At 73.6% G+C, this 56285-nt stretch carries 52 protein-coding genes and 1 pseudogene (1 of these 53 running past the window's edge); 18 read left to right on the top strand and 35 right to left on the bottom strand.

The features are described from left to right. Positions 1 to 116, top strand: the 3' portion of a protein-coding gene (locus ACPCK6_RS11880) for a carboxymuconolactone decarboxylase family protein (RefSeq protein ID WP_423481128.1). The gene continues 610 nt to the left of window position 1, outside the view; 116 of the gene's 726 nt are visible here — the last part of the coding sequence; its start codon lies beyond the left edge, outside the window; its stop codon occupies positions 114 to 116. A gap of 77 nt (positions 117 to 193) precedes the next feature. Here the strand turns inward: ACPCK6_RS11880 and ACPCK6_RS11875 are convergent, their stop codons facing one another. Then, a complete protein-coding gene (locus ACPCK6_RS11875; protein WP_013284489.1) occupies positions 194 to 367 on the bottom strand; it encodes a hypothetical protein in 174 nt (57 codons plus the stop codon). 44 nt (positions 368 to 411) lie between these two features. Continuing rightward, positions 412 to 1152 (bottom strand): TetR/AcrR family transcriptional regulator C-terminal domain-containing protein, encoded by a 741-nt coding sequence (locus ACPCK6_RS11870; RefSeq protein WP_423481127.1) that lies wholly within the window; start codon positions 1150 to 1152, stop codon positions 412 to 414. Between the two features lie 82 nt (positions 1153 to 1234). Between ACPCK6_RS11870 and ACPCK6_RS11865 the strand changes: the two genes are divergently transcribed. Next, the gene (locus ACPCK6_RS11865) at positions 1235 to 1918 is read left to right on the top strand and encodes a DUF4386 domain-containing protein (protein WP_396880231.1); all 684 of its coding nucleotides are present in this window, start codon (positions 1235 to 1237) and stop codon (positions 1916 to 1918) included. On the opposite strand, the gene ACPCK6_RS11860 is transcribed toward ACPCK6_RS11865, so the two are convergent. The 6 genes from ACPCK6_RS11860 to ACPCK6_RS11835 all read right to left on the bottom strand — a co-directional run bounded on the left by ACPCK6_RS11860 (position 1915) and on the right by ACPCK6_RS11835 (position 9691). Further along, positions 1915 to 3606, bottom strand: coding sequence for a SulP family inorganic anion transporter (locus ACPCK6_RS11860; RefSeq protein ID WP_423481126.1), 1692 nt, complete (start codon positions 3604 to 3606; stop codon positions 1915 to 1917). The two genes, ACPCK6_RS11865 and ACPCK6_RS11860, sit on opposite strands and share 4 nt — an antisense overlap. After that, entirely contained in the window at positions 3603 to 3941 is a 339-nt protein-coding gene (locus ACPCK6_RS11855; RefSeq protein ID WP_013284484.1) for an ArsR/SmtB family transcription factor, read from the bottom strand. Before ACPCK6_RS11855 ends, ACPCK6_RS11860 begins: the two co-directional genes overlap by 4 nt. 81 nt (positions 3942 to 4022) lie before the next feature. After that, positions 4023 to 6470, bottom strand: coding sequence for a glycoside hydrolase family 2 protein (locus tag ACPCK6_RS11850; protein ID WP_423481125.1), 2448 nt, complete (start codon positions 6468 to 6470; stop codon positions 4023 to 4025). Further along, the gene (locus ACPCK6_RS11845; RefSeq protein WP_423481124.1) at positions 6467 to 7327 is read right to left on the bottom strand and encodes a carbohydrate ABC transporter permease; all 861 of its coding nucleotides are present in this window, start codon (positions 7325 to 7327) and stop codon (positions 6467 to 6469) included. Before ACPCK6_RS11845 ends, ACPCK6_RS11850 begins: the two co-directional genes overlap by 4 nt. After that, positions 7324 to 8337: a carbohydrate ABC transporter permease gene (locus ACPCK6_RS11840; RefSeq protein WP_135243683.1), complete on the bottom strand. Its 1014-nt coding sequence runs from the start codon at positions 8335 to 8337 to the stop codon at positions 7324 to 7326. Before ACPCK6_RS11840 ends, ACPCK6_RS11845 begins: the two co-directional genes overlap by 4 nt. 70 nt (positions 8338 to 8407) lie before the next feature. Continuing rightward, positions 8408 to 9691, bottom strand: coding sequence for an ABC transporter substrate-binding protein (locus tag ACPCK6_RS11835; protein WP_423481123.1), 1284 nt, complete (start codon positions 9689 to 9691; stop codon positions 8408 to 8410). 338 nt (positions 9692 to 10029) lie between these two features. Between ACPCK6_RS11835 and ACPCK6_RS11830 the strand changes: the two genes are divergently transcribed. Then, entirely contained in the window at positions 10030 to 11055 is a 1026-nt protein-coding gene (locus ACPCK6_RS11830; protein ID WP_396880227.1) for a LacI family DNA-binding transcriptional regulator, read from the top strand. 11 nt (positions 11056 to 11066) lie between these two features. On the opposite strand, the gene ACPCK6_RS11825 is transcribed toward ACPCK6_RS11830, so the two are convergent. After that, the gene (locus tag ACPCK6_RS11825; RefSeq protein WP_423481122.1) at positions 11067 to 13262 is read right to left on the bottom strand and encodes an EAL domain-containing protein; all 2196 of its coding nucleotides are present in this window, start codon (positions 13260 to 13262) and stop codon (positions 11067 to 11069) included. Positions 13263 to 13687: 425 nt separating this feature from the next. On the opposite strand from ACPCK6_RS11825, the gene ACPCK6_RS11820 reads away from it, so the two are divergent. Next, entirely contained in the window at positions 13688 to 14080 is a 393-nt protein-coding gene (locus tag ACPCK6_RS11820; protein ID WP_151015716.1) for a PH domain-containing protein, read from the top strand. Here the strand turns inward: ACPCK6_RS11820 and ACPCK6_RS11815 are convergent. Further along, entirely contained in the window at positions 14074 to 15000 is a 927-nt protein-coding gene (locus ACPCK6_RS11815) for a 2-hydroxyacid dehydrogenase (protein ID WP_423481121.1), read from the bottom strand. The genes ACPCK6_RS11820 and ACPCK6_RS11815 overlap by 7 nt on opposite strands. A 142-nt stretch (positions 15001 to 15142) precedes the next feature. On the opposite strand from ACPCK6_RS11815, the gene ACPCK6_RS11810 reads away from it, so the two are divergent. From ACPCK6_RS11810 to ACPCK6_RS11800, 3 genes are all read left to right on the top strand, one after another. Beyond that, positions 15143 to 16948: a SpoIIE family protein phosphatase gene (locus ACPCK6_RS11810; RefSeq protein WP_423481120.1), complete on the top strand. Its 1806-nt coding sequence runs from the start codon at positions 15143 to 15145 to the stop codon at positions 16946 to 16948. Positions 16949 to 17034: 86 nt separating this feature from the next. Next, entirely contained in the window at positions 17035 to 18210 is a 1176-nt protein-coding gene (locus ACPCK6_RS11805; protein WP_396880222.1) for a PQQ-dependent sugar dehydrogenase, read from the top strand. 53 nt (positions 18211 to 18263) lie between these two features. Then, positions 18264 to 19877, top strand: coding sequence for a metallophosphoesterase family protein (locus ACPCK6_RS11800; RefSeq protein ID WP_396880221.1), 1614 nt, complete (start codon positions 18264 to 18266; stop codon positions 19875 to 19877). Between the two features lie 326 nt (positions 19878 to 20203). On the opposite strand, the gene ACPCK6_RS11795 is transcribed toward ACPCK6_RS11800, so the two are convergent. The 7 genes from ACPCK6_RS11795 to ligA all read right to left on the bottom strand — a co-directional run bounded on the left by ACPCK6_RS11795 (position 20204) and on the right by ligA (position 32439). Beyond that, positions 20204 to 22561 (bottom strand): thiamine pyrophosphate-binding protein, encoded by a 2358-nt coding sequence (locus tag ACPCK6_RS11795; protein ID WP_318332819.1) that lies wholly within the window; start codon positions 22559 to 22561, stop codon positions 20204 to 20206. Between the two features lie 115 nt (positions 22562 to 22676). Further along, positions 22677 to 24170 (bottom strand): Asp-tRNA(Asn)/Glu-tRNA(Gln) amidotransferase subunit GatB, encoded by a 1494-nt coding sequence (gene gatB, locus ACPCK6_RS11790; protein ID WP_018786240.1) that lies wholly within the window; start codon positions 24168 to 24170, stop codon positions 22677 to 22679. A gap of 123 nt (positions 24171 to 24293) precedes the next feature. After that, positions 24294 to 25466, bottom strand: coding sequence for a putative Ig domain-containing protein (locus tag ACPCK6_RS11785; protein WP_423481119.1), 1173 nt, complete (start codon positions 25464 to 25466; stop codon positions 24294 to 24296). Positions 25467 to 25639: 173 nt separating this feature from the next. Continuing rightward, entirely contained in the window at positions 25640 to 27115 is a 1476-nt protein-coding gene (gatA, locus tag ACPCK6_RS11780; protein ID WP_423481118.1) for an Asp-tRNA(Asn)/Glu-tRNA(Gln) amidotransferase subunit GatA, read from the bottom strand. Positions 27116 to 27191: 76 nt separating this feature from the next. Continuing rightward, positions 27192 to 27497 (bottom strand): Asp-tRNA(Asn)/Glu-tRNA(Gln) amidotransferase subunit GatC, encoded by a 306-nt coding sequence (gene gatC / locus ACPCK6_RS11775; protein WP_013284468.1) that lies wholly within the window; start codon positions 27495 to 27497, stop codon positions 27192 to 27194. A gap of 105 nt (positions 27498 to 27602) precedes the next feature. Beyond that, positions 27603 to 30134, bottom strand: coding sequence for a putative bifunctional diguanylate cyclase/phosphodiesterase (locus ACPCK6_RS11770; protein ID WP_423481117.1), 2532 nt, complete (start codon positions 30132 to 30134; stop codon positions 27603 to 27605). Positions 30135 to 30285: 151 nt separating this feature from the next. Continuing rightward, positions 30286 to 32439, bottom strand: coding sequence for an NAD-dependent DNA ligase LigA (gene ligA / locus ACPCK6_RS11765; protein WP_423481116.1), 2154 nt, complete (start codon positions 32437 to 32439; stop codon positions 30286 to 30288). Between the two features lie 183 nt (positions 32440 to 32622). On the opposite strand from ligA, the gene ACPCK6_RS11760 reads away from it, so the two are divergent. Further along, positions 32623 to 33147, top strand: coding sequence for a type II toxin-antitoxin system PemK/MazF family toxin (locus ACPCK6_RS11760; protein ID WP_423481115.1), 525 nt, complete (start codon positions 32623 to 32625; stop codon positions 33145 to 33147). A gap of 9 nt (positions 33148 to 33156) precedes the next feature. Here the strand turns inward: ACPCK6_RS11760 and ACPCK6_RS11755 are convergent, their stop codons facing one another. The 7 genes from ACPCK6_RS11755 to ACPCK6_RS11725 form a co-directional block, all read right to left on the bottom strand. Then, entirely contained in the window at positions 33157 to 34209 is a 1053-nt protein-coding gene (locus ACPCK6_RS11755) for an ADP-ribosylglycohydrolase family protein (protein WP_396880214.1), read from the bottom strand. A 26-nt stretch (positions 34210 to 34235) separates the two neighbouring features. Further along, positions 34236 to 34604: a VOC family protein gene (locus tag ACPCK6_RS11750; protein ID WP_396880213.1), complete on the bottom strand. Its 369-nt coding sequence runs from the start codon at positions 34602 to 34604 to the stop codon at positions 34236 to 34238. A 36-nt stretch (positions 34605 to 34640) separates the two neighbouring features. Continuing rightward, positions 34641 to 35645, bottom strand: a complete 1005-nt coding sequence (locus tag ACPCK6_RS11745; RefSeq protein WP_396880212.1) for a methionine synthase — start codon at positions 35643 to 35645, stop codon at positions 34641 to 34643. Positions 35646 to 35682: 37 nt separating this feature from the next. Next, positions 35683 to 36756, bottom strand: a complete 1074-nt coding sequence (gene mnmA, locus ACPCK6_RS11740) for a tRNA 2-thiouridine(34) synthase MnmA (protein ID WP_396880211.1) — start codon at positions 36754 to 36756, stop codon at positions 35683 to 35685. Positions 36757 to 36793: 37 nt separating this feature from the next. Beyond that, on the bottom strand, positions 36794 to 37969 hold the full coding sequence (locus ACPCK6_RS11735) for a cysteine desulfurase family protein (RefSeq protein ID WP_396880210.1): 1176 nt from the start codon (positions 37967 to 37969) through the stop codon (positions 36794 to 36796). Between the two features lie 96 nt (positions 37970 to 38065). Then, positions 38066 to 38731 (bottom strand): class F sortase, encoded by a 666-nt coding sequence (locus ACPCK6_RS11730; RefSeq protein ID WP_318332805.1) that lies wholly within the window; start codon positions 38729 to 38731, stop codon positions 38066 to 38068. Next, the gene (locus ACPCK6_RS11725) at positions 38728 to 39561 is read right to left on the bottom strand and encodes a DUF4397 domain-containing protein (protein WP_396880209.1); all 834 of its coding nucleotides are present in this window, start codon (positions 39559 to 39561) and stop codon (positions 38728 to 38730) included. The genes ACPCK6_RS11730 and ACPCK6_RS11725 overlap by 4 nt, the downstream gene beginning before the upstream one ends. 240 nt (positions 39562 to 39801) lie before the next feature. Between ACPCK6_RS11725 and ACPCK6_RS11720 the strand changes: the two genes are divergently transcribed. Both ACPCK6_RS11720 and ACPCK6_RS11715 read left to right on the top strand, forming a co-directional pair. Further along, positions 39802 to 40407 carry an RNA polymerase sigma factor gene (locus ACPCK6_RS11720; protein ID WP_013284457.1) on the top strand — a complete coding sequence of 202 codons (606 nt, stop codon included), beginning with the start codon at positions 39802 to 39804 and terminating at the stop codon, positions 40405 to 40407. After that, the gene (locus ACPCK6_RS11715; RefSeq protein WP_423481114.1) at positions 40361 to 41134 is read left to right on the top strand and encodes an anti-sigma factor; all 774 of its coding nucleotides are present in this window, start codon (positions 40361 to 40363) and stop codon (positions 41132 to 41134) included. The genes ACPCK6_RS11720 and ACPCK6_RS11715 overlap by 47 nt, the downstream gene beginning before the upstream one ends. A 97-nt stretch (positions 41135 to 41231) precedes the next feature. On the opposite strand, the gene ACPCK6_RS11710 is transcribed toward ACPCK6_RS11715, so the two are convergent. From ACPCK6_RS11710 to ACPCK6_RS11695, 4 genes are all read right to left on the bottom strand, one after another. Beyond that, positions 41232 to 42191 carry an electron transfer flavoprotein subunit alpha/FixB family protein gene (locus ACPCK6_RS11710; protein ID WP_013474293.1) on the bottom strand — a complete coding sequence of 320 codons (960 nt, stop codon included), beginning with the start codon at positions 42189 to 42191 and terminating at the stop codon, positions 41232 to 41234. Between the two features lie 12 nt (positions 42192 to 42203). Then, on the bottom strand, positions 42204 to 42983 hold the full coding sequence (locus tag ACPCK6_RS11705; RefSeq protein WP_318332803.1) for an electron transfer flavoprotein subunit beta/FixA family protein: 780 nt from the start codon (positions 42981 to 42983) through the stop codon (positions 42204 to 42206). A 176-nt stretch (positions 42984 to 43159) separates the two neighbouring features. Next, complete coding sequence (locus ACPCK6_RS11700) at positions 43160 to 43564, bottom strand: hypothetical protein (protein WP_396880207.1); 405 nt, start codon at positions 43562 to 43564, stop codon at positions 43160 to 43162. A 2-nt stretch (positions 43565 to 43566) separates the two neighbouring features. Further along, entirely contained in the window at positions 43567 to 44364 is a 798-nt protein-coding gene (locus tag ACPCK6_RS11695) for a GNAT family N-acetyltransferase (protein ID WP_396880206.1), read from the bottom strand. A 41-nt stretch (positions 44365 to 44405) separates the two neighbouring features. On the opposite strand from ACPCK6_RS11695, the gene ACPCK6_RS11690 reads away from it, so the two are divergent. Genes ACPCK6_RS11690 through ACPCK6_RS11680 form a run of 3 tightly spaced genes read left to right on the top strand, consistent with a single transcriptional unit; the run spans position 44406 to position 45510 of the window. Continuing rightward, on the top strand, positions 44406 to 44792 hold the full coding sequence (locus tag ACPCK6_RS11690; protein ID WP_318332800.1) for a YidH family protein: 387 nt from the start codon (positions 44406 to 44408) through the stop codon (positions 44790 to 44792). Continuing rightward, positions 44789 to 45088: a DUF202 domain-containing protein gene (locus ACPCK6_RS11685; RefSeq protein WP_396880205.1), complete on the top strand. Its 300-nt coding sequence runs from the start codon at positions 44789 to 44791 to the stop codon at positions 45086 to 45088. The genes ACPCK6_RS11690 and ACPCK6_RS11685 overlap by 4 nt, the downstream gene beginning before the upstream one ends. A 26-nt stretch (positions 45089 to 45114) precedes the next feature. Beyond that, positions 45115 to 45510 carry a PLD nuclease N-terminal domain-containing protein gene (locus tag ACPCK6_RS11680; protein ID WP_396880204.1) on the top strand — a complete coding sequence of 132 codons (396 nt, stop codon included), beginning with the start codon at positions 45115 to 45117 and terminating at the stop codon, positions 45508 to 45510. A gap of 55 nt (positions 45511 to 45565) precedes the next feature. On the opposite strand, the gene ACPCK6_RS11675 is transcribed toward ACPCK6_RS11680, so the two are convergent. Both ACPCK6_RS11675 and ACPCK6_RS11670 read right to left on the bottom strand, forming a co-directional pair. Next, entirely contained in the window at positions 45566 to 47188 is a 1623-nt protein-coding gene (locus tag ACPCK6_RS11675; RefSeq protein ID WP_423481113.1) for an acetolactate synthase, read from the bottom strand. 70 nt (positions 47189 to 47258) lie between these two features. Continuing rightward, positions 47259 to 48032 carry an enoyl-CoA hydratase/isomerase family protein gene (locus ACPCK6_RS11670; protein WP_120571337.1) on the bottom strand — a complete coding sequence of 258 codons (774 nt, stop codon included), beginning with the start codon at positions 48030 to 48032 and terminating at the stop codon, positions 47259 to 47261. A 131-nt stretch (positions 48033 to 48163) separates the two neighbouring features. Between ACPCK6_RS11670 and ACPCK6_RS11665 the strand changes: the two genes are divergently transcribed. After that, positions 48164 to 48736, top strand: a complete 573-nt coding sequence (locus tag ACPCK6_RS11665; RefSeq protein WP_318332795.1) for a DUF6232 family protein — start codon at positions 48164 to 48166, stop codon at positions 48734 to 48736. Here the strand turns inward: ACPCK6_RS11665 and ACPCK6_RS11660 are convergent. Then, positions 48682 to 49113 carry a nuclear transport factor 2 family protein gene (locus ACPCK6_RS11660; protein ID WP_396880202.1) on the bottom strand — a complete coding sequence of 144 codons (432 nt, stop codon included), beginning with the start codon at positions 49111 to 49113 and terminating at the stop codon, positions 48682 to 48684. The genes ACPCK6_RS11665 and ACPCK6_RS11660 overlap by 55 nt on opposite strands. Before the next feature lie 58 nt (positions 49114 to 49171). Between ACPCK6_RS11660 and ACPCK6_RS11655 the strand changes: the two genes are divergently transcribed. After that, entirely contained in the window at positions 49172 to 49654 is a 483-nt protein-coding gene (locus ACPCK6_RS11655) for a DUF6232 family protein (RefSeq protein ID WP_262016118.1), read from the top strand. A gap of 15 nt (positions 49655 to 49669) precedes the next feature. Here ACPCK6_RS11655 and ACPCK6_RS11650 read toward each other — a convergent pair whose 3' ends face one another. Further along, complete coding sequence (locus tag ACPCK6_RS11650; protein WP_423481112.1) at positions 49670 to 51145, bottom strand: alpha/beta fold hydrolase; 1476 nt, start codon at positions 51143 to 51145, stop codon at positions 49670 to 49672. Between the two features lie 94 nt (positions 51146 to 51239). On the opposite strand from ACPCK6_RS11650, the gene ACPCK6_RS11645 reads away from it, so the two are divergent. Then, a complete protein-coding gene (locus tag ACPCK6_RS11645; RefSeq protein WP_396880199.1) occupies positions 51240 to 52004 on the top strand; it encodes a hypothetical protein in 765 nt (254 codons plus the stop codon). Positions 52005 to 52049: 45 nt separating this feature from the next. Here the strand turns inward: ACPCK6_RS11645 and ACPCK6_RS11640 are convergent, their stop codons facing one another. Together ACPCK6_RS11640 and ACPCK6_RS11635 are read right to left on the bottom strand one after the other, a co-directional pair. Continuing rightward, entirely contained in the window at positions 52050 to 52943 is an 894-nt protein-coding gene (locus tag ACPCK6_RS11640) for a ribokinase (RefSeq protein ID WP_423481111.1), read from the bottom strand. 16 nt (positions 52944 to 52959) lie between these two features. Beyond that, positions 52960 to 53799 carry an ABC transporter ATP-binding protein gene (locus tag ACPCK6_RS11635; RefSeq protein WP_412098856.1) on the bottom strand — a complete coding sequence of 280 codons (840 nt, stop codon included), beginning with the start codon at positions 53797 to 53799 and terminating at the stop codon, positions 52960 to 52962. A gap of 132 nt (positions 53800 to 53931) precedes the next feature. On the opposite strand from ACPCK6_RS11635, the gene ACPCK6_RS11630 reads away from it, so the two are divergent. Together ACPCK6_RS11630 and ACPCK6_RS11625 are read left to right on the top strand one after the other, a co-directional pair. Next, the gene (locus tag ACPCK6_RS11630) at positions 53932 to 54936 is read left to right on the top strand and encodes an ATP-binding cassette domain-containing protein (RefSeq protein ID WP_423481110.1); all 1005 of its coding nucleotides are present in this window, start codon (positions 53932 to 53934) and stop codon (positions 54934 to 54936) included. Further along, positions 54933 to 55943 carry an ABC transporter permease subunit gene (locus ACPCK6_RS11625; protein ID WP_423481109.1) on the top strand — a complete coding sequence of 337 codons (1011 nt, stop codon included), beginning with the start codon at positions 54933 to 54935 and terminating at the stop codon, positions 55941 to 55943. Before ACPCK6_RS11630 ends, ACPCK6_RS11625 begins: the two co-directional genes overlap by 4 nt. An 85-nt stretch (positions 55944 to 56028) precedes the next feature. Here the strand turns inward: ACPCK6_RS11625 and ACPCK6_RS11620 are convergent. After that, positions 56029 to 56285, bottom strand: a pseudogene (locus ACPCK6_RS11620) (ROK family transcriptional regulator); the annotation flags it as partial.

Here is a 56285-nt window from a genome sequence, read left to right as displayed (position 1 = left end):
CGGAACGCGCGGCGGTCGAGGCGGACACCGACCGCCGCGACGAGCCGGCGTACGCGGTCCTCACCGAGGCCGAGCGGTGGGAACTGCTGGCCGGTCTCGCCGCCCTGCCCAACTAGCGCCCCGCGGCCCCCGCCGCAATCGGGTGGAGCGCCATGGGTGTCTCCGGACCCGTTTGACACCCATGGCGTTCCCCTCACCGCTGGGTGGGGTCCTCCTCGGCCGGAGCGGTGCCGTCTATCGGCAGGCCGAACTCCGCCGGTGAGTTCTCGTCGGTTCCGTCCAGGTCCGCGTGCGGATCCTCCGGGGTGACGTCGTCGGGGTCGGCGCCTCCGGCGTGCAGTTCGGACAGCTCAACCGGATCAGTCATGCCGTCCAGGTACCCGCCGGACGCCGCCCGAACCCGCCCGTCGGTCAGGGCTGGATGTCCCGCTCCCCCACCACCGGCGGAACGGAACCCGGCAGGTGTCGTTCCAGGCCGTCGAAGAGCAGGTCGAGGGTGAACTCGAACTCGGTCTGGCTGTCGCACCATCCGAGCGTCGGATCCGCCGCGTCGTGCGTCTCGGCGGCCACCATGGCGGCCAGGTGCGGCAGCCGCTCGGCCAGCGCCACCATCTCGGCCTCCGCTGCCGCCGCGGCGACCTCCCCGCCCGCGTCCGGCCGGAACACCTCCTGCGCGAAGCCGAGCGCCAAACTCCCGAAGGCGTGCAACGCCCGGTGGGCGATCCGGTACGAGAAGCCGCCCTCGACGAGCGTGGCGAGGATGCCGTCGTAGTAGGCGTACACCCCGGCGGGGACGGTCGGCCGGGAGCTGAGCAGCGCCGGGGCCCACGGGTGCCGCAGCATGACCGCGCGCGCGGCGAGGAAGCGCAGCCGCAGCCGGGTCCGCCAGTCACCGCCGGGCGCATCGGCCTCGGCCCGCTCGGCGGCTGCGGTGATCTCGGCGGCGACGGCGTCCACGAGGCCGTCGAGCAGTCCGGCCTTGCCGGGTAGGTGGTGGTAGAGCGACATCGCCTCGACGCCGAGTTCGGCGGCGAGCCGGCGCATCGTGAGCGCCGCCATCCCCTCCGCGTCGACCAGGGCGATCGCGCTGGCCAGGGCCCGCTCACGGCTGAGCGGCTCCCGAGGTCTCCTCGCTCCCATGCGGCTCCCCATCTCCCCTTGACCTTACAACGTATGGTTGGCCTTACGACGTAAGGCAAGCCCCACGGCGTCGACCACCCCCGAAGGAGTCGCCATGCACCAGTTGATCCGTACCGCCCGGGTGACCGGGCTGTTCTACCTCGGGCTCGCCGTCACCGGCGCCCTGGGGTTCCTCACCGTCCGCCCCATGCTCTTCGACGCCGACGACGCGGGCACGACGCTCGCCAACCTGGTGGCCCACGAGTCGCTGGCCCGCCTCGGCATCGCCCTCGAACTCCTGGTCGTCCTCACCCAGGCGCTCACCGCCGTCTGGTTCTACCGCCTGTTCCGCACTGTCGACGGCACCGCCGCGGGCAGCATCGCCGCCTTCGGGCTGGTGAACGGCGTGGCGATCCTCGGCAGCGCCGCCGTCCTCGCTACAGCTCTGCGGGTCGCGACCGGCGGACCGGGCGACGCCGACACCGTCCAGTTGCTCTACCTGGTCAGCGGGAACCTGTGGGAGGTGGGCGGCCTCTTCTTCGGCCTCTGGCTGGTGCCGATGGGCTGGTGCGTGCTCCGGTCGGGCTGGCTGCCCCGGCCGCTGGGCCGGCTCCTCGTCGCCGGTGGTGTCGGCTACGTGCTCATGACGTTCGTCGCGTACCTCGCGCCCGGCGCCGGCATCGCCGGCGACCTGCTGGTGGTGCCCGCCACCGTGGGCGAGGTCTGGATCCTCGGCTACCTGATCGTCTTCGGCGTGCGGAAGCAGGAGGAGGTGGACGCCGAGGTGACGAGAGCCTAGGCCGGGCTCGCGGCGAGGGCGACACCCCGGGCGTACGCGATGGCGGCCGGGGTGTCGGCGAACACCAGGCCCTCGCGGCGCAGCTCGTCGGCGACGCCGAGCGTGCTGAGCACCTGGTCGTGGCCCGGGGTGATGCCGGAGAGCAGCACCGTGATCCCCCGGCCGCGCAGCCGGGCGATGGCGTCGCCGAGCACCTGGGCGCCCGTCGCGTCGATGGTGGAGACGCGGGACATCCGCAGGATCACCACCCGCACGTCGGCCACCTCGGCCAGCTCCAGCAGGAAGGTGTGCGCGGCGGCGAAGAAGAGCGGCCCGTCCAGCCGGTACGCGACGATGTGCTCGGCGAGCAGCGCGTGCTCCTCGTCGCTGTGCTCGCCGGTGTCCAGCGGCACCTGTTCCAGCTTGGCGCTGCGGGCCACCGCGCGCAGCGCCAGGACCACAGCGACGGCGAGCCCGACGACCACCGCTGTCACCAGGTCCCAGATGACAGTGACGGCGAACGTCAGCACCAGCACCACCGCGTCGGCCCGGGTGGCCCGCATCAGCGCGAGCAGGGAGGCCGCCTCCACCATCCGTACCGTGGTGGCGAGCAGCACCCCGGCCAGGGCGGCCAGCGGGATGCGGCCGACGAGCGGGGCGGCGGCGAGCACGATCGCGGCGAGGGCCACCGCGTGGGTGAGCGCGGCGAGCTTCGAGGACGCCCCGGCGCGGACGTTGACAGCGGTACGGGCGATGGCGGCGGTCGCCGGGATGCCGCCGAAGACCGGGGAGGCGAGGTTTGCCAGGCCCTGGCCGAACAGTTCCCGGTCCGGGTCGTGCCGCTCGCCGACCGTCATGCCGTCGGCCACCGTGGCGGAGAGCAGGCTCTCCAGGGCGGCGAGCGCGGCCACGGCGAGGGCGCTGGGCAGCAGGACGCCCAGCGCGCCGAGGTCCACGAAGTCCAGCGACGGCGCGGGCAGACCCTGCGGCAGCTCGCCGATCCGGGCCAGGTCGATCGGGGCCAGCTCGGCGAGCAGCGTCGCGGCGGCCACGCCGACCAGGGAGAACGGCACGGCGGGCCGCCACCGGCCGCCGAGCAGCATCAGCGCCGCCACGCCGAGCGCCACAGCGATCGCGGCGGGACGGGGCTGCGCGGCGAACCGGGCTACCGCGTCGGCTGCCACCGCCCACACCTTCTCGCCGTGCGCGCCGGTGACGCCGAGCGCGGCCGGCACCTGTTGCAGCGCGATGACCACGGCGATGCCGGCGGTGAACCCCTCGATCACCGGGGACGGCAGGTAGCGGACGTACCGGCCGAGGCGGGCCACTGCGAGCGCGATCAGGATCAGCCCGGCCAGCGCGCCGACCATCAGCACGCCACCGGCGCCGAACTGCTGCACCACGGGCACCAGCACGACAGTCATGGCCCCGGTGGGGCCGGAGACCTGGAGGTTGGAGCCGCCGAAGATCGCCGCGACGGCTCCGGCGACGATGGCGGTGACCAGGCCGGCCTGCGCGCCGAGCCCGGAGGTGACGCCGAAGGCGAGCGCCAGGGGCAGCGCCACTACGGCGACGGTGAGCCCGGCGAGCAGGTCGCGCCGGGGTGAGCGGCGCGCTGCCGCCCAGTCGGCCCGGCCGGGCAGCAGCCCGCGGAACAGCCGGCCCGCCTGCCGGACGGCGTCACCGGCGCGAAGGGCCGCCGCGCTCACCGGTCCGTCCCGGAGGCCCGCAGCTCGTCGAGCAGGGCGTCCCGGTCGGTGAGGACGGCGCCGAGGATGCGTCGTCCGGCGGCGAGCAGGTCGGCCACGTCGGGGGTGCTGAGCGCGTACATGACCAGCGGGCCGTCCCGGTACGAGGTGACCATGCCGGCGCGGCGCAGCACGGCGAGCTGCTGGGAGAGGTTCGACGCCTCCACGTCGATGGCGGCGAGCAGGTCGCGGACCGGCTTGGGCCCGTCCTGGAGCAGTTCGAGCACCCGGATGCGGACGGGGTGCCCGAGGGTGCGGAACAGCTCCGCCTTGGCCTGGTACAGCGGCACCGACACGACGCACCCCTCCGACGACGACCCTGAAGACTTTAGCACTTGCAGAAATCTTCACATCGATGGAGATGGAGGGCGGCCCGCTCAGGCCAGGTCGTTGACGCAGCGCAGCACCGGCCGGGAGGTGAGCGCCTCGGCATCCAGCGGGCACGTGGTGCTCACCGTGAAGACAACGCTCTCGCCCGGCAGCAGCGTCACCAGGGCCCGGTCCACCTGCGCGGCCGGATCGAGGCGGTCCGGGAACAGCGTCAGGTCGCGCAGCACCGTCCGGGCGGTCACCCGGACCCGACGGCCGCCGTCGACCGGCTCGACGGCCGCGTCCCACTGCGCCGCCAGCCACCGCACGTCGCGGTCCTCGGCGAAGAACCACAGCGCGCGCTCCGCCGCGTCCCCGGCCTCCGCGACGAGCAGTTCCGCGCGGCCGTCGTCCGGCCGCGCCAGCTCCGCCGGGAGTTCCACCACGACCGAGGAGTACGCCGGGACGTCGAGGTCGACCGAGGTCTTCGCCCTCGGCTCCCCGGTGAGGGCCAGCCGGGTGACGGTGGCCGGCCCGCTCCACGCCCGGGCGGTCTCGTTCACCGCCACCAGCGCCAGCCCACCGTCGCGCGGCTGCACCGTCAGCAGCCGGTCGGCGTAGGCGCGGCGCAGCGCGTACCAGAGGGGTTTGCGGCGGCCGTCACCGTCGATCGCCGACCAGGACGTGACCGGCCAGCAGTCGTTCAGCTGCCACACGACGGTGCCGGCGCAGACCGGCCGGTGCGACCGGAAGTGCTCGACGCCGAGCTGGATGGCGCGGGCCTGGTTGAGCTGGGTGAGGTAGTGCCAGTCGTCGAAGTCGGCCGGCGGCGGCAGGTGGGCGTCGAGCCCGCGCCGGAGCTTGCCGTCCCCGTCGGCCGCCTTCTGGTGGTGCGCCATGCCCGGTGAGTCGTGCGCGAGCGGGTCGTCGGCGAGGGCCCGGCGCAGCGTCGCGTACGCGGGCGGCGCCTGGTAGCCGAACTCGGCCACGAAGCGCGGCACGTACTCCCGGTAACGGATGTAGTCGTCGGTGTTCCACACGTCCCAGATGTGCGTGGTGCCGTGCGCCGGGTCGTTGGGGTGGACGTCCTCGCTGCCGGACCAGGGGCTCCCCGGCCAGTACGGGACGGTCGGGTCCAGCTCGCCGACGACGGTGGGCAGCAGGTCCAGGTAGTAGCCGCGTCCCCAGGTACGCCCGGCCAGGGGCTCCTGCCAGTCCCAGTCGTGCCAGCCCCAGATGTTCTCGTTGTTGCCGGTCCAGAGCACCAGCGACGGGTGCCCGGCCAGGCGGGTCACCTGCTCGCGCGCCTCCGCCTCGACCTCGGTGCGGAACGGCTCCTCCTCCGGGTACGCGGCGCAGGCGAACAGGAAGTCCTGCTGCACCAGCAGGCCCATCTCGTCGGCGAGGTCGTAGAAGTCGTCCGACTCGTACCGGCCGCCACCCCAGACGCGCAGCAGGTTGACGTTCGCGCCGGCCGCCTGGCCGAACCGCTCGGCGAGGCGCTCCCGGGTGACCCGGTTCGGGAACGCGTCGTCGGGGATCCAGTTGACGCCCTTGACGAACACCGGCACGTCGTTGACGTGCAGCGTGAACGGGGTGCCGTGCGCGTCGGGTGTGGTGTCCAGCCGGACCGAGCGGAAGCCGATCCGCCGGGCCGCGGCGTCCAGCTCCCGGCCGTCGGCGCCGTGCAGGCTCACGTCGAGGTCGTAGCGCGGCTGGTCGCCGTACCCGATGGGCCACCACAGCTCGGGGTCCGCGACGGTGAGCGTCACGACGGCGGTCCGCTCCCCCGCCGGTACGGCGACCTCGGCGGTGACCCCGGCGACGGCGGCACGGACGGTCAGCGGCTCGTCGCCGGCCCGCTCGACCTCGGCGTGCAGCTCGACCCGGCCGACGCCGTCGGCCACGGTGACCAGGGGCCGGACCGACGCGAGCCGGGCGGTGGACCAGGCGTGCAGGCCGATGTCGCGCCAGATGCCGGCGGTGACGAGCGTGGGCCCCCAGTCCCAGCCGAAGTTGCAGGCGGTCTTGCGGATGAAGTGGAACGGCTCCGGGTACGCGTTGGGCCGGTCACCGAGCCGGTCCCGGTGCGTCTCGGCGTACCGGTACGGGGAGTCGAAGCGTACGGCGAGGGTGTTGCCGTCCGGGCGCAGCAGCGCGCGGACGTCGAAGCGGTACGAGCGGTGCTGGTTCTCGGTGCGGCCGACCTCGACGCCGTTGAGCGTCACGGTGGCGACCGTGTCGAGGCCGGCGCAGACCAGGTCGGCCCGGTCCTCGTCACCGGGGCGCCAGGTGAACGTGGTCTCGTAGACCCAGTCGGTGCGGCCGATCCAGGGGAGGCGGTTCTCGTTGTCGTCTCGGTACGGGTCGGGGATGCGGCCGGCCGCGAGCAGGTCGGTGTGCACGCAACCGGGGACCGTCGCCGGCACCACCGTTCCGGCGATCTCCGGCGGCACCGCCGGACCGGGCTCGGCCCGCAGCGTCCATCCCTCGTGCAGCAGCGTTCGACGGCTCACGACTTCACCGCGCCTTCCATGATTCCGCGGACGATCTGACGTCCACCGATGAACAGCATGACCAGCAGGGGGACGGTGGCGATGAACGCACCAGCGAGCACCCGCCGGTAGATCACGTAGTTGCCGCTGGCGAGGTCGGAGACCGCCACCATCGACGTCGGGTAGTCGGTGCCGCTGAGCGTGATCAGCGGCCACTGGAAGTCGTTCCAGGTGGCCACGAACGTCAGCAGGCCGAGCACGGCCAGCGCCGGGCGGATCGCGGGCAGCACGATCGTCGCGTACACCCGCATGGTCGTGGCGCCGTCGACCCGGGCCGACTCGATCAGCTCGTCCGGGACGGTGTTCACGATGAACTGCCGCATGTAGAACACGCCGAACGCGGTGACCAGGCCGGGCGCGATGACGGCGAGCAGCGTGCCGTTCCAGCCGAGCTTGCCCATCACGATGTAGAGCGCGACGATGCCGAGCTGGTTGGGCACGGTCAGGGTGAGCACCACGAACAGCATCAGCGCGCGGCTGCCTTTGAAGCGCAGCTTGGCGAAGGCGAAGCCGGCCAGCGAGCAGAAGAACAGCACCGAGGCGGTCACGACGGTGGAGACGATGACGCTGTTGACCAGCGACGCGGCGAAGTAGACGTCCTGGAGGGAGAAGACCTCGTCGACGTTGGTGAGGAAGCGGTCACCGGGGATCACCGCGGGTGGCAGCTTCGCCAGCGCCTCGTCGTCGCTGGTGGCGATGACGAACATCCAGTAGAGCGGGAACGCGGCGAACAGCATGCTCACCGCGAGCAGCAGGTAGGTCCAGAGCCCGGCCGGGGTGTCCTGTGGCGCCCGGGCCACCACGCGTCGCGTCGTCACCGGCGGCCTCCGGAGAGTCGGTTGGTCAGCAGGTAGTTGAGACCGGCGACGACCAGAATGATCAGGAACAGCGCCCAGGACATCGCGGCGGCGTACCCGAGGTTGAGGTCCTTCCAGCCGACCTTGTAGATGAGCTGGGCGATGGTCTGCCACTCGCCGTCCGGCCCGCCGGTCGCGGCCTGCGCGTTCGGGTCGAACAGCATCGGCTCGGTGAACAGTTGCAACCCGCCGATGGTGGACAGGATGACGGTGAACAGCACCACCGGCTGGATCATCGGCACGGTGATCCGCCAGAGCTGCTTCCACGGCCCGGCGCCGTCGATCGCGGCGGCCTCGTAGACGTCGCGCGGGATGGACTGCATGGCGGCCAGGTAGAGCAGCGCGTTGTAGCCGATCCACTTCCAGTTGACCATGGTGGCGATGGCGATCCAGGCGTGCAGCTTGTCCGCCCGCCAATCGATCGGGTCGTCCGGGCCGCCGATGCCGAGCAGGCCGAGCGCCCAGTTCGCCATGCCGAAGTCGCGGGAGAAGAAGACGCTGAACACCATCGTCGAGGCCACGATCGGTGTCACGTACGGCAGCAGCACGCCCACCCGCCACCACGTCTGCGCCCGCAGCCTGCGGTTGAGCAGCGACGCGACGAGCAGCGCGAGCAGCAGTTGCGGCACTGTGGAGAGCAGGAAGATGCCGAACGTGTTGTAGAGGGCGTTCCAGAAGTCCTCGTCGGCGAAGAGGCGGTTGAAGTTCTCCACGCCCGCCCAGTACGGCAGCGTCGGGTCGTCCAGCCGGTAGTTGCGCAGCGACACGACCGCGTTGAACAGCAGCGGGAACAGCCCGAACACGAGGAAGAGCAGGAAGAACGGCGCGATCATCAGGTACGGCATGTAGCGCATGTCGAAGCGGTACAGCCGGTCGCGCCAGCTCATCCGCCGGTCGCCGGCGCCGGTACGGCCGGGCTTGCGCGCGGGTGGGCGGCCGGGCGGCGCGGGCGCGGCACGGGTGCTGGACATCTGTTCACTCCAGGGCCGGGAGATCGGACGGTGACGGGGCGGACCGGGCCGCCCCGTCACCTGTGACACGTCAGGACTTCGCGGCCTTCTCGGCCTCCTTGACCGCCTCGTTCCAGGCGGCGTCGGACTTGAGTGACTTGTTCTCCACCCGCCGGATCACGTTCTCCACCGCCACCCGGGTCGGGCCGTTCTTGCGGCCCAGGTACTGCGGGGTGAGGCCCTGCGCCATCTTCGGGAAGATCTGGCCGACCGGGGCGTCGTTGAAGAACGGGTTCTTGAAGTCGGCGATGGCCGGGTCGCTGTAGAGCGCCGGCTGCGACGGCAGGTTGCCGACCTTCTTGAAGATCTCGATCTGCTGCTCCGGCGCGACCAGCCAGGTCAGCAGCTTGTACGCCTCGTCGACGTTCTTGCCCTCCTTGGGCAGCGTCAGGAAGGAGCCACCCCAGTTGCCGCCGCCGCCCGGTACCGCGGCGATGTCCCACTTGCCCTCGGTGCCCGGCGCGGTGTCCTTGATGTGGCCGAGCATCCACGCCGGGCAGGCGAGCACCGCGAACGCGCCGCTGGTGAAGCCCTTGTCCCAGTCGGCCTGGAAGCTGACCAGGTTGGCCGACAGCCCGGCGCCCACAGCCTTGACCGTGTAGTCGAACGCGACCTTCGGGCCCTGCTCCATCCGGAGCTGGTCCTGCTCGTCGTAGAACCCGACCGGCTGCTGGCCGAGGATCGGGTTGAACAGGTTGGTGCCGGCGTCGATGAACTTCTTCTTGGTCTTGGCGGTGTACTGCTGGCCGACCTCGATGAACCTGTCCCAGGTGGGCCAGAGGGCTGATACCTGGTCGCGTTCGGTGGGCAGGCCGGCGGCCTTGAACAGGTCGGTGCGGTAGCACATGGCCAGGCCGCCGACGTCGGTGCCGAGGCCGATCTGCGTCTTGCCGTCCGCCGACAGCGACTGCTTCCACTTCCAGGGCAGGTACTTGCTCTCGTACGAGCCGGCGCCCTTGTCGAGCAGGTTGACGAACTTGTCGGACTGGCTGCGGAACTGGACCATGAAGCCCTCGTCGATCGCCGCGATGTCCGGCGCCCCGTTGCCGGCGACGAGCTTCTTCTGCAGGTCCTCGTGCTGGGCGTTGTACTCGCCCGAGTTGAGCTGGATCTTGACGTTCGGGTGCTCGGCCTCGTACTTGGCCTTCAGATCCTGGAGCCCGAAGTCGCCCCAGAAGTTGATTTTCAGCGTGACCTGACCACCGGCCGAGTCCGAGCCGCCGGTGGTGCTCCTGCCGCTGCAGGCGGCGATCATGACCAGGCTGACGGCACCGACGGCGGCCACCCGCGCCAGGTGCGTCCAGGACCGTCTCATCTCATCCTCCGCGCCGAATGGGAACGCTCCCGAATATCGAGAGACGTTGACTGAACCGGATAAGTGACGCCACCGTACGGTCCTCATTCATCACTGTCAACGGTCGGTTACCGATGCGCCGGTCCGGTAACCTCGCCGCCGCTCACGACCACGCTGCGGGCGGTCCCGGCGGGTCCGCGCTCTAAGCTGAACCGCACAAGCGACCGCCGCTGGACGCCGTCCACCGGCACCGCCGGTGGCACCCGGACCCGGCAGCGCGTGCAGTAGCGTCACCAGACGCCGGTGATCCGGCGACCGGAAGCGCCCGCGAGGGCCGGACACAGTGGAGGAACGCTTCGGTGAAGCGGCCGACCATCGCCGACGTCGCCCGGCGCGCCGGGGTCTCCAAGGGCGCGGTGTCGTACGCCCTGAACGGCCAGCCCGGTGTCTCCGAGGCGACCCGGCAGCGGATCCTCGCCATCGCCGCCGAGATCGGGTTCCGTCCGAGCAGCGCCGCCCGCGCGTTGTCCGGCGCCACCGCCAAGGCGGTCGGGCTGGCGCTGTGCCGCCCCGCCCGGATACTCGGCATCGAGCCGTTCTTCATGGAGCTGATCAGCGGCGTCGAGGCCGAACTGTCCGCCCGCTCGTACGCGCTCACGCTCCAGGTGGTCAGCGACCAGGAGGCCGAGATCGCCGTCTACCGGCGGTGGTGGGCCGAACGCCGGGTCGACGGCGTCCTCGTCTGCGACCTGCGTACCGACGACCGGCGCGTGCCGGCGCTTGAGGAACTGCAACTGCCGGCGGTGGTGATCGGCGGCCCCGGGCACACCGGCGGCCTGGCGAGCGTCTGGGCCGACGACGCGGCGGCCCTCGTCGAGACGGTGGAGTACCTGGTCGCGCTCGGCCACCGGCGCATCGCCCGGGTCGGCGGGCTGCAGTCGCTGCTGCACACCGAGATCCGCACCGAGGCGTTCACCGGCGTGTGCCGGCGGCTCGGTCTGGACGAGGCGACCACCGTCTGGTCCGACTACACCGGCGAGGAGGGCGCGCGAGCCACCCGGCGGCTGCTCAGCTCCGCCGGGCGGCCGACCGCGGTGATCTACGACAACGACGTGATGGCGATCGCCGGGCTCTCGGTGGCCCAGGAGATGGGCCTCACCGTGCCGGGCGACCTGTCCATCGTAGCCTGGGACGACTCACCGCTGTGCCGGCTGGTGCACCCGCCGCTCACCGCGCTGGGCCGGGACATCCCGGCGTACGGCGCGCACGCCGCACGGCAGCTCCTGGCCGTGATCGCGGGTGAGCCGGCCGCCGTCGTGCAGGACGAGACCGCGCACCTGACGCCGCGCGGCAGCACCGCCCCACCTCGTACGACGGCTCGCTGAACCGGTTCAGCTCAGCGGGCGGTGGACGGGTACTCCTCGAACCACGCCTCGACCCGCTCGGCGGTCGCCGGGCGGGCCAGCGCGAAGCCCTGGCCGTACCGGCAGCCGGCCCGGCGCGCGCCCGCCACCTGGACCTCCGACTCCAGTTCCTCGACCACCAGCTCCACGCCGAGCCGGTCGGCCAGGTTCGCCACCACGTCGATCAGCGGACGCTGCCCGTCCCCGCCCGGGCCGACCAGGTGCGGGCCCACCTTGAGCAGGTCGATCGGCAGCCGGCGGAGCTGCGCGAGCGAGGCGTGCTCGGCCCGGAAGTCGTCCAGCGCGATCCGCACGCCGATCGACCGCAGACCGGCCAGCCGGGCCACCACTGTGGACAGCTCCGCGCCCACCGCCGGCTCGGCCACCTCCACCACCAGCCGTTCCGGCACCACGTCGTACGCGGCCAGCGCTGTCGCGGTACGCGCCACGAAGTCCGGCGCGGCCAGCTCACGCGGCGTCACGTTCACCGCCATCCACAGCTCACGACCGCCCTCCGACCACGCGGCGAGCTGCCGGCAGGCCCGGTCCAGCACCCACCGCCCGATCTCGCCGGTCAGGTCGAGATCGGCCGCCACCGGCAGCAACTCGGCCGGCAGCACGGTGCCCAGCGCCGGGCTGCGCCAGCGCAGCAACGCCTCGGTACCGACGGGCATCCGGTCGGCGAGCGCCACCACCGGCTGGTAGACCAGGTCCAGCTCACCGCGCGCCACCGCGCCGGGCAGCTCCCGCTCCAGATCCAGGCGGCGGACCAGCTGCTCCTCCAGATAGGCGTCGTACCACTCGACCCGGTCCCGGCCGAGCTGCACCGCCCGGCGGCGGGCCAGGTCCGCCTGCCGCAGCACGTCCTCCGGATCGCCGCCGCTGGTCTCGGCCAGCCCGACGCTCACCCTCAACCGGGCGAGACCTCCGGGCCGGGGGTACGGCTCGGCCAGCGCCGCCAGCAGCCGCAGACCCAGCGCGTACGCGAGCACCGGCCCGCGGTCGGTGAGGACCGCGTACTCGGTGTCGCCGAGCCGGGCGACCAGATCCTGCGTCTCGGCGCCCGCTCGCAACCGGCGTGCGGCCTCGGCGAGCACCGGTCCCTCCGGCACCGCGCCACCCGTACCGTGCAGGTCGACGACGAGCAGCGCGCCGCCACTGCGTTCCGCCATCGCCCGGACCAGTTCGGCGCGCGTCAGCGGCACGGGCTCGGCCGCCCGGGCGTCCGGTCCGAGCCGGCGCCGCAGCCACGCCTCGCGGGCCGCGAGCCGTTGCACCCGGCGACGCTGGTCGGCGGCGGCGAGCAGCTCACCCACCATGATCGGCGGTATGACGGCCAGGCCCAGGGCCATCGCGGCGGTGCTGAACTCCCCCGCCGCACCCAGGTGGATCCCGGCGGCCAGCGCGGCGATCCCGGCCGGCGCGGTGAGGCGCGGCCACGCGGCGGGCGCCACGTCCCGGCCCGGTCGCTCACCCCCGGAGGTACGCCGGGCGCCGGCGGCGGTGAGCAGCGCCCCCGCCACCAACGGCGCCGCGACGAGCGGCAGCGCCCGGTCCGGCGCACCGCAGGCCAGCAGCACCACGAGGAGCGTCAGCCCGCCGAGTGTCAGTGCGGCCCCGGCGTGGCAGCGCGCGGCACCGGGCCGGCGGCGGCGTTCGGCGACGGCGGCCACCGCAAGCACGGCGAGCACCACGGCGCCGCCCGCCGCCACCATTCCGGCGACGGCCGGGACCGGGCCGCCCGGCAGCAGCATCCAGCCCGCGAAGACCAGGCTGACGCCGAGCGCGAGCACGTCGACGGTACGGCGCACCAGCTCCGGGCCGGACAGCCGCGACCGGCCGGGCAGGCGCAGCAGGGCCGTCACGTGCAGCACCCCGGTGAGGCACAACCCGGTCAGCGCGATCGGCAGCCGGTGCGCGGCGTCGCTCAGCGGCAGCACCGCGACGGTGAGCCCGGCGACCAGGACGGCGCTGTCGAGGATGGCGGCGACCCGGCGGGACAGCGCGGCCCGGCGCGCCCGCCGCCCGTTGGCTGCGGGACGGTCGGTCGGTGCGGCGGCTCCGGCCAGCCAGGCGAGCCGGACGCAGGCGAGGGCGAAGCCTCCGGCGACGGCGAGCGCGGCGGCTGCGGGGCCGGGCAGGGCGCCGGCGACGCCGGCGAGGAGGAAGGCCGTGCCGGTGAGCGACACGGCGACATCGGGCAGGACTGATCGCCGACGGGGAACGGCGGGAGGGGGGACGGGCACGGCGGTCGCCTTCGTGAGGGGGCACGGGGGCGGTGCGGTTGCGGTACGACGTGCGGGGGTCGGGGGTCGGGGGTCGGGGCGGTAGGGGCACGCATCGGCGGGGACCGCTGCGGCCACGCCTAGAAACGATCCCGGAAGCGCCCGGTGACGTCACCGCACCAGTGACGTCCGTCACATCAATAGACGGCCCCCCGACACGAAATCTTTGAAGGAAACGGCCCCCAGAGGGCCCCCACGCTTCCACGATCTCCAGCACGGGGAGATCGTGGTACCGAACCGCCCCCGGAAGGGCGGGGCCGTACCACGATCTGCGGCGGGTGGGGATGCCCGCGGGGTGGCGTGGGCTGGTCGGGTGGGATCATCGGGAGGTGAGCCGCGCCGATACCGTCCGTTTCCGTCACAACCAGGCCATCCTGGTCGCCGCGATCGTCGCCTTCATCGGCGCGCTGCCCCTGGCCTCCGCCCGCTGGTGGCTGCTGTGGGTGCTGCTCGTACCGCTCGCCGTCGCGGTCTGGGCGTGGCGGGCCGGCACCGACGCCGACGCGCGGGAGCTGCGGCTGCGGGCGCTCGTCGGGCAGCGCCGGGTGCCGTGGAACCGGGTCGCCGAACTCGCCGGTGATTCCCGCGGCCGGGCGATGGCCCGGCTCGACGACGGCGAGGTGGTGATGCTGCCGGCGGTACGCGCCACCGAACTGCCCCGGCTGATCGCCGTCACCGGGCAGGAGCTGCCGGACGCCGACCGGCAGACCGGCGATCAGTAGCCGTCGACCACCCGGTTCGTCAGCTCCTCCCCTGCCACGTAGCGGCGCAACTGCTCACCCACCAGGCGGTACGCGCGGGGCAGCAGCCCGCGTACCGAGCCGGCGACGTGCGGGGTGAGCAGCACGTTCGGCAGCTCCCACAGGGGATGGTCGGCGGGCAGCGGTTCCGGGTCGGTGACGTCCATCGCCGCGCGCAGGCGGCTCGAGGTCAGCTCGGCGACCAGCGCCGACGTACGCGCCACCGGCCCTCGGGCGGCGTTGACGAGCAGTGCGCCGTCCGGCATCGCGGCCAGGAAACGCTCGTCGACCATGCCCCGGGTCTGCTCGGTCAGCGGCACCAGGAGCACCACCACGTCCGCCTCCGGCAGCAGCGCGGGCAGCTCGTCGACCCCGTGCACGCCCTGGTCGGGGCGCGGCGTACGGGCCACGAGCGTGAACGTCACCTCGAACGGGGCGAGCCGGTCGCGGACCGCGGTGCCGATCGAGCCGGCGCCGACGATCAGCACCCGCTTGCCGGCCAGCTCGTCGGTGGGCGCCACCTCGTCGTACGCCCACTCGCGCCGGGCCTGCGCCCGAGCCAGCGGCGCGAACCCGCGCAGCGAGGCGAGGATCGCGGCGACGACCCACTCGGCGGTGGGCGAGTCGTGCACGCCCCGGGCGTCGCAGAGGGTCACGCCGTCGGGCATCCGTCCCGCCCAGGCGTCCGCTCCGGCGGAGAGCAGTTGGACGACCTCGACGTCGGGCAGCTCGGCGAGGAGCGCGCCGGCGTCCGGGCCGGACAGGAACGGCGGCACCCAGAACCGCACCCCGGACGGCGACGACGGGAGCCGGTGCGGGTCGTCCAGCACCTCCACGGTGACGCCGGGTGGCAGTTCGCCGAGCAGCCGGCGGCCTTCGGGGTGCGGGAGCCATACCTTCACGACCGCCGACGATATCGGCCCCGGCCGGGCGGTGCGGCGTGACCCGTGACGAACACCGCGCCGGGAATGGAGTGGCGGTCCGGCGGGGTATAACCGAGGACGGGATGCCGGTCGGGTGTTCCGCTTGCTGAGGGCGGTGGCGATGAGCGAGGACGGCCGGGGACGGGTGTCCGTGCCGATTCCGGCGCTCGCCGACCCCGACCGGTTGCGCTCACTCGACGAGACCCGGCTCGACGCCGTACCGGACGAGGCGTTCGACAGGTTCGCGCGGCTGGTCGGGGATCTGCTGGACGTACCCGTCGCGCTCGTCTCCCTGGTGGACGCGGACCGTCAGTTCTTCCCCGGCGCGACCGGGCTGCCGGAGCCGTGGGCGGCTCGCCGGGAGACGCCGCTGACTCACTCGTTCTGCCAGCACGTCGTCGACATCGAGATGCCGCTGGTGCTGCCCGACGCCCGCCTCTACCCGCGCGTACGCCTCAACCTGGCGATCGAGGATCTGGGCGTGGTCGCGTACGCGGGCATGCCGCTGACCGACCTGGACGGGCGGGTGCTCGGCTCGCTCTGCGCGATCGACAGCAAGCCCCGGGCCTGGTCCAAGGAGCAGTTGCGGACGCTCGCCGACCTGGCCGCCGCATGCTCCTCGGAGCTGCGGCTGCGCATCGCGGTCCGGGGCGCCGAGCAGGCCCGCCGCCGCGCGGAGGAGGCGCACGACCGGCTCGCCATGCTGGCCGGGATGAGCGAGATGCTCGGCGGCACGCTCGACGTGGCCACCGCGGTGGACCGGCTCGGGCACGCGATGGTGCCGCTACTCGCCGACTGGTGCCTGATCACGCTCGTCGACCCGGCGGGCCGGCCGCGCACCGTCACCGGCGTGCACCGGGACGCCGAGCGCGGGCCCGACCTGGCCCGCTTCGCCGAGTTGCTGACCACAGGCCTCAGCGCGGAGTCGCAGATCCGGTCGGTGCTGCGTACCGGGCGGCCGGTGGTCCGGGCCGTGGCCGGCCTGGACGACGTGGCGCGCGGCACGACGCGCCCGGAGCTGGTGCCGCTCGCCGAGCGGCTCGGCGTCGGTTCCCACCTGACCGTGCCGATCACCGCCGCCGGGGACCGGGTGATCGGGGCGGTCACGCTGGTCAACCGTCCGGGGCGGCGCGGTTTCGACCCGAGCGACCTGCGCACCGCGCAGGACATCGGGGTACGCGCCGGACAGGCGGTCGGCAACAGCCGGCTCTACGGCGAGCAGCGCCACGTCGCCGAGGTGTTGCAGCACAGCATGCTGCCGACCCTGCCGGCCGTGCCGGGGATCGAGCTGGCCGCCCGCTACCTGCCGGCCGCCGACCGGGTGGAGGTGGGCGGCGACTGGTACGACGCGTTCGTCCAGCCCGACGGCGAGTTGATCGCCGCGATCGGCGACGTCGCCGGGCACGACATCGAGGCGGCGGCCACCATGGGCCAGTTGCGCAACCTCGTGCGTGGCAACGCGTACGGGCGTGACGATCCGGTGGAGGATCTGATCGCCCACCTGGATCGGGCCATGGGCGGGCTGCGGGTGCCCACCGTCGCCACCGCCGTACTGGCCCGGGTCCGTCCGGCCGCCGGCGGGCTGGCGGTCTCCTGGTGCAACGCGGGGCATCCGCCACCGCTGCTGGTGCGGGCCGACGGCACGGTCTCGGTGGCGGACGGCCGCGGACCGCTGCTCGGCCTGGCCCGGCCGCCCCGGCGCAGCGGCCGGATGCTGACCCTGGCACCGGGCGACACGCTGCTGCTGCACACCGACGGGCTGATCGAGCGCCGGGACCAGCCGATCGACGAGGGACAGGCCGAGTTGCTCGCCCACCTCGAGGCCGGCGGGCCGGGCGTACCGCTGGACCTGCTCTGCGACCGGCTGCTCGCCGCCGCGCACCGGCGCGAGGACGACGTCGCCCTGCTCGCGCTGCGGGCCGGTTGAACCGGCACTCCCCCGAACGGCCGGAGGCGGGCAGGGGTGCGCGCGACGCGCCCGGTTCGCCGGTCCGCCCGGCTAGGCTGGGGCGGGTGAGCCCGCGTCTTGCGTACCCCCGTGTCCGCCGCCTCCGGACGGCGCTGGCGGCGTCCTGCGCGGCGCTGCTGCTGGGCACCGCCGGCTGCGCCCTCGGCGAGCCCGAGCCGGACCCGGCCGGCGCCCCGCCCAACCTGCCCACACCGTCCGGCACCGCGAGCCCCGGCGGGGCCGGCCAGCAGGTGGTCGCCACCGTGCTGGCCAGGGGCCTGGAGGTGCCGTGGGGCATCGCGTTCCTGCCCGACGGCGGCGCGCTGGTGACCGAGCGGGACAAGGGGCGGATCCTCCAGGTCGGCCCGGAGTCCGGCCCGGACGGGCTGGCCGTGCGGCCGGTGCAGACAGTGCCGGACGTGGCCGCCGGCGGCGAGGGCGGCCTGCTCGGCATCGCGGTCTCCCCCGCGTACGCGAAGGACCGCACGGTCTTCGTCTACTACACGGCCGAGGACGACAACCGGATCGCGAAGATGCAGCTCGGGCAGGCGCCGAAGCCGATCCTGACCGGCATCCCGAAGTCCGGTACGCACAACGGCGGCGGGCTGGGCTTCGGCCCGGACGGTCACCTCTACGCGAGCACCGGCGACGCCGGGCGCACCGAGAACGCCCAGGACGCCAAGAGCCTCGGCGGCAAGATCCTGCGGATCACGCCGGACGGCAAGCCCGCGCCGGGCAACCCCACCGCCGGGTCGCCGGTCTGGTCGACAGGTCACCGCAACGTCCAGGGCTTCGCCTGGACGGCGGACAAGAAGATGTACGCGGTGGAGTTCGGCCAGAACACCTGGGACGAGATCAACCAGATCAACAAGGGCGGCAACTACGGGTGGCCCCGGGTCGAGGGGCGCGGCGACGACAGGCGCTACGTGAACCCGATCACACAGTGGCCCACCGGTGACGCCTCCTGCTCCGGCCTGGCGGCAGCGGACCGTCTGCTCGTCGCCGCCTGCCTGCGCGGCCAGCGGCTCTGGCTGGTGGAGCTGGCCGGTAACGGCACAGTCCTCGGTCAGCCGCGCGACCTGCTCAACGGCCGGTACGGTCGGCTACGGGCCGTCGCGGCGGCGCCCGACGGCTCACTGTGGGTGAGCACGTCGAACCGGGACGGGCGGGGTACGCCCACCGCCGAGGACGACCGCCTCCTGCGGCTCGTCTTCGCCGACGGTGGTGCCGGCCGGAGCTGATCCGGCCGGGCGGGTTTGTCAAGATCGCGCAGGGGGCAGGTCAGAATCTCAGCATGGACGGCCACGAGAACGAACAGCAGCGCACCGGGGACGAGGCGTCTCCGGAGCGCGGGCGCGCCCGCCGACTGACGGCGTGGCGGCCCGGCCACCGGCTGCGCCGGCTAGGTGTGGTGCTGGCTCTGCTCGCGGTCACGCTCGGCGGCATCGTGATCGGCACGTACGCGGGCGGCCACGTCGGCACCGACATCGGCCCGTTCCGGGCCGAACTGAAGCTCAGCCCGTCGCTGTCCGGCGGCACCACCGTCGACATCCCGCCGCTGGGCGCGCTGCTGCTGGACAGCCACGACGGTCCGGCGTACCTCACCGTCGAGGTGGGCTCGCTGGACCAGGGGCGCACCGAGGCGCTCATCGACGACCCGGCCAGCATCAGCCGGGCCAGCCAGTCGGCCGTCCAGGACGTCCGCGACGGCGTGATGCGGCTCGGGCTGCGTACGCTCGCCTCGGCCGTGCTGGCCACGCTGCTGCTGGCCGCGCTGGTTTTCCGGGACGTCCGTCGCACCGCGTGGGCCGGCGGTCTGGCGCTGGTCGTGACCGCCGGCAGCCTCGGGGTGGCCGCGAGCACGTTGCGCCCGCAGGCGATCGAGGAGCCGCGGTACGAGGGCCTGCTCGTCAACGCGCCGGCGATCGTCGGTGACGCGCGGCGGATCGCCAACGACTACACCAAGTACGCCGAGCAGCTCCAGCGGCTGGTCGGCAACGTCAGCAAGCTCTACACCACGGTCTCGGCGCTGCCGGTGGTGCAGCCGTCGCCCGGCACCACCCGGGTGCTGCACGTGTCGGACATCCACCTCAACCCGACCGGCTGGCAGCTGATCCGCACCGTGGTCGAGCAGTTCGGCATCGACGTGGTGGTCGACACCGGCGACATGACCGACTGGGGCAGCGAGCCGGAGGCCTCGTTCGTCGGGTCGATCGGCCTGCTCAAGAAGCCGTACGTGTTCATCCGCGGCAACCACGACTCGCCGCGCACCGCCGCCGCGGTGGCGCAGCAGCCGAACGCGATCGTGCTGAACAACTCGGTCACGACGGTGGGCGGGCTGACCATCGCCGGCATCGGCGACCCCCGCTTCACCCCGGACAAGGAGACCTCACCGGCCGGAAGCGGCCTCACCTCGGCCGTCGCCGACCAGGTGATCGGTGCCGGTGAACAGCTCGCCGCCACGATCGGGAAGTCGCCGCGCAAGGTCGACATCGCGCTCATCCACGACCCCGCCTCGGCCGGCCCGCTCTCCGGCACCTGCCCGCTGGTGCTGTCCGGGCACACGCACTCCCGGCAGGTGTCGAAGCTGCCGCAGGTGGAGGGCAAGCAGCCGACCACGCTGATGGTGCAGGGTTCGACCGGCGGTGCCGGGCTGCGCGGCCTGGAGGGCGAGAAGCCGACCCCGCTGACCATGACGGTGCTCTACTTCGACCAGCAGAAGCTGCTCCAGGCGTACGACGAGATCACCGTCGGCGGCACCGGGCAGTCGCAGGTCAACCTGGAGCGGCACGTCATCCGCGACCCGGCCAAGGGCGACCAGGTCCCGGTCACCCCGACCCCGACCCGCGGCCCGTCGGAGTCGCCGTCACCGGGTACGACCACGCTGAGCCCCACCCCCACGAGCTGACGGCCCCGCTCTTCTCGCCTTTCTCGCGATCGGCCCGGTGCGCTGCCGCACCGACGCCCGGTCACTGCGCGTCACGAAGCCCGTCCGGCACCGGGATGGCCCACCGCCGACTTTGCTCTGCACCCATCCGCGCGGCAGGCACCGAGCGTCACCGCCTGGGTGGGTGCAGAGCGGCGGAAGCTCCATTCCGCCCCAGCTCAGGACGGTGATGCGGATATGGCTGCAGAGCAAAGGGGCCGAGAGGTGATCCCCGAGGTCGCTGGAGGCGGTTACTCTCCGCAGCCAACCCAGCCGTCACGTTCCGTGAGAGAGAACCAGCCGCCGCCTCAGCGCAGCGCGATCGCGGCCAGCGCGGCGTTGACGATGCTGCCGGGCAGCAGGTCGTGCAGCTCGTACAGCTCCCGGACGCTGCCGGACTGGCCGAACTCGTCCACGCCGAGCGGCACCGCCGGCGCGCCGACCGCCGAGCCGAGCCAGGCCATCGCGTGCGAGGCGGCGTCGTGCACGGTGACCACCGGCACCCGGTCGGCGAACGCCGACCGCAGCGCGCCGGGCACGCTCGGCACGGTCGCGGTCCGCACGCCCTGGCGCAGCGTCCGCTGCCAGGCGCGGTAGAGGCGGTCCAGGCTGGTGACGTCCACGACGTGCGCGGCCACGCCCTCCTCCGCCAGCTCCGCGGCGGCCGCCAGGACCTCCGGCAGCACCGCACCGGAGGCGGCGAGCTGCACGACCGGGGCGTCAGCCAGATCGGGGTACGCCTGGTGCGCGTCGACGAGCCGGTACGCGCCGGCCACCACCTGCCGCCGCAGCACCGCGTCCCCGAGCCGCGCCCGGGCCGCCTCGAACGGCGCCTGGTCGATCGGCCGGGTGCTGAGCCGGAAGTAGTACGCCCCGTCCTCGGCCGGCGCGGCTGTGGCGGCCGGTGCGGAGCCGCCGGCGATCTGCCCGAGCGCGTCGCAGAGCAGCCAGTCGAGGCTGCCGGCGTACGCGGGCTCCAGGAACGTCACCCCCGGCAGCTCCAGGCCGACCGACGCGGTGATGGTGGACTGGTGCGCGCCGCCCTCGGGTGCCAGCGTGATGCCGGACGGGGTGCCCGCCACCACGAACCGGGAACCGGAGTACGTGCCGTAGAGGAACGCGTCGAGACCGCGCAGCACGAACGGGTCGTAGACGGTGCCCACCGGCAGCAGCGGCTGGCCGGACAGGTCCCACGACAGGCCGAGCTGGCCCAGCAGCAGGAACAGGTTCATCTCCGAGATGCCCAGCTCGATGTGCTGCCCGGCGGGGCTCTCGGTCCAGCGCAGCATCCGGTCCTCGGTCCAGGAACGCTGCTCGGTCGGGGCGAACACGCCCGTCTTGTTGATGAACCCGGCCAGGTTGGTCGAGGTGGCCACGTCCGGCGCGGTGGTCACCAGGTAGGGCGCGACCTGCGGATCGCGGGCCAGGTCGACGAGCACCCGGCCGAAGACCTCCTGGGTGGAGACGGGCTTGTTCGCGCGTACCCTCGTGGTCTCCGGAACGGTGACGCCCAGCGCACGCTCGCGCGGCGGGCGGGACAGCGCCTCCCGGCGCTCGCCGGCCCGGATGCCGGCCGGGGACGCCGGGTCGAGGCGGTCCCACTCGGTCTCCGGGGTCAGGCCGTGCGCGGCGCGCAGCGCGTCGACCTGCTCGGTGGTGAGCAACGCCGAGTGGTTGCGGGGGTTGCCGGCGATGGGCAGACCCCAGCCCTTGACCGTGTACGCGAACACGACGCTGGGCCGGTCGGTGACCGCGTCGCACTGGGCGTACGCGTCGAGCATGGCCTGCGCGTCGTGCCCGCCCAGGTCGGTGACGAGCGGGCCCAGCTCGTCGTCGCCGATGTCGGCGACGAACGCGGCCACCTCGGCCGGCGCGCCGTCCAGGAACTGCTTGCGCAGCGCCGGGCCGGCCAGCCCGAACAGCGACTGGTACTGCTCGTTGGGCATCCGGTCGATCCAGTCGCGCAGCGCCGCGCCACCCGGCCGGGCGTACGCCTCGGCGAGCCTGCGGCCGTACTTGACCTCCACGACGTGCCAACCGGCTGCCTCGAACTGGCCGCGCCACTGGTTGATCCGGATGCCGGGGACGACCCGGTCGAGCGACTGGCGGTTGAAGTCGACGAGCCACATCACGTTGCCGAGCCCGGTGGTGGCCGGGTCGGCGACCGCCTCCCAGATGTTGCCCTCGTCCAGCTCGGCGTCGCCGATGATGGCGACGAACCGGGAGTGCGGGCGCGCGCCGAAGTGCGCGTCGACGTAGCGGCGGGTGACGGCGGCGAACAGCGGCGCGGCGGCGCCCAGGCCGACCGAGCCGGTGGAGAAGTCCACCTCGTCCGGGTCCTTGGTGCGCGACGGGTACGACTGGAGCCCGCCGCGCGCCCGCAGCTTCGGCAGGTACGACTTGTCGAGGTTGCCGAGCAGGTACTGGATCGCGTGGAACACCGGCGAGGCGTGCGGCTTCACCGCCACCCGGTCCTCGGCGTCCAGGTGCTGGAACCAGAGCGCTGTCATCGCGGTGACCAGGGAGGCGCTTGACGCCTGGTGGCCGCCGACCTTCACCCCGTCACCGGTGTCGCGGTCGTGGTTGGCCGCGTCGACGATGCGGGTGGCGAGCCAGAGCACCCGGCGCTGGATCTCGTCGAGGACGTCGAGGTCGTGCTGGTTCACGGTGACTCCATCCGGGCGTCGCCGTTGACGCCCTGTCCGGGGAGGGGTGGCGAGGCGTTAGGAAGGGCCCCTTCCCATGCACCAGGCGTTAAGAAGGGGCCCTTCCTTACGTACGTCAGGCGCCGAGGCGCGCCAGGATCAGCTCGCGGACGGTCTTCGCGTCCGCCTGGCCGCGGGTGGTCTTCATGACCGCGCCGACGAGCGCGCCGGCCGCCGCGACCTTGCCGCTGCGGATCTTGTCGGCGACGTCCGGGTTCGCGGCGATCGCCTCGTCCACGGCGGCGGTGAGCGCGCCGGTGTCCGAGACGACCTCCAGGTTGCGGTTGGTCATGATCTCGGTCGGCGAGCCCTCGCCGGCCACCACGCCCTCCAGCACGGTACGGGCCAGCTTGTCGTTGAGCTTGCCCGCGTCGACGAGGCCCTGCAGCTCGGCGACCTGGGCCGGGGTGGCGCCCACGTCGGCCAGTTCCACGCCGGTCTCGTTGGCGCGGCGGGACAGCTCGCCCAGCCACCACTTCCGGGCGGCGGCAGGGGTGGCACCGGCGGCGACAGTCGCCTCGATCAGCTCGACCGCGCCGGCGTTGACCACCGACTGCATGTCGAGGTCGGACAGGCCCCACTCCTGCTGGATCCGCTTGCGGCGCAGGCGCGGCAGCTCCGGCAGGGCGGCCTTCAGCTCGGCCACCCACGCGGTGTCCGGGGCGAGCGGCACCAGGTCCGGCTCCGGGAAGTACCGGTAGTCGGTGGCGGTCTCCTTGGACCGGCCCGACGTGGTGTCGCCGGTGTCCTCGTGGAAGTGCCGGGTCTCCTGGGTGATCCGGCCACCCGCCTCCAGCACCGACGCCTGGCGCAGCATCTCCGAGCGCACCGCCCGCTCGACCGAGCGCAGCGAGTTGACGTTCTTGGTCTCGGTGCGGGTGCCCCACTCCTCCCCCGGCCGGTTCAGCGACGTGTTGACGTCGCAGCGCAGCGAGCCCTCCTCCATCCGCACGTCGGAGACGCCGAGCGAGCGGATCACGTCGCGCAGCTCGGTGACGTACGCGCGGGCGACCTCGGGCGCGAGCGCGCCGGTGCCGGGGATCGGCTTGGTGACGATCTCGACGAGCGGGATGCCGGCCCGGTTGTAGTCGACGAGCGACTCGGTGGCGCCGTGGATGCGACCGGTGGCGCCGCCGACGTGCAGCGTCTTGCCGGTGTCCTCCTCCAGGTGCACCCGCTCGATGCCGATGCGCACCAGCTCACCGTTGACCTCGACGTCCAGGTAGCCGTCGAAGCACAGCGGCTCGTCGTACTGGCTGATCTGGAAGTTCTTCGGCATGTCCGGGTAGAAGTAGTTCTTCCGGGCGAACCGGCACCACTCGGCAATCGAGCAGTTCAGCGCCAGCCCGATCCGGATGGTCGCCTCGATGGCGGCCTTGTTCGCCACCGGCAGCGATCCGGGCAGGCCGAGGCAGACCGGGCAGACCCGGGTGTTCGGCTCGCCGCCGAAGTCGGTCGGGCAGCCGCACCACATCTTGGTGTTCGTGCCCAGCTCGACGTGGGTCTCCAGGCCGATCACCGGTTCGAAGCGCGCGACGACCTCGTCGTACGCGGGCAGTGTCGTCGTCATCTGAGCTCCAGGCGCGATCCGGACAGAACCGTTCCAGCCTAATCGGCTGGCCCGGCCACCCCGCTGCCGGGCTTCGAGATCACCGCGCGGGCCCCGCGACGGGCACCGGGCCCGGGCCGGGTGTCACTCGGGTGTGGTGAAGGTCCGCCGGCGGTTGTACGCCAGCACGAGCAGGATGCCGCCGACGGAGAAGGCCACGACGCTCAGCAGCAGCAGGACGAGCGGCGAACCCGGTCCGGTGATCGGCAGCCACGCGCCGCTCACCTTCGACGGCGAGGGCGTCGGCTGGGGCGCCGTGGTGCTGCTGCTCTCCGACGGCGTGGCGGCCGGGTCGCTCGGCGTCGGCGTCGCAGTCGGGTCGGCCGGGTCGGGCGTCGAGCCGGTCGGGGACGCCGTGGGGGTGGCCGGGGTGCGGGCGGCGACGGTCAGCGACACCTGCTTCGTGGCGCTGGTGCTGTACCCCTTCGCCGCGACGGTGAAGGTGAACGTGCCGGCGCTGCCCGGGGTGCCGCGGAGCTTGCCCGCCTCGTCGAGGGTGAGACCGTCCGGCAGGGCCCCGGCGGCCAGGGCGAACGTGATGTCCGAGTCGCCGTCGGCGGTGAACGGGAAGGAGTACGGCTTACCGACGGTGGCGGCGGGCGGTTCGCCGGAGGTGAACGCGGTCGCCGCCTCGGCGACCACGACTGTGGCGTTCTGCTCGTCGAAGCGGTCGTTCTTGTCGGTCATCCGCAGCGTGAACGTGTACGTGCCGGGCGTCGTCGGCGCACCGCCCAGCGACGTCCCGACCACCAGCATCCCCGGCGGCAGACCGCCCGAGGTCACCGACAACCGGTACGGCGCGGTGCCACCGGTGGCCTCGACGGTGTGGATCGCGTACACCCGGCCGAGGTACATCGGCGACCGGGGCTTGCCCGACGTGATGACGACAGTCGGCTCGCGTACCTCGATGGTCGCCGTCTGCTCGTCGAACAGGTCGTTCTGATCGGTCATCCGCAGCGTGAACGTGTACGTGCCGGGCGTCGTCGGCGCACCACCCAGCGACGTCCCCACCACCAGCATCCCCGGCGGCAGACCGCCCGAGGTCACCGACAACCGGTACGGCGCGGTACCGCCCGTGGCCTCGACCGTGTGGATCGCGTAGACCTGCCCGATGACCATGATTGACCGGGGCTTGCCCGAGGTGATGGTGACGGTCTCGGTGGCGGCGGTGGCCGGTTGCGCGGCGGCCGGTTGACCGGCGCCCAGCAGCAGCGCGACGGCCATCATCAGGGCCATGACCGGGCGAAGTGTCCCCATCGCACATCCAGCTCTCGGTCGGAACCGCTCGCGTCCGCCAGCGGGCCACAGTCCAGTCGATCCAGCAGACTCGGAGTTTATTCGACCAGTGCCGGTGTCCCCGGGCAATCCACTGATCGGTGATCAGCGTGCCGGTACGGAGGCGGGCGGCCCGCCTCCGTACCGGTGTTGGTTCAGAGCGCCGGCGGGGTGAGCGTGCCGACGGCGTTCTCCAGCGCGGCGGCGACCCGGTACATCCGGTCGTCGGCCATGGTCGGCGCCATGATCTGGAAGCCGACCGGGAGCCCGTCGGACAGGCCGCACGGCACCGAGATGGCCGGGCCGCCGTACAGGTTCGTCGGGATCGTGAACAGGTCGGCCAGGTACATCTGGTACGGGTCGGCGGTACGCGACCCGATCGGGAACGCCACGAACGGCGTGGTCGGCGAGATCAGCGCGTCGACCTGCTCGAACGCGCTGGTGAAGTCCCGCGTGATGAGCGTGCGGACCTTCTGCGCCTGGCCGTAGTAGGCGTCGTAGTAGCCCGACGAGAGGGCGTACGTGCCGAGCATGATGCGCCGCTTGACCTCGGGGCCGAAACCGGCCTCGCGGGTCAGCGACATGACCTCCTCCAGCGACCGGTTGCCGTCGTCGCCGACCCGCAGGCCGAACCGGACGCCGTCGAACCGGGCCAGGTTGGAGGAGCACTCGCTGGGCGCGATCAGGTAGTACGCCGGCAGCGCGTACTTGAAGTGCGGGCAGGAGACCTCGACGATCTCGGCGCCCAGCTTCGCCAGTGCCTCGGCGGCGTCGCGGAACGCGGCCATCACGCCGGGCTCCGCGCCCTCGCCGGTGAACTCGGTGACCACGCCGAGTTTCACGCCGGTCAGGTCACCGGTGGCGCCGAGCCGCGCCGCGGCCACCACGTCCGGCACCGGGGCCGGGATCGAGGTGGAGTCGCGCGGGTCGTGACCGCCGATCACCTGGTGCAGCAACGCGGCGTCGAGCACGGTACGCGCGCACGGGCCGGGCGTGTCCAGCGACGAGGAGAACGCGACCAGGCCGTAGCGGGAGGTGCCGCCGTAGGTGGGCTTCGCGCCGACGGTGCCGGTGACCGCGCCGGGCTGGCGGATCGAGCCACCGGTGTCCGAGCCGATCGACAGCGGTGCCTCGTACGCGGCCAGCGCCGCAGCGCTGCCGCCGCCGGAGCCGCCCGGGATCCGGTCGGTGTCCCACGGGTTACGGGTCGGCCCGTACGCCGAGTATTCGGTGGAGGAGCCCATCGCGAACTCGTCCATGTTCGTCTTGCCGAGCATCACCGTGCCGGCGTCGCGCAGCCGCTCGACGATCGTCGAGTCGTACGGCGGGCGCCAGCCCTCCAGGATCTTCGACCCGACCGTGGTCGGCACGCCCTTGGTGGTGAGCACGTCCTTCACCGCGACCGGCACACCGGCGAGCGGGCCCAGCTCCTCACCGGCGGCGCGGCGCTCGTCCACGGCACGCGCGGCCGCCAGCGCCCCCTCGGTGTCGACGTGCAGGAACGCGTGCACCCGGTCGTCGACGGCGCCGATGCGGTCCAGGTGGGCCTGGGTGACCTCGACCGCGGAGGTCTCGCCGCTCGCCACCAGCCCGGCGATCTCAACGGCGGTCATCTTCGTCAGGTCGCTCATGCCGGCACTCCGCTTCGCTCCGTGCCGTCACGACCGACAGCCACGCTGAGCCTGATGATTCGCTCGCTGCGCTCGCTCATGAGGCCACATCCTCGTCCAGGATCCGCGGGACGCGGAACCGCTGCTCCTCGGCGTCGGGGGCGCCCGACAACGCCTCCTGCGGGGTCAGGCCCGGCCGCACCACGTCCTCGCGGAGCACGTTCGTCAGCGGCACGGAGTGGGACGTCGGCGGGATGTCCGCCGCGGCGACCTCGCCGACCTGCGCGACCGACTGGAGGATCACATCCAGCTGGCCGGCGAAGGTGTCCAGTTCCTCCTCCGTGACGGCGAGCCGCGACAGTCGCGCGAGGTGCGCGACCTCCTCGCGGGAGATGGCGGCCATCAGTGCCCCCTTCGTGGCTGTCCTGAGACGTCTGCGATGGGCCGGCCGCGCGTGCGGGCGTGCTCGATGACGCGCGGTGACCGGAGCGAGTCTATTGTCCCGCCGTCACGACGACGCCTTCGACTCCCCCTCCGGCGCCGGACCGCCGCGGCCCACCGCCTCCGCCGGGCGCACCGGACGGTAGCGGGACAGCCAGGCCACCAGGTCCTCGGCCGGCATCGGCCGGGCGTGGAACCAGCCCTGCGCCACGTCACACCCGGCGGCGTGCAGCAGCCGCCAGGTGCGCTCGTCCTCCACGCCCTCGGCGACCACCCGCAGCCCGAGCGCGCCGGCCAGCTCGATCATCGAGCGGACGATCGCCGCGTCGTCCGGATCCTCGGCCATGCCGAGGACGAACGACCTGTCCACCTTCACCTCGGACAGCGGGAGCCGGCGCAGGTGCTGCAACGACGAGTAGCCGGTGCCGAAGTCGTCCAGCGCGATGCCGACGCCGATGCGGTGCAGTTGGGTGATGCTGGCGAGCACCCGCCGCGGGTCGGCCATCAGCGCGCCCTCGGTGATCTCCACCTGGAGGCGTTCCGGCGGCACGCCGTACCGGGTCAGCCGGTCGGCGATCTGGTCGGCGATCTCGCCGGTGTGCAGATCCCGGACGCTGACGTTGAGCGCGGCCCGCAGCGTGAGCCCGGCCGCCGACCACTTGGCGAGCTGCTCCACCACGTCGTCGACCACGCGGCGGGTGAGCAGCCGCATCACCGCGCTCTGCTCGGCGACCTGGATCAGCTCGCCCGGGTCGACCATGCCCCGGCGCGGGTGCCGCCAGCGCAGCAGCGCCTCGACGCCCACCACCTCGCCGGTGGCGATGGCGATCTGCGGCTGGTAGTACATGGTGATCTCGCCCGGGTGCCCGGCCTGGTCGTCCGCCTCGGCCGCGGTGCTCCCGTCGGCGGTCGGCCCGATGACGCCCGGCGCGCCGGTGCTCACGGCCGCCTCCGCGTCCTGGGTGACGTCGGCGTCGGCGGTCTCCGGCGCGAACTCCGCGTCGCCGACCATGAGCGGACCCGCGCCCGGTCCGGCGCCGGCCCGGGCGGCCCGGCGGCGGATCGGGTCGGCGCGGGTGAGGATCTGCTCGATCAGGTCGTCGTCGTGCCGCTCCTCCGCGCGGTCGCGGCGGCGCCGCAGCCACCGGTTCGGCCCGTCGCCGGACCGTCCCCGGCCGCCGCGCGCCGGGCGCTGGTTGCGGGCCGGGCGGTCGGCCCGCACCGGCAGCGCCGGGGTCAGGGCCGCGCCGTCACCCCCGCGTACGCCGACCGTCTCCCCGCCCTGCGCGGACGGGCCGGACTCCAGCACCCGGCGCAGGTCGGCCAGCAGACTGAGGCGCTCGGCCGAGTTGTGGTCGGACTCCGGCGCGTACACCGCCACCGTGTCGTTGCGGTGCTTCGCGTCGTACATGGCCACGTCGGCGTGACGCATCAGGGTGGCGAAGTCCTCGCCGTGGTCCGGGTAGAGCGCGATGCCGATGGCGCCGCCCACGTCCAGCGGCAGCCCGTCCAGCGGCACCGGTTCGGCGAGCGCGGCGACCACCCGGTCGGCCCGCTCGCGGGCCTGGTCGATGTCGGTGAGCCGGGGTACGACGATGGCGAACTCGTCGCCGCCGAGCCGCGCCACCATGTCACCGCCGTCCACAGCGCCCATCAGCCGGGCGCTCACCTCGACCAGCAGGCGGTCGCCCACCGCGTGCCCGAGCGCGTCGTTGACGTGCTTGAACCGGTCGAGGTCGAGCAGCAGCAGCGCCAGGTGCGCGTCCGGCGCGCCCCGGGCGGCCCGTTCGCCGTGCAGGTGCACCTGCTCGGCCACCTCGGTGAGCAGCGCCTTGCGGTTGGGCAGGCCGGTGAGCGGGTCCACGTCGGCGAGCTGTTCGCGTTCCTCGGAGAGCCGGGCCATCCGGTAGACGGCGAACAGCGGCACCAGCACCAGCGGGATCAGCGCCGCGCTGGCCCGGGCGGCGGCTACCAGCACCGGCGCGAGCAGCAGCAGCGAACCGGTGGACAGCAGCTCGTACGCCAGGCCGCTGCGAACACTCGGCCACCACCTGTCGCCGAAACGCAGCCGGACCGCGGAGCTGACCAGCCCGTAGTTGACCACGAACCAGGCGAGCGTCGCGCCGCCCACCGCCGCCACGTCGGTCCAGTGCAGCCGGCCGCCGCCGAACAGCTCGCCCGGACCGAGCCGGGTGACCGCGTACGCGGCGGCGAGCGCGCACGCGTACTGGGCGGCGTTGAAGCCGGTGCGCCAGGGCGCGTACCCGAGTCGCCAGCCGCTGACCGCCACGGCGACGGCCTGCACCGCGACGGCCGGGCCGAAGCCCCAGCCGAGCAGGATCGCGAAGGTGAAGCACGTCGACGGGAACACCGCAGACGTCTGCCGCCGGCCGGGCGGGACGAACGGGCGGGCGTCGCAGGCGACGGCGAGCACCGCCATGGTCCAGAACGCGGCCGGCAGCTCGGTCAGCCGGTCGGCGAGCGCGACGAGCGGCCCGGCCGAGACCAGCAGGGCGACCGCGCCGATCGCGGCGACGAAGCCGAAGAACGGCCCGCTCCGCCCGGGCGGGACGGAGTTACGCGGGTCGCCGGTCTCCATCGCACCTCCCGGGGAACGTCCTGGCGCGCGCCGTCACGCGTCGTACGCCAATGAAACGCCCTCCGAGGCGATTTCCCCGACACGACAGTCACGAATCGGTCGGAGTCGTAATTAACTTGGTATCCGCCGGACGAAAGCTGTGACCAGCCTGTCAGTCCTCCACCCGGGCCACCTCGCGGGCCGCCTCCGGGCCGGAGTCGAGCAGCACCCGGAAGCCGTCCTCGTCGAGGATCGGCAGTTTCAGGGTGGCGGCCTTGTCGGCCTTGGAGCCGGGGTTGTCGCCGACCACCACGAAACCGGTCTTCTTGGAGACCGACCCGGTCACCTTGCCGCCCCGGACCTGGATCGCCTCGGCCGCCTGGTCGCGGCTGAACCCGCTCAGCGTGCCGGTGACCACCACAGTGACGCCGTCGAGCGGTCGCGGCCCCTCGTCGGCGGCCTCCTCGGCCATCCGTACGCCGGCCTCGGCCCACTTGCGCACCACGTCGCGGTGCCAGTCGACGGCGAACCACTCCTTCACGCTCGCCGCGATGGTCGGGCCGACGCCGTCCACCGAGGACAGCTCCTCCTCGCCGGCGGCCTCGATCGCGGCGACCGACCGGAAGTGCCGGGCGAGCGCCTGCGCGGCGGTCGGGCCGACGTGCCGGATGGACAGTGCCACCAGCACCCGCCACAGGTCGCGTTCCTTGGCCTCGGCGAGGTTGTCGAGCAGCTTGGTGGCGTTGCTGCCCAGGCTGCCGTCCTTGTTGACGAAGAACGGTGACCGGCTCAACTGCTCGGCGTCGAGCTGGAACAGGTCGCCCTCGTTGGTGATGATCTGGGCGTCCAGCAGCGCCGCCGCGCCCCTCTCGCCGAGCACCTCGATGTCGAGCACCTTGCGGCTGGCCAGGTAGAAGACCCGCTCACGGATCTGACCGGGGCAGGCCCGCCCGTTGGGGCAGCGGATGTCGACGTCGCTCTCCTTGGCCGGCGCGAGCGGAGTGCCGCAGGCCGGGCAGGTGGTCGGCATGACGAACGGACGGGCGTCGGCCGGGCGCAGCTCGACCACCGGGCCGAGCACCTCGGGGATGACGTCGCCGGCCTTGCGCAGCACCACCGTGTCGCCGATGAGCACGCCCTTGCGCTCGACCTCGCGGGCGTTGTGCAGGGTGGCGTAGGCGACGGTGGAGCCGGCCACCCGGACCGGCTCGAGCACGGCGCGCGGGGTGACCCGGCCGGTACGCCCGACCTCCACCTCAATGTCGAGCAGCTTGGTGTTCACCTCCTCGGGCGGATATTTGAAGGCGATCGCCCAGCGGGGCGCGCGGCTGGTCGAGCCGAGGCGGCCCTGGATGGAGACCGGGTCGACCTTGACCACCACGCCGTCGATCTCGTGCTCGACGTCGTGCCGGTGCTTGCCGTAGTAGGTGATGTATTCCGCGACGCCGGCCAGGTCGTCCACCACCCGCCACCGGTCGCTGGTGGGCAGCCCCCACGCCTTGAGCGCGGCGTACGACTCGGACTGCGCGGCCGGCCGGAACCCGGTGCGCGCGCCGATGCCGTGCACCACCAGGCGCAGCGGGCGGGAGGCGGTCACCCGGGGGTCCTTCTGCCGCAGGCTGCCGGCGGCGGCGTTGCGCGGGTTGGCGAACGGCGCCTTGCCCTGCTCGACCAGGCTCGCGTTCAGGTCGGCGAACGCGGCCACCGGGAAGTAGATCTCGCCGCGCACCTCCAGGAGATCGGGCACGTCGGGGAAGTCGCCGGCCGGGGTCAGCCGGGACGGCACGTCCTTGATGCTGCGCACGTTGGCGGTGACGTCCTCGCCGGTGCGGCCGTCACCCCGGGTGGCGGCGCGCACCAGCCGGCCCTTCTCGTAGGTGAGGTTGATGGCGAGCCCGTCGACCTTCAGCTCGCACAGGTAGGGCACCGGGCCGCCCGCGTCGCGCTCGACCCGCTCGGACCAGGCGGCCAGCTCTTCGTCGGCGAAGGCGTTGTCGAGCGAGAGCATCCGCTCGGCGTGCGCGACCGGGGTGAAGTCGGTGGAGAAGGTGCCGCCGACCCGCTGGGTGGGCGAGTCGGGGGTGCGCAGCGCCGGGTATTCGGCCTCCAGCGCCTCGAGCTCCCGCAGCTGCTTGTCGAACTCGGCGTCGGTGACGGTCGGTGCGTCGAGGACGTAGTAGCGGTACTGGTGTTCGGTCAGCTCCTGGCTGAGCGTGGCGTGCCGCTCCCGGGCCGCCGGGGTCGGCTCGGCACCCGCCGCCGCGGCCTGGGCCGCGTCGACCGCTGGGGGAACCGCTTCTTCGGACACGCCGCCGCCTTCGGACACCGCTGTCGACCTCCCGTGTTGGTGCTACCCGAGAACCGTAGCGGTCGGCTGTGACAGTCGTCCGGTCACCCGCGCCGAGCAGGGCGGACCGGTGCCCGCCGCGCCACCCGGGCGGGTCCGCCCCGGCCGTGCGACGATCGCGTCGGCGGTGGTGGGCGACAACGGTCGGGAGGCGGGCGGCGGATGCGCGACGGGGTGATCTGGGCGCTGGTGATCGTGGCCTGCGTCGCGGCCGGATGGCTGTGGAACGAGTGGCGCCGCCGCGCGGCCGGCCGCGCCGGGACGCGCGACCGGGCGGACCGCAGGCGTGACCGGGCCGGCGCCGGGCCGCGGGGTGACCGCACCGCGACGCCGCCGAGGCCGCGGGGCGCCGGCCGGGCCGGTCGGGACGAGCCCCGGCCCGGGGAGATCTGGTGGGCCGACGTGCCCTACGCCGACGGGACCGGTTCGAAGGTGCGTCCCTGCCTGGTGCTGCGCGTCGACGGCCGGGACGCCGAGGTCTTGAAGATCACCAGCCAGGACAAGTCGGACCGGGACGACCATCTGCCGATCCCGACCCGGGACTGGGATCCGGGCGCCGACCACGACAGCTACCTCGACGTGAGCGAGCCGATCCCGGTGCCGCTGAGCGCGTTCGCCGACCGGGCCGGTGCCTGCGACCCGGACCTGTGGCGTGGCGTCCGGCGGCTGAGGCACCTCACCGGCTGAGCGAGCGCGTCACCCCTCGCCGCGGGAGCCGGCGCCGGACACCTCCCCGTCGAAGGCGGCGGCGAGCGCGGTGAGCTGGCCCGCGTACTCGATCCGGCCGGCCCACCCGGCGGGCCAGGCGGCGATGCCGTACGCGGCGCCGACGAACGCGCCGGCCAGCGCGGCGATGGAGTCCGAGTCACCGGCCGTGGTGGCGCCCCGGGCCAGCGCGCCGACCGGGTCGTCGCGGTGGCGCAGCGCGCAGAGCAGCGCGGTGGCGAGCGCCTCCTCGGCGATCCACCCCTCGCCGGTGAACCGGCACGGGTCGCCGCCGTCGTCCGGGCGGGCCAGCGCCGCCTCCAGCCGGCCGAGCACGCGCAGGCAGTCGTCCCAGCCCCGGGCGACGAACTCGGCCGCGCTGCTCTCGCCGGGCCGCTGCCACAGGTCACCGAGCCAGTCGTCGCGGTAGACGGTGCGCTGCTCCCGGGCCCGCTCGGTGAGCAGACCGGGCAGCTCCGGCAGCGCCGCGCCGTCGCGCAGCAGCCGGACCGCGTACGCGGTCAGCTCGCTCGCCGCCAGCCCGGTCGGGTGGCCGTGGGTGAGGCCGGCCTGGAGCTGGGCCAGCCCGGCCATCGTGTCCAGGTCGACGTCGAGCAGCCCGACCGGGGTGACGCGCATGTTCGCGCCGCAGCCCTTCGAGCCGGCGACAGTGGCCTCCTGCCAGCGGGCACCCCGGGCCAGCTCGGCGCAGGCCCGCAGGCAGGTCATGCCGGGCGCACGGTTGTTCTCCGGGCTGACCGACCAGTCGACGAAGCGCTGCCGCAGCAGCGGCTCCACCACCTCGGCCGTGTACGCGGACGCGTCGTGCAGCGCCCACGCCACGGCGAGCGCCATCTGGGTGTCGTCGGTGACCAGGGCCGGGTCACCGGTCAGCTCGCGCGGACCGGCCGGACCGTAGCGCCGGACGATCTCGGTGACGGTGAGGAATTCGGTCGGCTTGCCCAGGGCGTCGCCGTAGGCCAGGCCGAACAGCGAACCGGCGGCGCGGCCGGTGGCAGTGGAGGCGGTCACGATGGCGATCATGCCTCCGCCGCGCAAGCCGCGGAAGATCAGTCCCAGCAGAGGCAGAACGGATGGCCGACCGGGTCGGCGTAGACCCGGAAGCCCTCCCCCTCACCCGGTAGCCGCCGTGCGCCGAGCGCCAGCACCGCCTTCTCGGCCGCCTCGATGTCGTCGACTGTCACGTCGAGGTGGAACTGCTGCGGCCGGGCCGGGTCGGGCCAGTCGGGGGTGCGCAGGCCCGGCGCCCGCTGGAAGGCCACCCGCGGCTGGTGCCCGGGTGGACCGCCGAGCACCACCCACTCGTCGCCGTCGGAGTTCTCCTCCACCAGGGGCAGGCCGAGCAACTCGGAGTAGAAGGCGGCGAGCGCGCGCGGATCGGGGCAGTCGATCACTGTGGAACGCAGTCGTCCAATCATGCCGGTCATCGTGCCCGGCGGGTACGACGGAAAACGTCAGTCCTCGGCGAGCCGCCGGCCCGCGTCGCGGCAGGCGGTGAGCACCGCGCGGGCGTACCCCGGGGTGGCGCCGGCCAGGCCGCACGCGGGGGTGACCACCACCTGCTCGGCCAGCCGGCGGCGGGGGAAGCCGAGCTTGTCCCAGACCCGCCGGACCCGGTCGGCGACCTCGGCCGACGTGGGCGCCCGGCCGGACGGCGGCGGCAGCGTCGGCGCGGCGCCGGCCAGCAGCCCGAGCCCGGCGTCGATCGCCTCGCCGAGCGGGTCGAGGTCGGTGACCAGCGACAGGTCGAGGGCGACGCCTGCCGCGCCGGCGGAGCGGATCAGCTCCAGCGGTACGTCCGGCGCGCAGCAGTGCACGAGCGCCGGTACGCCGGCCGCCTCGATCACGTCGCGCAGCAGCGCCCGCGCCACCTCGGTCTCCACCGGACGGTGGGTGCCGAAGCCGCTCTCGGTGGGCACCCGCCCGGCCAGCACCGCAGGCAGGGACGGCTCGTCGAGCTGGAGCAGCACCGAGGCGCGCGGCAGCCGCCGGGTCACCGCCTCGACGTGCCCGCGCAGCCCTTCGCCGAGCGAACCGGCGAGGTCGCGGACCGCGCCCGGGTCGCGCAGCATCCGGCCGCCGATCGGCAGCTCCAGCGCGGCGGCGAGGGTGAACGGGCCGGCCGCCTGGACCTTCACCGGTCCGGCGTACTCCTCGGCCTGCTCGGCGAGCTGGTCGAGGTCGCGTTCCATCAGGTCGCGGGCGCGGCGCAGGTCACGGCCGGGGCGCGGGGCGATCCGCCAGCGGGCCGCGTACAGCTCGACGGGCAGTTCGACGAGCAGGCCGGCGGTGCGGCCGACGAGGTCCGCGCCCGGTCCGCGGGCGGGCAGCTCGGGCAGGTGCGGCAGGGCGGGCAGTTCGCCGAGCACGATCCGCTGCGCCTCGGCGATGTCGGTGCCGGGCAGCGACCCGATGCCGGTCGCGGATCCGGCGGGCCAGGGCCAGCGGTTCTCAGTCACCGCCGCAGCCTATCCACGGCCCGCGGCACGCCCGCCGTCAGGCGGTGATGGTGGCGGAGCCGAGGACCACGTCCCCGGCCGGGTCCGGCCGGTAGGCCACGATCGCCTGGCCGGCGGCGACACCCCGGACCGGGCGGCGCAACGACGCGCGCAGGCCGTCGCCGTCCACCTCGACGGCGGCCGGCACCACGTCGCCGTGCGCCCGCAGCTGCACCTCGCACTCGACCGGCCCGTCCGGGCGCGGGCCACCGGTCCACACCGGGCGGGTCGCGCGCACGTCGGAGACCTCCAGCGCCTCGGCCGGGCCGACAGTCACCGTGTTCGTGGTCGGGGTGATGGACAGCACGTAGCGGGGCCGGCCGTCCGGCGCCGGGCGGTCCAGGTGCAGGCCGCGCCGCTGCCCGACGGTGTACTGGTAGGCGCCGCTGTGGCTGCCCACCACCGCGCCGGTGAGGGCGTCCACCACCTGGCCCGGCGCCTCGCCGAGCCGCTCGGCGAGGAAGCCGCGGGTGTCGCCGTCGGCGATGAAGCAGATGTCGTGCGAGTCCGGCTTGTCGGCCACGGCGAGGCCGCGCCGGGCGGCCTCCGCGCGTACCTCGGCCTTCGTCGAGTCGCCGAGCGGGAAGATCGACCGGTCGAGCTGCGCGCGGGTCAGCACCGCCAGCACGTACGACTGGTCCTTGGCCGCGTCCACGCTGCGCCGCAGCAGGCCGTCGGCGCCGAGCCGGGCGTGGTGGCCGGTCACCACCGCGTCGAAGCCCAGGGCCACGGCCCGGTCCAGCACCGCCGCGAACTTGATCTTCTCGTTGCAGCGCAGGCAGGGATTGGGGGTACGCCCGGCGGCGTACTCGGCCACGAAGTCGTCCACCACGTCGTCGTGGAACCGGTCGGCCATGTCCCACACGTAGAACGGGATGCCGAGCACGTCGGCGGCGCGCCGGGCGTCCCGGGAGTCCTCCAGCGTGCAGCAGCCCCGGGCGCCGGTGCGGTACGTCTGCGGGTTACGGGCCAGCGCCAGGTGCACACCCGTCACGTCGTGCCCGGCCTCCACCGCCCGTGCCGCCGCGACGGCGGAGTCCACCCCGCCCGACATCGCCGCCAGAACCCTCACCGGCCCACTCCCCTCGTCCTCACCGAGGGTATCCGGGTCAGCGGGGCGTACGGAGGGCGGCCGCGCGACGGGCCCGCTCCACCGCCGCCGGGAGCGCGGCGATCAGCGCGTCCACGTCCGTGCCGGTGCTCGTGTGGCCGAGTGTGAAGCGCAGCGAGGACCGGGCCCGGTCGTCGTCGGCGCCCATCGCCAGCAGCACGTGCGAGGGCTGGGCCACCCCGGCGGAGCAGGCCGACCCGGTCGAGCAGGCGATGCCCTGGGCGTCCAGGAGCAGCAGCAGCGCGTCCCCCTCGCAGCCGGGGAAGGAGAAGTGCGCGTTGCCGGGGAGCCGGTCGGCCGGGTCACCGTTGAAGATCACCTCGGGGACGGCCTGCCGGACCCGCTCGACCAGTTCGTCGCGCAGCGCGGCGACGCGGGCCGCGTACTCCTGCTGGCCCTTGACCGCGGCCTCGACGGCGACCGCGAACGCGACGATGCCCGCGGTGTCGAGCGTCCCGGAGCGCACGTCACGTTCCTGACCGCCGCCGTGCAGCAGCGGGGTGGCCGGGACGTCGCGGGCCAGCAGCAGCGCGCCCACGCCGGTCGGGCCGCCGAGCTTGTGCCCGGTCACGGTGAGCGCCGACACGCCGCTGGCGGCGAAGTCGACAGGTACCTGCCCGACCGCCTGGATGGCGTCGGTGTGGAACGGCACCCCGTGCTCGGCGGCGACGGCGGCCAGCTCGGCCACCGGCTGGACGGTGCCGACCTCGTTGTTCGCCCACATGGCGGTGACCACCGCGACGCGCGCGCCGTGCTCGGCCAGCTCGGCGCGCAGGCGTTCCGGGTCGATCCGCCCGGCCGCGTCGACCGGAAGCCAGCCGGCCTCCGCACCCTCGTGCTCGACCAGCCAGTCCACCGCGTCGAGGACGGCGTGGTGCTCGACCGCGCTGGAGACCACCCGGACCCGCTCGGCCCGGCCGGCGCGACGGGCCCAGAAGACGCCCTTCACGGCGAGGTTGTCGCTCTCCGTACCGCCGCCGGTGAAGATCACCTCGGAGGGACGGGCACCGAGGGCGGCGGCCACCCGCTCGCGGGACTCCTCCACCCGTCGCCGGGCCCGGCGACCCGCCGCGTGCAACGACGACGCGTTGCCCACCTCGCGGGCGACGGCGACGTACGCCTCGAGTGCCTCGTCCAGCATCGGGGTCGTCGCCGCGTGATCAAGGTATGCCATCACGGTTCAGCCTAACGGCCTGCGTACCCGGCACCGGGGGCCGGACCGCCCCGTCCCACCCGGGGCGGTCCGGCCGCTCACGCGGAACGGCCGTGATCACGCGGGAACGGCTGTGATCACGATGTTGTCCCGGTAGCTGCGGGTCTTCGCGTCGAACGGCCCGCCGCAGGTGATCAGCGTGAGGCGGGGCTTCCCGTCGCGCGCGAAGTACCGCTCCAGCGGGATCTTCGACTTGCGGTACTCCTCCCGGGCCACCACCCGGTAGGCGCGCTCGCGGCCGTCCGAGCCGGTGGCGGTCAGCTTGTCCCCCTGGCCCAGCTCACGCAGCCGGAAGAACGCCCCCTTGCCCTGCTCGGCGCTGTCCACGTGCCCGGCGATCACCACCGAGCCGGCGTCGGCCTCCAGGCCGGGGCCGTAGCGGTACCAGCCGACCTGGTCCACGCTGGGCGGCACCTCGAACTCGTCGGTGCGCTCGTTGACGCCGACCGGGTTGACGGTGGCGGTGACCCGGATCGGCGGGATGCTCAACTTCACCGGCGGCACGATCTCGCTGCCGGCCGGCAGCGTCCCCGGGTTAACCGGGACCGAGCCGCCGCCGGTCGCCGCCGGCGTGGGCGTGGGTGTGGCGCTCGCCAAAGCGGTCACCTCGTCGCCGCCGACGTCCTCGGCGGGCTCCGATCCGCACGCCACCACCGTCGCCAGGATGAGCGCGGCGGCGCCGGCGGCCATCGCCGCCAGCGCCCCGCGGTTGCGCACCGTCACCGGCGACCGGCCCGGGCGGTTGCCGCCACCCGCGCCCCGCCGCCGACCAGGAGCAGCACGCCGGCCCCGGCCAGCACGTACCACCAGGTGTCCACGCCGGTGCCGGCCTGGCCGCCGGTGCCGCTGGGCACGCCGCCCGGCGCCGAGTGCAGCCCGTTGATGGTCTGGGCGACCACGCTCAGGTTCTTCGCCTCGGCCGAGCCGATCGCGTAGACGATGGTGGCGGTGCCCTCCTTCAGGTTCAGGTCGGCCGGGCCGATGGCGACGGTGTCGGTGCCGGCGAGCACCACGTCCGCCTCGACCGAGCCGGCCGCCACGTCCGCCTTCGCCTCCTTCGGGTTGGTCAGGCCCTCGAAGACCGGCTTGCCGCCGGCCCGCACGTCGACGGCCGGGGCGGCGGCGGTGTGCCGGACGATCAGCCGGGCCTTGCCGGCGCCCACCTTGGACACGTCGTTGACGAACGGGGTGATCTGCGGCTCGCCGGCGGCGCTCAGGTGGGCGGCGAGGCTGATGTTCGCCCCGCCCGGCACCTTCGCGTCGTCCACCTTCAGGATCGCCTTGTCGACCGCCTCGCCCGGCTTGGTCAGGGCGATGTCGTACTCCCCCTCGGGCAGGGTGAGCGGGCCGGCCACGTCGCCGGGCTTGAAGTTGTTCAGCGTCTTCTCGCCGTTGACGTACACGTCGACCGGGGTGTCCGGGATGCCGTGGACCACGGAGACCTTCGACGAGGCGGCGTAGGCCGGGCTCATGGTGGCGGCGCCGACGCCGGCGAAGGTGAGGGCGGCCACCGCGCCGCCCGCGGCGACCCGACGGAACATCGCGTACTGCATTGTCTGCCTCCTGGTGGTTGATGCTGATTCGTCAGGCCTGGCTTGCAGAACGGGTTACGCCGGCTCCGTCGCCCCCGGATGCGCCCGGATCCGATTTCTTTTTCCCGTCTCCGGGCGCATCCGCCGGACCCTCCGGCGACGAAGGAGAGGTGACGAGGGTCGTGACCGACACACCGGGAGAGTGGGGCGAGGACTGTGGGAGTTACAGTCGGGCATGCCCCACGGAAGGCGAGCCGCCCGGTGACGGCGGCCAGGCAGGGCCCCGAACCGCCGGGCGAGGACGACCTCGCCACCCGGTTCCGCGACGGCGACGAGGCGGCCCTGCGAGAGGCGTACGACAGGTACGGGCGGGCGGTGCTGCACCTGGCCACCACGACGCTCGTGAACCGCAGTGACGCCGAGGACGTGACCCAGGCGACGTTCGTCGCCGCCTGGCTCGGCCGGGAGACGTTCGACCCGGCGAAAGGCTCACTGGTCGGCTGGCTGCTCGGAATCGGGCGGCGCAAGGTGGTCGACCGGATCCGGGCCTCGGCCCGGGAGACCCGGGTGGTCGAGACGGTGAAGCAACTGCCGGAACCGGTCTCCACCGGCCCCGACCCGGACACCGTGGTCGACCGGCTGGTGGTCGCCGACGAGCTGGCCCGGCTCCCCGACGAACAGCGCCGGATGCTGGAGCTGGCGTTCTACGACGACCTGACACATCAGCAGATCGCGGCGGTGACCGGAGTGCCGCTCGGCACCGTCAAGAGTCACATCAGACGCGGCATGCAGAGCCTGAAACGCAGATGGGAGGTGGACGGTGCAGCACCTGGACCACGACCGGCTGGTCTTTCTGGCGCTCGGTGAGAGCGAGGCGGCTGACGGCGAGGCCACCCATCTGGACACCTGCGACCACTGCCGAGGCGAGATGGAGACGCTCCAGCACGTCGCCGGGCTCGGCGCGGGCACGCAGGGCCTGGCCGAGCTGCCCGACCCGCCGGAGCACATCTGGCAGGGCATCGTGGCCGAGATCCGGGCCGCCGAGGAACTGCCGGCGCTGACCGATCGGCGCCTGCCGCGCCCGGCCGACCCGGTGGAGCCGGCCGCCGTACCCGTCGTGGCGCGTCGTCCGCGGCGGAGCCGGCGCTGGCCGGGGTGGGCGACCACGGCGGTCACCGCCACCGCCGCCGCGGTGATCGGCGTGGCCGGTACGGCCGCGGTGCTCGGCGGTGGCGGCGGCGAGCCGGCCGACCCCGAGCCGCCGGTGGTGGCCAGCGCGCCGCTCGCCGCGTTCGGTTCGACGCCGAAGGACGCCTCCGGCGACGCCCGGGTGCTCGGCGACCACCGATTGCATCTGCACGTGGCGAATCTCCCGAGCGTTCCGGGGTACTACGAGGTCTGGCTGATCGATCCGAACACGATGGATATGTTCTCCGTGGGTACGCTGAGCAACGGATCAGGGGACGCGCTCCTGCCGATCCCCCCGAACGTCGACCTGCGCACCTACACCGTGGTCGACGTCAGCGCGGAGCAGTACGACAACAAGCCCGCCCACTCCGGCGACAGCCTGCTGAGGGGCACCCTGACGGGCTGATCGGCGGGCCGGCTCAGCTCCCCGGCCCGCCGATCAGCTCCCTACGAGAAAGGCCGCCGCCCGGTGCACCGGGCGGCGGCCTTCGTTCACGCGACGCTCACTTGCGCTTGCGGATCTCCTCGGCGGCCTGCGGGACGACCTTGAACAGGTCGCCGACCACGCCGTAGTCGGCCAGCTCGAAGATCGGTGCCTCGGCGTCCTTGTTCACCGCGACGATGGTCTTCGAGGTCTGCATGCCGGCCCGGTGCTGGATCGCACCGGAGATGCCCAGCGCGACGTAGAGCTGCGGGGAGACCGTCTTGCCGGTCTGACCCACCTGGAACTGGTGCGGGTAGTAGCCGGAGTCGACTGCCGCGCGGGACGCGCCGACCGCGCCGCCGAGCAGGTCGGCCATCTCCTCGACCAGCTTGAAGTTGTCGGCGTTGCCGACACCGCGACCGCCGGAGACGACCACCGACGCCTCGGTCAGCTCGGGGCGGGAGCCCTTCTGCTCGGCGACCCGCTCGACGACCTTGGCGAGCTTGTCCGCGTCGGTGACCGACACGGTGAGCTGCTCGACCGCCGGGGTCGCCGCGGCCGGGGCCGGGTTGAGCGAGTTCGGCCGGACGGTGACCAGCGGCAGGCCCTTGGTGACCTTCGACTTGACGATGGTGGAGCCGGCGAACGCGACCTGGGTGGCGGTGCCGTCGGCGGCCAGGCCGACCACGTCGGTCAGGATGCCGTTGTCCAGCTTGACCGCCAGGCGGGCGGCGATCTCCTTGCCCTCCTGTGACGAGGCGAGCAGCACCGCGGCCGGCTGGACGCGCTTGACCAGCTCGGCGACCACCGTGGCCTTCGGGGCGACCAGGTAGCCGTCGATCTCCTCACCCTCGGCGGCGTAGATCTTCTCCGCGCCGTACTCACCCAGCTTGGCGCTCAACGCCTCGGCGGCACCGGCCCCACCGAGCACGACGGCGCTCGGGGTGCCCAGCTCGCGGGCGAGGGTGAGCATCTCCAGGGTGACCTTCTTGACGCCGAATTCCTTCGTGGCTTCGACGACGACGAGAACCTCAGACATGTCAGCGACCTCTCACACGAACTTCTCGGTGGCGAGGAACTCGACCAGCTTCACGCCGCCGTCGCCCTCGTCGGTGATCTTCTCGCCGCCGGAGCGCGGCGGGCGCTTGGAGTGCTCCACCACGGCGCTGGTGGCGCCGTCGAAGCCCACCTCGGCCGGGGCCACGCCCAGGTCGCCCAGGGACAACGTCTGCACCGGCTTCTTCTTGGCCGCCATGATGCCCTTGAAGGACGGGTAGCGCGGCTCGTTGATGGTGTCCCAGACGGAGACCACAGCCGGGGTCGAGGCGGTGACCACCTCGTAGCCCTCCTCGGTCTGCCGCTCGACAGTCAGCGTCGAGCCGTCGACGGTGAGCTTGCGCGCGCCGGTCAGGGCGGCCACACCCAGCCGCTCGGCGATCATGTGCGGCATGACCTGCACCCGGCCGTCGGTCGACTCCGCACCGCAGATGACCAGGTCGGCGCCCAGCTGACCGAGGGCGGCGGCCAGCACCTTCGAGGTCGCCACCGCGCAGGAACCGTGCAGGGCGTCGTCGACGACGTGGACGGCCTTGTCCGGGCCCATGGACAGCGCCTTTCGGATCGACTCGGTCGCCCGGTCCGGACCCATGGTCAGGATGGTGACCTCGCCGCCGTGCGCCTCCTTGATCTTCAACGCCTCCTCGATGGCGTACTCGTCCATCTCGTTGATGACGTTGTTCGCCGAACCGCGGTCGACGGTGTTGTCGTCAGAACGCAGGTTGCGGTCCGCGCCCGAATCGGGCACCTGCTTGACGAGTACGACGATGTTCATCGCGCTTCGACGACCCTCCTGTTTGGTGTAGCGATCACTCGCCCGGTCACGGGCGCAGCCTCCCGCGTGACGCAACGTGGGTCAACCGCGGGCAGCTGTGCACTTCCCCACGAGGCAATGTTACCCGCAAGTAGCATGGCCACCCCGGCGGCCCGGAGTGACGCAACTCACCACCGTCACGCAGCCTCGGTCAGCGCCTGCCGGATCTTCTCGATCGCCGCCGCCTCGGCCGGCTCGATTCCCCGGTGCGCCTGCGCCACCCGATCCGCCGCGTCCAGCACCACCGACCGGTACGTCTCGACGTCCCCCGGCGACTTGGCGCGCAGGATCTTCACCGACCGGCCCAGCGCGGGCAGCACCACCGACTCGACCTCCAGGACCGAGTCCCGAGGGAGTTGCGGCAGCGGCCCGGTGGTCAGCGCCTCCTTGACCACGCCGCCCACCTCGCCGAGCGCGCCGGAGGCGGCGAAGCTCTCCCGCACCATCGCCAGCACCCCCGGTACGGCGTTGGAGACCAGGAACACGGCACCGAACGCGCCGGTCTTCAGGGTGAGCCGCTCGTCCGCCGTCAACCGCTCCATGATCACGGAGTGTAGACGTAGGGCGTGGTGGTGGTGACCGCAACGAGCCCGAGCCGCTCCAGGATGGGCCGGCTGTCCGGCGAGCAGTCCACCTGCAGCAACGTCTTGCCGCGCTGCTGCGCCAGCCGCGCCCGGTACGCCACCAGCGCCCGGTAGATGCCCTTCTTGCGCCACTGCGGCAGCGTCGAACCGCCCCAGAGGCTGGCGAAGCCGGTGCCACGCTGGTAGCGGATCCAGCCCGCGCTGACCACCGTCTCCCCCGCCTCGGCCACCACCACAGTGATCGACTGCGGATCCGCCTCGATCTCCCGGGCCAGCCCGTACACCAGGTGGCTGCGGTCCTCCCGCCAGACCTCCTCCTCCATGGCGGCGATCCGCTCCAGGTCGGCCCGGCTGGTGACCTCGCGCAGGCGTACCCCCTCGGGGAGCACCGGGACGGCGGCGGCGAGCGGCGCGACCGGGCCGACCACGACTGTCTCCTGGTCCTCCGGGACGAACCCGGCGGCGCGCAGCCGGTCGGCCAGGTCGGCCGGCTCGTCGTGACCGGCGAGCTTCCACTCGACCGCCTCGCCCCGAGATCGGAAGACCTCGACCTGCCGGGCGATCAGGGCGTCCAGCTCGGCGCCGGCCAGGCCGTCGAGCGTCCGGTAGGTGAGGAAGCCGCGGTGGTCGAGCCCGAGCACGCGGAACAGCGGGCCGTCGTGCTCGACAGTCACCCCGTCCGGCAGCGGGTCCGGCAGCTCCGGTCGGATCTGGCTGTCGTAGGCGTCACGCAGCTCGCGCGCGTCAAGATCGGTCATCCCCCCAGGCTAGGCGCGGGGCAAAGCGGATAATCGGCAGCGTGTGGGAGTCGATCAAGAGCTGGTTCGACCCGCGTGAGCTGCGTTCGGTCGGCACCCCGCCGGACTACCGCTTCTCGCTGGCGAACGAACGGACGTTCCTGGCCTGGCTGCGAACAGGTCTCGCACTGGTGGCGGGCGGGCTGGCCGCGGCGCAGTTCCTGCCGCCGCTGCGCCTGGCCCACCTGCGCGAGACGCTCGCGATCGCGCTGCTGCTGCTCGGCGCCACCGTCTCGATCCGGGCGGTCGACCACTGGGCGCGCACCGAACGCGCCATGCGGCTGAACGAGGAGTTGCCCGCGTCCCGCTTCCCGGCCGTCCTGGCGCTGGTCGTCGCGGTCGGCGCGCTGCTGCTGGTGGCCGCCGTGCTGGTGGGCGGCGCGCGGTGACCCGTGACCCCGGCCTGCAACCCGAGCGCACCCGGCTGGCGTGGCGGCGGACGCTGCTCACGCTCACCGCGGTGATGCTGCTCCAGCTCCGGCCGGCGTTCGGCGGCCGGCCCGTGGACGCGGCGCCGGCCGGGCTCGCGGTGGTGGTCTGGCTCGCCGTGCTGGTGGTGACGTGGCACCGGGCCACCGGCACCGGACCGCGCCGGTTCGACGGCTTGTCGGTGCCGCTGACCGCGCTCGGTGCGGCCGGGCTTGCGGTGCTCGGCGTGGCGCACGTGCTCGGCGGGGTGCACTGACGAGCGGCGGTGAGCCATCATGAGGCATGGCCCGCCTCTACGTGCTGCTCTTCCTGGTCCAGATCGTCCTCGCCGTGTGCGCGCTGATCAGCTGCCTCTCCGCCGACGAGGAGAAGGTCAAGGCGCTGCCCCGGATGATCTGGGTGCTGATCATTCTGTTCTTCCCGCTGGTCGGCTCGATCGCCTGGTTCCTCGTGGGCCGTGAGCGCCCGGCCGGAGCCGTGGGCGTCACCGGCGCGGGCGGTACCGCCGCCCCGGCCCGCCGCCCGCTCGCCCCGGACGACGACCCGGAGTTCCTCGCCTCGCTCGACGAGCGGTCCCGCCGCGAGGACCAGGAACGGCTGCGGCTCTGGGAGGAGGACCTGCGCCGCCGCGAGGAGGAACTGCGCCGCCCGGACGACAGGGACCGCCCCGAGGTCTGACAGGCGCCGCGGGCCGCCCGCCGGTCACCCGGCGGACGGCCCCCACGCGCCGTGGTCAGGCCAGGTTCGACGAACGGGGGTACGCGTCGGCGGGGTCGGTCAGCACGTTCACCAGGTACGGCACGCCCGAGTCGAACGCGCGCCCCAGCGCGGGCCCGAGGTCGGCGGCCTTCTCCACCGTCTCGCCCGCGCCGCCGAGCGCCTCGACCACCTTGTCGTAGCGCAGGCCGGGCTGGAGGTCGGCGGCCACGTCGTAGCCGTACATCGCCCGCATCGGGTGCTTCTCCAGCCCCCAGATGCCGTTGTTGCCGACCACGATCACCACCGGCAGCTTCTGCCGGACCAGCGACTCCACGTCCATCAGCGAGAAGCCGGCCGCGCCGTCGCCCATCAGCACGCAGATCTGCCGGTCCGGGTGGCTGACCCGGGCGCCCATCGCGTAGCCCATGCCGGTGCCGAGGCACCCGTACGGGCCGGGGTCGAGCCAGGTGCCGGGCTGGGCCGGCTCCAGGTACCGCCCGGCGTACGACACGAAGTCGCCGCCGTCGCCGATGGTGATGGCATCAGGCGTGAGCGCCCGGCGCAGCTCACCGTAGATCCGGGCCGGGCGGATCGGGTCGCTCTCGGCGGCCATCTCCTCCGCGTCGCGGGCCTTCGCCGCGTCCTCGGCGGTCCGCAGCTCGGCGATCCAGTCGGCGTGGTCGGCCCGGTCGCCGGTGTGGTCGGCGAACGCACCCAGGATCAGCCGCAGGTCACCGGCCGGCGCGGCGGCCGGCTGCACGTGCCCGGCCCGCTGGCTCGGTGCGTCCACGACGTGCACCACCTGGGCGTCGCCGAAGTCGCCGAAGGAGAGCCGGAAGTCCAGCGGGGTGCCGATCACCACGACCACGTCGGCGCCCTTGAGCGCGACCCGGCGGGCCTTGGCGAAGGCGAGCGGGTGCTCCGGCGGCAGCGCGCCCCGGCCCATCCCGTTCGTGAACACCGGCACCCGCAGCGACTCGGCGGCGGCGCGCAGCGCGTCGACGGCGTCGCCCGCGTACACGTCGGAACCGGCGATGATCACCGGCCGGGACGCGCCGGCGATCAGGCGGGCCGCCTTCGCCACCTCGTCCGGGTCCGGCTCGATCGGGGCCGGCGGCGTGACCGCCGGCAGGTCGGCGTCACCGACGGAGAAGACCGCCTCCAGCGGGAAGTCCAGGAAGACCGGGCCGCGGTGCGGGGTGAGCGCGGTGGTCAGCGCCGCCGACACCGCGCGCGGGATGTCGTCGGCGCTGAACACCGTCTCGGCGTGCTTGGTCACCGGCGCGACGAGCGGCAGGTGGTCCATCTCCTGGAGGCTGCCCGAGCCCCAGCGGAACTGCGGCGCCCGCCCACCGAGCACCAGCACCGGCGAGGCGTTGAAGAACGCGCTGGTCAGGCCGGAGACGCCGTTTGTGACGCCGGGGCCGGCGGTGAGCACGGCCAGGCCGGGGCGGCGCTGGAGCTTGGCGACCGCCTCGGCGGCGAACACCGCGGACTGCTCGTGCCGCACGTCGTAGAGGGGGAACCCCGCCTTGTGCGCGGCGTCGTAGAGCGGGAAGACGTGCCCGCCGGACAGCGTGAACATCTCCCGTACGCCGTGCGCGCGTAGTGCCGCGAGTGCCAGATCGCCCCCGTGGCCCTCGATCCGCTCCGTCATGCCATTCCCCTTCGTCGACCGACCGGGGTCACGCTACTGGCCGGTACACCAGATGTGAACAGCTCTCGCGTCAGCGACCGGTGAAGCCCGGCTTACGCTTCTCCACGAACGCGGCCATGCCCTCGCGCCGGTCGTCGGTGGCGAACAGCGCCGCGAAGAGCTGACTCTCCCAGGCCAGGCCCGACGTGAGGTCCATGTCCAGACCGCCGTCGACAGCCGCCTTCGCCGCGCGCAGCGCCTGCACCGGCCCGGTCAGGAACGGCTTCACGTACGCCACCGCGGCGTCGTAGACCTCGGCGGCCGGGACCACCCGGTCGGCCAGGCCGATGCGCAGCGCCTCGGCGGCGTCGACCATCCGCCCGGTCATGATGAGATCCTTGGCGCGGGCCGGGCCGACCAGGCGGGCCAGCCGCTGGGTGCCGCCGGCACCGGGGATGATGCCGAGCTTGATCTCCGGCTGGCCGAGCTTGGCGTCCTCGGCGACGATCCGCCAGTCACAGGCCAGCGCCAGCTCGCAGCCGCCGCCGAGCGCGTAGCCGGTGATCGCGGCGACGACCGGCTTGGGGATGCGGGCGATCGCACCGAGCGCGCTGGACAGGTCAGCCGCGCGCTCCGCCATGTCCACGTAGGACATGTCGGCCATCTCCTTGATGTCCGCACCGGCCGCGAAGACCTTCTCGCCGCCGTACACGATCACGGCGCGGACCTCGGCGTCGGCGGTGGCCGCCGAGGCGGCGGCGCGCAACTCCTCCTGCACCTGGGTGTTGAGCGCGTTCATCGGCGGCCGCTCCAGCCGGATGGTGCCGATGCCGTCCTTCACTTCCAGCCTGACGAACTCGCCCACGCTGCCCTCACTTCCTCGTCGAAGTCGCGTGCCAACCTTACGACTCGCCTCGTTGGGGTAGACAGTGTGGTGTCGGCGACTCCCCAGGTCGCCGCCGGAGTCGCCGCCGCCCCGCCACCGGGAGTGAGGCCATGATCACCTACTACGACGACCGTTCCGTCCAGGTCACCTCCACCGCGGTACGGGTGGACGGGCGCAGCTACCCGCTGGCCGAACTGACCACCGTGTGGCACCGGCGGGGCGACCGCTCCTGGCGGGTGCTCGCCGGACGCGGCGCGATCGGGGCCGCGCTCGCCGGGCCGCTGGTGGCCGCCGTGCTGGGCATCGCGCTGGCCGTGTGGCTCCAGCGCTCGGCGGCGGTCACCGTCGCCATCGTCGGCGTCTCGGTGCTGGTCGGCCTCGCCGTCGGCCCGCTCGCGGACTTCCTCTTCGAACACCTGGACCGCTCGTACGCCCGGGGCAGCCGGGAGATGGAGATGTGGGCGCAATGGCGGGGCCGCCCGGTGCGGCTGCTGCACACCCGCGACGCCATGCGCTTCGGGCAGGTCTACCGGGCGGTGCAGCGGGCCATGGAGAGCCTGCCGGCCGCGCCGGATCGCCCCGGCCGTCCCGCGACCGGCCGTCCCGCGACCGGTGCTGCCACGCCCGGTCAGAACGTGATCGGCTCGTCCGGCAGCAGGCCCAGCCCGCGCAACAGGCCGTAGGTGTCCTGCTCGCCCCAGAACTGGACGATCCGGCCGCCGGCCAGGCGGTACATCTTGCAGGCGCTCTGCACCGTGGTCGCCCCTGTCGCGTCCCGCCGGTACGTCTGCGCCAGCGACACCACCACCCGGTCCCCGGCCGCGAAGATCTCCCGGATCTCCTGGTCGAGCACGGTCAGGCCGGGCGAGGACACGGCCGCCTCGGTGTAGCGCCGGCCGCGTACCGCGCTGCCGGAGCCGTAGATCTCCACGTCCTCGTCGACCACCTCGGCCAGTTCGGCCAGGTCCTTCGTGACGAAGGTGCGCAGGTAGCGCTTGACCACCTCGACGTTGCGCGCCTGCTCGTCGCCGCCGGTTCCGGCCCCGCTCCGGTCCGTCATGCCGCCAGCCTACCGGCGCACGCGTCGCCGGCATCGACACGCGCGGTTAGGCTGATTCATGGTCCTCTATTACCGGGATGACACCGTGCAGGTCACCTCCGAGGCCATCCACGCGGGCGGTCAGGCCGTCGCGCTCGCCGACGTCACGTACGTCTGGCACGCGCGCGGCACCACCACACTCGCCGTCCGGGGACGGGTGCTGGGCCGCGGGGTGCTGGTCCTGCTGCTGTCGCTACCACCCCTCGTCGCGGTGGTCTGCGTGCTCTCGCTGGCCTGGTCCGCGCAGGACCGGGGCGAGTGGAAACTGGCCCTGATCATCCTGGCCGCCTTCGTGGTGGTGGGACTGGCGCTCACCCCGTTCCTGGAGGTGCCGCTCGGCTGGCTCGACCGTTCCTACGAGCGCGGCAACCGGGTGCACGAGCTGTGGGTGCAGCACCACGGCCGGGAGACGATGCTGGTGCGTACGCCCGACGCGCTGCGGTTCGGGCAGATCTACCGGGCCGTGCAACGCGCCGTGGAACAGCAGACCGACCGCCGCTGAGCCGACCGGCGCCGGTCAGGTCAGCGGCAGCGTGGTCGCGATCGGCCAGGCCAGCACCACCGCCCCGACCGACGGCGCCAGCCACCACGGCGCGGCACGGCGGCGCAGCACCACGGCCCAGGCCGCCTGCCAGGCCACCAGCGCCGCGAACAGCGGCACCACCAGCAGCACGAACCCGGGTGCCAGCCCGGCCACCGCGGCGACGGCGAGCACCAGCACGGCGATCCCGCCGGTGGCCGCGTACCGGACGCCGTGGCCGTCCGTGAGCCGCTCGGCGCCGAGCAGGAACGTCAGGCAGCAGAACGTCACCAGGGGCAGCAGCCACCACCGGGCCCCGACCGGCACGGTCGAGGTGAGACCGAGATGAAGTGGCAGCGCGACGGCGAGCACCGCGTACCCGAGGAGCACGACGGCGACGACAGCGGACCGGACGCCACCACCGGTCGCCGGCGACCGGCGGGGTTGCGTGAAGCGCGCCGCGGCGGCCAGCAGCACGCCGGTGAGCAGCAGGAACACCGCCACATATCCGCCCACGGCGAGCGGCAGCCGGGCGGTCGGCAGCAGCGCGGCGAGCACGGCCCCCACGCCCGCCGCCGGCACCGTCGCGGCGAGCCACCGCCCGGTACGCGGACCGCCGGTGCCCGCCCGCGCCCGGCGCGGCAGCAGCGCGGCAAGCGGCACGAAGCCCAGTGCGAACCCCGCCAGCAGCAGCCCGGCACCGGCCGGCCGGGTCAGCGGGGACGGCGGCGGCCCGCCGGCAGGGTCCGGCAGCGCGTCGAGCACCGCGGCGTGCGTACGCGGCGCGAACAGCACCGACACGTGCTCCACGCCGGGCGCCACCACCCGCGTGCGGGTGCCCGGCGCCGCGTCCCGTGACGCCTCGTCGACGGCCTGACGGAAACCGGCGAACTCCAGCCCGCCCACCACGAGCGTCAGCCGCCCCGGCCAGCCGGCCGGCACGTCACCGCCGTCGGGCAGCGAGATCGCCACGGTCCGGTCGATCTCCGGATGCGCGACCGCGTACCGGGTCACAGCGCCGGCGCCCATCGAGTGCCCGACCAGGACGATCCGGTCCGGGTCGACGCCGGGACGCCCGCGCAGCCAGGCGACCGCCACGTCCAGGTCGTGCCGCAGCAGCGCCCGGCTGCGTTCCTCGTCCCGGCCCGCACCGGGTAGCCGGGCGTGGCTGGCGCCGTGGCCGGCGAAGTCGAGCAGCACCGCGATCCCGCCCCGGCGGGCCACCGAGTCGGCGAGCGGCCGCATCAGCCGAGCCGACCCGGCGAAGCCGTGCGCGATCACCACCCCGGGCCGCCGGTCGCCGCTCACGCTGTCCGCCCGGACCTCGGTCAGCGGCACTCCCGCCACGGTCGCCCGCCGGGTGCTCAGACCGGCGTCGGCGCGGGCCAGGAGCAGGGCGCCCAGGACGACAGCGAGCAGCGCGACCAGGCCGCAGGCGAGTAGTCGCCGCGACGCCGGGCCGGGGGTGGGCATGCCGGCACCCTACGCCGCCCGACGGCCCCGGCGTGACAGTCGCCGCCCGGCCGCCGCCGGGCGGCACTGGTCACGACGCCGCACACTGGATGTCATGGCGATCCCTCTTCCCCGGCCCGGCGCCCTGCTCGGCCTCACCCGTACCGCAGTGGACCAGGCGCTCGGCTCGGCCGCCACGGTGGCCTCGGTGCCCGCTCGCGCCTTCGCCGTCCTCGACCAGGTGGAGGCGCTGGTCCGGCGGATCGACGGGGTGGTGGACCGGATCGAGGGCACGCTCGACCGCACCGACCGGGTGCTCACCGACGCGGAGACGGCGGTCCGCGAGGTGGCGGTGATCAGCGCCGCCGCCACCGCGGCGATCGACACGGCGACCGAGGTTGCCGCCGCGGCGACTGTCGTGGTCGGCGAGGCGCAGCGGGTCTCCGAGGCGGCGGCCGTGGTGGTCGGCGAGGCCGACCGGGTGGCCCGGACCGCGGCCGGTGTGGTGACCGAGGCGGAGACGGTGACCGCGCGGGCGGCGGGCACCCTCGCCACCGCCGAGAAGGCCACCGGCGTGGCAAACGAACTGTTGGCCGCGTACGAGGCGACGCTGCGCCGGGCCGCGCCGATGGCGGCGCGCTTCGTGGAGCAGCTCAGCCCGGAGGAGGTGACCGCCGCGATCCGGCTCGTGGACGAGTTGCCGAAGCTCAAGGACCACCTCACCTCGGACGTGCTGCCGATCCTTGCCACGCTGGACCGGGTCGGCCCGGACCTGCACGACCTGCTGGACGTCACGCGAGATCTCAAGCTCGCGGTCGCCGGCATCCCCGGGCTCGGCATGCTGCGCCGGCGCGGCGAACGCCTCACCGACGAGGTGTAAGGAAGGGCCCCTTCTTAACGCCTCCGGTAGTAAAAGGGGCCCTTCCTAACACTCGAACAGCTCGTCGATCTCCGCCCGATGGGGCAGCGCGACCGAGGCGCCGAGCTTGCGTACGCACGCCGCACCGGCGGCCGCCGCCCAGCGCACCGCGTCGGCCAGATCCCGCCCCTCGCCCCAGGCCACCGCGAGCGCGGCGGTGAACGCGTCCCCGGCGGCGGTCGAGTCGACCACGTCCACCGGCACCGCCGGCACGTGCGTCGCCGGGCGGTCCCGGTCGACGTACCAGGCGCCGTCGCCGCCGAGCGTGAGCACCGCCCGGGGCACCAGGTCCAGCAGCGCCGCCGGCTCGTCCCGGCCGCGGCCGGTCAGCGCCTGCGCCTCCGGCTCGTTCACCACGAGCAGGTCGGTGGCCGCGAGCAACTCGGCCGGCACCGACCGGGCCGGCGCGGCGTTGAGCACCACCCGGGTGCCCGCCGACCGGGCCGCCAGCGCCGCCTCGGTCACCGTCTCGACCGGCACCTCCAGCTGCGCGACCAGCACGTCCGCATCGCGTACGGCGGAAAGCTCGTCCGCGGTCAGCGACGTGAACGCGGCGTTCGCGCCGGGGGTGACCAGGATGGCGTTCTCCCCCGCGCCGCCGACCATGACCAGCGCGACGCCGGACGGGCCGTAGACCACCCGCAGGTGGCCGGTGTCCACGCCGGCCGCGGTCATGCGGGCGCGCAGCGTCACGCCGAACGAGTCCGAGCCGATCGCGCCCAGGAAGACGCAGGACGCGCCGGCGCGTACCGCGGCGACCGCCTGGTTGGCACCCTTGCCGCCGGGCAGCATGACGAAGTCGTCGCCCAGCACCGTCTCGCCGGGCCGGGGCAGCGCGGCGCCGATGCCGACCAGGTCCATGTTGGCGCTGCCGACGACGGCGATCCGGGTCTGCGGCACGGTGTCGTCCCGTCGCTCAGGCGGCGCGGGCGGCCCAGCGGTCGCCGGACCGCGTGACCACGAGCGGAAGGCCGAACGTCTTCGACAGGTTGTCGGCGGTGAGCACGTCGGCGAGCAGGCCCTGCGCCACCACGGCACCCTCGCGCAGCAGCAGCGCGTGGGTGAAGCCCGGCGGGATCTCCTCCACGTGGTGGGTGACCAGCACCATCGCCGGCGCGTCCGGGTCGTACGCCAGCTCGGCCAGCCGGGCCACCAGGTCCTCGCGCCCGCCCAGGTCGAGCCCGGCGGCGGGCTCGTCGAGCAGCAGCAGCTCCGGGTCGGTCATCAGGGCGCGGGCGATCTGCACGCGCTTGCGCTCGCCCTCCGACAGCGTGCCGTACGTGCGGTCGGTGAGGTGGCCGACGCCGAGCTGGCGCAGCAGCGCGGCGGCGCGCGCCACGTCGGTGCGGTCGTAGCTCTCCCGCCAGCGGCCGACCACCGACCAGGCGGCGGTCACCACCACGTCGACGACCCGCTCCTCGGCGGGGATCCGCTCGGCGAGCGTCGCGGTGGACAGACCGATGCGGGTACGCAGCTCGTTGACGTCGGTACGGCCGATGCGCTCGCCGAGCACGTGCGCGACGCCGCTGGTCGGGTGCAGCCGGCCGGCGGCCAGGTTGAGCAGCGTGGTCTTGCCCGCGCCGTTCGGCCCGAGTACCACCCACCGTTCGTCCAGCTCGACCCGCCAGTCGACGTCGTGCACCAGCGCGGTGCCGGAACGCTTGACGACGACCCCGTCGAGGCTGACCACCAGATCCGCGTCCACGGTCGAGGGGGCGGGGGCGCCCGGGGCGCCGGGGATCAGGTCACCAGTCACCGCTCCATCCAATCACGCACCCGGCCCGGCGCCCCCCACGGGCGGCGCCGCCGCCATAGGGTGGGGCGCCGTGTCGTTGGTCACCACTTCCGGAAGGACACCCATGCCCGACCGCTGCCGGAAGGCGCGCGGATGAGCGCGGTCATCGAGATCGCGGGTCTCCGCAAGACGTTCCACACGCTGCGCCAGGGGCGCCGGGTCGCCGTCGACGGCTTCGACATGCTGGTCGAGGCGGGCCAGGTGCACGGTTTCCTCGGGCCGAACGGGTCCGGGAAGACCACCACGCTGCGTGCGCTGCTGGGGCTGGTCCGGCCGGACTCCGGGCGGATGCGCGTGCTGGGCGCCGAGTCACCCGAGCACCTGCCGGACGTGGCCGGCCGGGTCGGCGCGATCGTGGAGAGCCCGCAGTTCTTCGCCAACTTCACCGCGCACCGGACGCTGCGGTTGCTGGCGCTGGCCGGCGGTGTGCCGACCAGCCGGGTGGACGAGGTGCTGGAGCAGGTCGGGCTGCGCGACCGGGGCCACGAGCGGGTCAAGGGTTACTCGCTGGGCATGAAGCAGCGGCTGGCGGTCGCGTCGGCCCTGCTGAAGAGCCCGGAGCTGCTGATCCTGGACGAGCCGGCGAACGGGCTGGACCCGGCCGGCATCCGGGAGATGCGCGACCTGACCCGGTCGCTGGCCGAGGCCGGGGTGACGGTGCTGCTGTCCAGCCACATCCTGGCCGAGATCCAGTTGATCTGCGACCACGTGACGATCGTGAGCCGGGGGCAGCGGGTCGCGTACGGGCCGGTGCAAGAGGTGCTGGCCGGCTTCGACCAGCACCAGTGGCGGGTCCGGGTGGCCGACCCGGAGCGGGCCGGGGAGCTGCTGGGCCGGGCCGGCCTGTCGGTGGCCGTCGCGCCGGACCACCTCGTGGTGACCGGTGTGCAGGATCCGGAGACGATCAGCCGGACGCTCGGCGAGCAGGGCATGTGGGTACGCGAGCTGGTCCCGCTGCGGCCGGACCTGGAGAGCGTCTTCCTGGAGCTGACCGGCGGCCACGAGCACGTGGCGGTGCCGCGGCAGGTCGACGGTGCAGCGCCGAGCGACGGAGTGATCGATCTCGACGTCCGCGAGACCCGGGAGGTGGACGCGTGAACCTGGTCCGTGCCGAGCTGGAGCGACTGGCCGCACGGCGTTTCGTGCAGCTCATGATGGTGCTGCTGGCTGTCGCCTTCGCGGTGACAGTGGTGACCACGCTCGCCGGTTCGCACCGGCCGAGCCCGGCGGAGCTGAGCCGGGCCCAGGCGCAGGCGGCGGAGAGCGTGCGCCAGATGGAGATGACGTACGACCGCTGCCTGCGGATCCGGGAGGGTTCGCTCCCGCCGGGTGAGAACGACTACCTGCCGCGCGACTGCGCCCAGATCGATCCGGCCCAGCTCGAGGATCTACCGAGCGCTGCCGACTACCTCAGCGGTGTCTTCGTCTTCGCCAAGGAGGCCGAGCCGCTGCTCTACTTCCTGATCGCGTTCCTGACGCTGTTCGGGTTCCTGGTCGGCGCCTCCTACATCGGGGCCGACCTGAACTCGGGCGGGGTGGTCAACCTGCTGCTGTGGCGGCCCCGGCGGCCCACTGTGCTCGCGGCGAAGCTCGGCACGCTGCTGGGCGGGCTGCTCGGCCTGTCGGTGCTGGCGTCGGCGGCGTACCTCGGGGCGTTCTGGTTGATCGGCCAGGCGTCCGGCCTGGTCGGGCGGACCGGTGGCGACTTCTGGCCGTCGCTCGCCGCGATCTGGGTACGCGGGCTGGTGCTGGTGCTGCTCGCCGCGGCGCTCGGGTTCGCCGTGGCCACGCTGGGCCGGCACACCTCGGCGGCGCTGGGCACGGTGGCCGCGTACGTGGTGGTGTGGGAGCTGGGTGCGCGGCTGGTGTTCCAGATCCTCGAGGTCGGCCGGCCTGATCGGTACATGCTGTCCAGCTATCTGGCGGCCTGGCTGTCCGGTGAGGTACGGCTCTGGGACAACAACGCCTGCGGCCCCGGGATCTCCGGCTACTGCGACGGCTCGTACACACTGACCTGGACGTCGGGCGTGGTGGTGCTGGTCGGGCTCACCGGCGCCCTGGTGGCCGCGGCGTTCACCGTGTTCCGTCGCCGCGACCTGATCTGACCGGAGCCGCATCCCGGCAACTCCTTGCGAACCCTGGCGCCTTGCTGAAGGATTCCTTCACATGGCGCCAGGGTGCACGACGCGGTCAGCCGATCGTCGAGCCGAACACCTCGTCGCGTACGGCGTCCAGCGCGGTCCGCAGCGCGCCGCGCAGGATCGGCTCCTCGGTCAGCCCGGTGGTGACCACCCGGGGCCGGACCAGCGTGATCGCGGCGACCTCGTGCTGCACCCGCTCGGCCAGCGCCGCCCCGCCGGCCTGCCCGACCGCCCCGGCGAGCACCACGAGCGGCGGGTCCAGCACCACGCAGGTGCTCGCCACACCGAGCGCCAGCCGCCGGGCCA

The sequence above is a fragment of the Micromonospora sp. AB353 genome, assembly GCF_049538395.1.
Taxonomy (GTDB): Bacteria; Actinomycetota; Actinomycetes; order Mycobacteriales; family Micromonosporaceae; genus Micromonospora; species Micromonospora aurantiaca.
The sequence above is the reverse complement of the archived record's forward strand: the minus strand, read 5'-3'. Positions and strand labels throughout refer to the sequence as shown.

Excerpts from the sequence above, each read along its gene's own strand:
- ACPCK6_RS11875 (WP_013284489.1), bottom strand. The coding sequence starts at position 367 with ATGACTGATCCGGTTGAGCTGTCCGAACTGCACGCCGGAGGCGCCGAC.
- ACPCK6_RS11870 (WP_423481127.1), bottom strand. The coding sequence starts at position 1,152 with ATGGGGAGCCGCATGGGAGCGAGGAGACCTCGGGAGCCGCTCAGCCGT.
- ACPCK6_RS11865 (WP_396880231.1), top strand. The coding sequence starts at position 1,235 with ATGCACCAGTTGATCCGTACCGCCCGGGTGACCGGGCTGTTCTACCTC.
- ACPCK6_RS11840 (WP_135243683.1), bottom strand. The coding sequence starts at position 8,337 with ATGTCCAGCACCCGTGCCGCGCCCGCGCCGCCCGGCCGCCCACCCGCG.
- ACPCK6_RS11835 (WP_423481123.1), bottom strand. The coding sequence starts at position 9,691 with ATGAGACGGTCCTGGACGCACCTGGCGCGGGTGGCCGCCGTCGGTGCC.
- ACPCK6_RS11810 (WP_423481120.1), top strand. The coding sequence starts at position 15,143 with ATGAGCGAGGACGGCCGGGGACGGGTGTCCGTGCCGATTCCGGCGCTC.
- ACPCK6_RS11800 (WP_396880221.1), top strand. The coding sequence starts at position 18,264 with ATGGACGGCCACGAGAACGAACAGCAGCGCACCGGGGACGAGGCGTCT.
- gatB (WP_018786240.1), bottom strand. The coding sequence starts at position 24,170 with ATGACGACGACACTGCCCGCGTACGACGAGGTCGTCGCGCGCTTCGAA.
- ACPCK6_RS11785 (WP_423481119.1), bottom strand. The coding sequence starts at position 25,466 with ATGGGGACACTTCGCCCGGTCATGGCCCTGATGATGGCCGTCGCGCTG.
- gatA (WP_423481118.1), bottom strand. The coding sequence starts at position 27,115 with ATGAGCGACCTGACGAAGATGACCGCCGTTGAGATCGCCGGGCTGGTG.
- gatC (WP_013284468.1), bottom strand. The coding sequence starts at position 27,497 with ATGGCCGCCATCTCCCGCGAGGAGGTCGCGCACCTCGCGCGACTGTCG.
- ACPCK6_RS11770 (WP_423481117.1), bottom strand. The coding sequence starts at position 30,134 with ATGGAGACCGGCGACCCGCGTAACTCCGTCCCGCCCGGGCGGAGCGGG.
- ACPCK6_RS11760 (WP_423481115.1), top strand. The coding sequence starts at position 32,623 with ATGCGCGACGGGGTGATCTGGGCGCTGGTGATCGTGGCCTGCGTCGCG.
- ACPCK6_RS11755 (WP_396880214.1), bottom strand. The coding sequence starts at position 34,209 with ATGATCGCCATCGTGACCGCCTCCACTGCCACCGGCCGCGCCGCCGGT.
- ACPCK6_RS11750 (WP_396880213.1), bottom strand. The coding sequence starts at position 34,604 with ATGATTGGACGACTGCGTTCCACAGTGATCGACTGCCCCGATCCGCGC.
- ACPCK6_RS11735 (WP_396880210.1), bottom strand. The coding sequence starts at position 37,969 with ATGGCATACCTTGATCACGCGGCGACGACCCCGATGCTGGACGAGGCA.
- ACPCK6_RS11725 (WP_396880209.1), bottom strand. The coding sequence starts at position 39,561 with ATGCAGTACGCGATGTTCCGTCGGGTCGCCGCGGGCGGCGCGGTGGCC.
- ACPCK6_RS11710 (WP_013474293.1), bottom strand. The coding sequence starts at position 42,191 with ATGTCTGAGGTTCTCGTCGTCGTCGAAGCCACGAAGGAATTCGGCGTC.
- ACPCK6_RS11705 (WP_318332803.1), bottom strand. The coding sequence starts at position 42,983 with ATGAACATCGTCGTACTCGTCAAGCAGGTGCCCGATTCGGGCGCGGAC.
- ACPCK6_RS11700 (WP_396880207.1), bottom strand. The coding sequence starts at position 43,564 with ATGGAGCGGTTGACGGCGGACGAGCGGCTCACCCTGAAGACCGGCGCG.
- ACPCK6_RS11695 (WP_396880206.1), bottom strand. The coding sequence starts at position 44,364 with ATGACCGATCTTGACGCGCGCGAGCTGCGTGACGCCTACGACAGCCAG.
- ACPCK6_RS11680 (WP_396880204.1), top strand. The coding sequence starts at position 45,115 with ATGGCCCGCCTCTACGTGCTGCTCTTCCTGGTCCAGATCGTCCTCGCC.
- ACPCK6_RS11675 (WP_423481113.1), bottom strand. The coding sequence starts at position 47,188 with ATGACGGAGCGGATCGAGGGCCACGGGGGCGATCTGGCACTCGCGGCA.
- ACPCK6_RS11665 (WP_318332795.1), top strand. The coding sequence starts at position 48,164 with ATGATCACCTACTACGACGACCGTTCCGTCCAGGTCACCTCCACCGCG.
- ACPCK6_RS11660 (WP_396880202.1), bottom strand. The coding sequence starts at position 49,113 with ATGACGGACCGGAGCGGGGCCGGAACCGGCGGCGACGAGCAGGCGCGC.
- ACPCK6_RS11655 (WP_262016118.1), top strand. The coding sequence starts at position 49,172 with ATGGTCCTCTATTACCGGGATGACACCGTGCAGGTCACCTCCGAGGCC.
- ACPCK6_RS11650 (WP_423481112.1), bottom strand. The coding sequence starts at position 51,145 with ATGCCCACCCCCGGCCCGGCGTCGCGGCGACTACTCGCCTGCGGCCTG.
- ACPCK6_RS11645 (WP_396880199.1), top strand. The coding sequence starts at position 51,240 with ATGGCGATCCCTCTTCCCCGGCCCGGCGCCCTGCTCGGCCTCACCCGT.
- ACPCK6_RS11630 (WP_423481110.1), top strand. The coding sequence starts at position 53,932 with ATGAGCGCGGTCATCGAGATCGCGGGTCTCCGCAAGACGTTCCACACG.